This is a genomic window from Streptomyces sp. NPDC002853, from assembly GCF_053591915.1.
Window position 1 is genome coordinate 395,205 of record NZ_JBSFUS010000008.1, and the last position, 57,671, is coordinate 452,875.

Below are 57,671 nucleotides of genomic sequence, written 5' to 3' on the forward strand. Positions count from 1 at the left end.
AAGCGGGTGCTCGCCAAGCGCGCGGCTGCCGCGGCCAAGGGCGAGTCGCTGGACACCGAGCCGCCGCTGGGCGACGACGACGAGCCGCAGGACGAGCCCCCGGCAGCTGCCGGAGTGGTCGGAGGCCAGCGTCGTACGCAGCAGCAGCCCCGTAGCCGCGGTCGTGGCCGTCCGTCGGGGAAGCGCCGCTGACTCAGGCAGGACTTGCTGGACAGGGCAAAGGCAGACGGGTCGGGCCCCGCTCCTCTTCCGAGGAGCGGGGCCCGACCGTCTGTTTCAGCTCAAGGGCTGCCGAGGCTTACTGCCACTTGAGCAGCGAGAAGCCCTTGATCTTGATCTCGGGATGCGCCGCGACGTTCCCCCAGGGCACGTTCTTGATGAACCCGCTCTTGCCGCAGCCCGCGTTGTACCACTTGGCCTTGTACTTCTTCGTCGTCTTGTTGTACTTGAAGCCCTTGACCTTGATGCAGGGCGTACCGCGCTCCGCCGCCCAGCGGTAGCGCACCTTCAGGCCCTTGTGTCCCCACAGCGAGCACGGGTCCTTGGACTTGGTCCAGCGGCCCGCGACCCCGCCGGCGTTCTGCCAGCCGTTGCAGCTGGCCATGGTCGTGACCGATGCGCTCTGGATGGTCTTTGCGGTGGTGGTCTTTGCTGTGGTGGCGCCCGCGGGCGACGTCGCCCCGGCGAGCGCGGTCATCGCCACGAGGGGTACGACCCCGGTGGCAATCTTGCGAGAGATATGCACTGTTCCTCCGTTTTAGCCCCGAGAAGGGCGGTCGCGGATGATCTTGCCATGCGGTCACCTTTCGACTCCAGTCACTTGAGCAAATTCTGAGTTTTGCTGCTGATGAACTCCGTTCAAAGTTGCACCAGTTGACGGGTGGAGGGCACCGGCATGGCCGGCGGATGGGCGCCGGCGGGGCGGGGGCGTCGCTTTTGCTAAAGTGACTCGCCGCGACGAACAAGACGTTCGAATCCACAACAAAGAGGCGGGCAGATGACCCAGGTACAGGAGCTGCTGCTCAGCCGCATCCGGGACGTTCCCGACTACCCCGAGCCCGGGGTGATGTTCAAGGACATCACGCCGCTGCTCGCGGACCCGGAGGCCTTCGCCGCACTCACCGAGGCACTCGCGGACCTCGCGGTGCGCCACGGCGCCACGAAGATCGTCGGCCTGGAGGCCCGCGGCTTCATCCTGGGCGCCCCTGCCGCCCTGCGCGCCGGGCTCGGCTTCATCCCCGTACGGAAGGCGGGCAAGCTCCCCGGAGCGACGCTCAGCCAGTCGTACGACCTGGAGTACGGCAGCGCCGAGATCGAGGTGCACGCCGAGGACCTCGCCGCCGACGACCGCGTCATGGTCATCGACGACGTCCTGGCGACCGGCGGCACCGCCGAGGCGTCCCTGCGGCTCATCCGCCGTGCGGGCGCGCAGGTCGCCGGTGTGGCGGTCCTGATGGAGCTCGGCTTCCTCGGGGGCCGCGCCAAGCTGGAGACGGCCCTGGAGGGCGCCCCGCTGGAGGCCCTCCTCACCGTCTGAGCAGCCACCACGCACACCCTGAGGCGGGCCCGGAGGAATCCGGCGCCCGCCTCAGGCGTTTCTCCCGTAGTGAGCCGTCTCACGGGCTGAAGGCGAGCCGAAGGTCCAGGATCGATACCATGGGTTCTTCGGGGCCTGACCGGGGGACCCGGATCGCGCACAGGGAGCGCCTCTTGCCAGACGAGTCCAAGGCACTCACCGCCGCCAAGGCCGCAGAGCAGGCCAAGAGCGCGGCGGCACCCGCTGCCGCGCCCGCGAAGAGCGCGCCGCCCGCCAAGGGCGCGACGCCGGCGAAGCGGGAGAGCACGCCCCCCAGCACCAAGTCCGCACCGAGCACGCCGGGCGACAGCGGCCCCCGCGACAGGTCGGCCGTCGATCCGTCGCGCCCCAAGCCCCCCACCGAGGCCCGCGCGGGCAGCACGACGCCCACGCCCCGCCCCACCGCGGCCAAGAACGAGCGCTCCGGCTCCTCCAACCGCGTGCGTGCCCGCCTGGCCCGCCTCGGCGTCCAGCGTTCGAACCCGTACAACCCGGTCCTCGAGCCCCTGCTGCGGATAGTGCGCAGCAACGACCCGAAGATCGAGACGGCGACGCTGCGCCAGATCGAGCGCGCCTACCAGGTCGCCGAGCGCTGGCACCGCGGCCAGAAGCGCAAGAGCGGCGACCCGTACATCACGCACCCCCTCGCCGTGACGACGATCCTCGCCGAGCTCGGCATGGACCCGGCCACCCTGATGGCCGGGCTCCTGCACGACACCGTCGAGGACACCGAGTACGGCCTCGACACCCTCAAGCGCGACTTCGGCGACCAGGTCGCCCTGCTCGTCGACGGCGTCACCAAGCTGGACAAGGTCAAGTTCGGCGAGGCGGCGCAGGCCGAGACCGTGCGCAAGATGGTCGTCGCCATGGCCAAGGACCCCCGCGTCCTGGTCATCAAGCTCGCCGACCGCCTGCACAACATGCGCACGATGCGGTATCTCAAGCGCGAGAAGCAGGAGAAGAAGGCCCGCGAGACACTCGAGATCTACGCGCCCCTGGCTCACCGCCTGGGCATGAACACCATCAAGTGGGAGCTGGAGGACCTCGCCTTCGCGATCCTCTACCCCAAGATGTACGACGAGATCGTGCGCCTGGTCGCCGAGCGTGCCCCCAAGCGCGACGAGTACCTCGCCATAGTGACCGACGAGGTCCAGGCCGACCTGCGCGCCGCCCGGATCAAGGCCACCGTCACCGGGCGCCCGAAGCACTACTACAGCGTCTACCAGAAGATGATCGTCCGCGGCCGTGACTTCGCGGAGATCTACGACCTGGTGGGCATCCGCGTCCTCGTCGACACGGTCCGCGACTGCTATGCCGCCCTCGGCACGGTCCACGCGCGATGGAACCCGGTCCCCGGCCGGTTCAAGGACTACATCGCGATGCCGAAGTTCAACATGTACCAGTCGCTGCACACGACGGTCATCGGCCCCAGCGGCAAGCCCGTCGAGCTCCAGATCCGTACGTTCGACATGCACCGCCGCGCCGAGTACGGCATCGCCGCGCACTGGAAGTACAAGCAGGAGCCGTCCGCAGGCGCCGCCTCCAAGGTGCGCACCGACGTGCCGCGCAAGGCCGGCGGCAAGGACGACCACCTGAACGACATGGCGTGGCTGCGCCAGCTCCTGGACTGGCAGAAGGAGACCGAGGACCCCAGCGAGTTCCTCGAATCGCTGCGCTTCGACCTCTCCCGCAACGAAGTCTTCGTCTTCACGCCCAAGGGCGACGTCATAGCGCTCCCGGCGGGCGCGACCCCGGTCGACTTCTCGTACGCGGTGCACACCGAGGTCGGCCACCGCACCATAGGAGCCCGGGTCAACGGCCGGCTCGTGCCGCTCGAATCGACCCTGGACAACGGCGACCTGGTGGAGGTCTTCACCTCCAAGGCGGCCGGCGCGGGCCCGTCCCGCGACTGGCTGGGCTTCGTCAAGTCACCGCGGGCGCGCAACAAGATCCGTGCGTGGTTCTCCAAGGAGCGCCGCGACGAGGCCATCGAGCAGGGCAAGGACGCCATCGCGCGCGCCATGCGCAAGCAGAACCTGCCGATCCAGCGCATCCTGACGGGCGACTCCCTGGTCACCCTCGCGCACGAGATGCGCTACCCCGACATCTCGTCCCTGTACGCGGCGATCGGCGAGGGCCACGTCACCGCGCAGTCCGTCGTGCAGAAGCTCGTCCAGGCGCTCGGCGGTGAGGAGGCCGCCAACGAGGACATCGCCGAGAGCACACCGCCCTCGCGCAGCCGCAGCAAGCGCCGCGCCAACGCCGACCCCGGTGTCGTCGTCAAGGGCGTCGAGGACGTGTGGGTCAAGCTGGCCCGCTGCTGTACGCCGGTGCCGGGGGACCCGATCATCGGCTTCGTCACGCGCGGCAGCGGCGTATCGGTCCACCGCAGCGACTGCGTGAACGTCGACTCGCTCTCCCGCGAGCCCGAGCGCATCCTCGAGGTCGAATGGGCACCCACCCAGTCCTCGGTCTTCCTGGTCGCGATCCAGGTAGAGGCCCTGGACCGTTCACGCCTGCTCTCGGACGTCACGCGCATCCTCTCGGACCAGCACGTGAACATCCTGTCCGCGGCCGTCCAGACCTCCCGCGACCGGGTCGCCACCTCGCGCTTCACCTTCGAGATGGGCGATCCCAAGCACCTGGGCCATGTGCTCAAGGCGGTCAGGGGAGTCGAGGGCGTCTACGACGTCTACCGGGTGACGTCGGCGCGCAGGCCGTAAACCGGGCCACTACGTAGAGGGGCTCCCGTACGTGATGTACGGGAGCCCCTCTACGTAGTGTGCGGAAAACTCAGCCGCCGAACTCGTGCAGACCCTTCAGCGCCTGGTCGAGCAGCGCCTGGCGGCCGTCGAGCTCCTTCTGGAGCTTGTCGGCCTTGGCGTTGTTGCCCGCCGCACGCGCCTTCTCGATCTGCTCGACGAGCTTGTCGACGGCGGCCTGCAGCTGACCGGTCAGGCCCTCGGCACGCGCGCGTGCCTCGGGGTTCGTCCGGCGCCACTCGGCCTCCTCGGACTCCTGGAGGGCACGCTCCACCGCGTGCATCCGGCCCTCGACCTTCGGCCGCGCGTCACGCGGGACGTGGCCGATGGCCTCCCAGCGCTCGTTGAGCGTACGGAAGGCAGCGCGCGCCGACTTGAGGTCCTTCACCGGGACGAGCTTCTCGGCCTCCTCGGCCAGCTCCTCCTTCAGCTTCAGGTTCTCCGTCTGCTCGGCGTCCCGCTCCGCGAAGACCGAGCTGCGCGCCGCGAAGAACACGTCCTGGGCGCCGCGGAAGCGGTTCCACAGGTCGTCCTCGTGCTCGCGCTGGGCGCGGCCCGCGGCCTTCCACTCGGTCATCAGGTCGCGGTAGCGCGCGGCCGTCGGACCCCAGTCGGTCGAGTTCGAGAGGGCCTCGGCCTCGCCGACCAGCTTCTCCTTGGTCTTGCGGGCCTCCTCGCGCTGGGCGTCCAGCGAGGCGAAGTGGGCCTTGCGCCGCTTGGAGAACGCCGAGCGGGCGTGCGAGAAGCGGTGCCACAGCTCGTCGTCCGACTTGCGGTCCAGGCGCGGCAGACCCTTCCAGGTGTCCACCAGGGCACGCAGCCGCTCGCCCGCCGCCCGCCACTGCTCGCTCTGGGCCAGCTCCTCGGCCTCGACGACCAGCGCCTCCTTGGCGTGCCTCGCCTCGTCCGACTGCTTGGCCTTCTGGACCTTGCGCTCTTCGCGGCGCGCGTCGACGGTCTCGACGAGCTTGTCCAGGCGCGTGCTCAGGGCGTCCAGATCGCCGACCGCGTGGGCCTCGTCCACCTGCTGGCGCAGGTGGTCGATGGCGGTCATGGCGTCCTTGGCCGACAGGTCGGTCGTCTTCACCCGGCGCTCGAGAAGTCCGATCTCGACGACCAGACCGTCGTACTTGCGCTCGAAGTAAGCCAGGGCCTCGTCAGGAGACCCCGCTTTCCACGAACCGACCTCGCGCTCGCTGCCGTCGGCCTTGCGCACGTACACGGTCCCCGTCTCGTCGACGCGGCCCCACGGGTCGCTGCTCACAGCGCCTCCTCCACATGATGCCTGCGCAGGGCCTCGGGGCCCCCGGCATCGTCCACAGTTTCGTCACCGCCAACATAGGCGACCGGCGGGGCGGCTGTCCGCATCCCGCGCGTCCGAAGTTTGCCTCCCGGCGGTCAGGATTTCGACACGGTCGCCTTGTTGATGACGACCGTCGCGTTCGGGGCGCCGTCGCCCTGGCCGGTGCTCTCGCCGGCGTCGGCAATCTTCTTGAGCACCTTCATCCCGGAATCGGAAATGGTCCCGAACGGTGTGTAGTCGGGCGGGAGCTGACTGTCCTGGTAGACCAGGAAGAACTGGCTTCCACCGGTGTCCCGGCCCGTCTTCTTCTCGGCGTTGTACTGGTTGGCCATCGCGACCGTGCCCGCCGGATACACGTTCCCCTTCAGGCGCTTGTCCTTGAGGTTCTCGTCCGGGATCGAGTAGCCGGGGTCGCCCTCGCCGGTGCCCTTCGGGTCGCCGCACTGCAGGACGTAGATGCCGCCCGCGGTCAGCCGGTGGCACTTGGTGTGATCGAGGTAGCCCTTCTTCGCCAGGAAGTCGAAGGAGTTGACCGTGTGCGGGGCCTTGGCCGCCGACAGGTCCAGGTCGATGTCGCCGCAGGTGGTGGCGAGCTTCATCGTGTAGTCGGCCGACTTGTCGACCGTCAGCTTCGGTTCCTTCTTGAAGCTGAGCGGCTTCACCTTGCCGCTCGCCGGCTTCTCGCAGGGGTCCGCCTTGGTGGTGGGGCTCGCGTTCGCCTCGTCGTTCGTCTTGCCGTCACCGTCGCCGTCGAAGGCTCCGGCCGCGTACGACACCGCGCCGCCCGCCAGGATCACCGCGAGCGCCGAGGCGATCACCGCGTTGCGCATCCGCGCCCTGCGCCGCGCGGCCTCCCGGCGCTGCTGCTGCCGCAAGAACTTCTCCCGGGCGAGCTGACGCCGCCGCTGATCGTTGCTGACCACCGGGTTCTCTCTCCTCTGCGTGGATGACCGCTTCTGTGTGCCCCGTACCGTATATGGGTTAGCTGTGGAATCGGGAGCGCCGGTAGGCTCTGATCTGCCGCGATCCCGCGCGGTCACCTCCGCCGGACTACGAACGAAGGACGATCGTGCTCATTGCCGGGTTTCCCGCCGGGGCCTGGGGCACCAACTGCTACTTGGTCGCCCCCGCCGCAGGCGAGGAGTGCGTGATCATCGACCCGGGCCACCAGGCCGCCGAGGGAGTCGAGGACGCGCTCAAGAAGCATCGGCTCAAGCCCGTCGCGGTCGTCCTCACCCACGGCCACATCGACCACGTCGCCTCGGTCGTCCCGGTCTGCGGCGCGCATGACGTGCCCGCGTGGATCCACCCCGAGGACCGGTACATGATGAGCGACCCGGAGAAGGCCATAGGCCGTTCCTTCGGCGCGCAGCTGCTCGGCGAACTGACCGTGGGGGAGCCCTCCGACGTCAAGGAACTGGCCGACGGCGCTCGGTTGAAGCTCGCCGGTCTGGACTTCTCCGTCGCGCACGCCCCGGGGCATACGAAGGGGTCGGTGACGTTCCAGTTGCCGGAGTCCGCCGAGGTCCCCTCGGTGTTCTTCTCGGGTGACCTGCTCTTCGCCGGCTCCATCGGCCGCACCGACCTGCCCGGCGGATCGCAGGACGAGATGCTCGAATCGCTGGCGCGTGTGTGCCTGCCGCTCGACGACTCGACCGTGGTCCTGCCCGGTCACAACGAGCACACGACCATCGGCCGTGAGCGCGCCACCAACCCGTATCTGCGCCAGGTGGCCGCCGGCCTGGGAGCCGACGCTCCCCGACGAGGAATGTGACGAGAAAACCCGTGAGCACCTTCAAGGCCCCCAAGGGCACCTACGACCTGCTCCCGCCCGACTCCGCGAAGTACCTGGCGGTGCGCGAGGCCATCTCCGCGCCCCTGAAGAACTCCGGCTATGGCTACGTCGAGACGCCCGGCTTCGAGAACGTCGAGCTGTTCTCGCGCGGCGTCGGCGAGTCCACCGACATCGTCTCCAAGGAGATGTACGCCTTCGAGACCAAGGGCGGCGACCAGCTCGCCCTGCGCCCCGAGGGCACCGCTTCCGTGTTGCGCGCGGCCCTGGAGGCCAACCTGCACAAGGCGGGCAACCTCCCGGTCAAGCTCTGGTACTCCGGCTCGTACTACCGCTACGAGCGCCCGCAGAAGGGCCGCTACCGCCACTTCTCGCAGGTCGGCGCGGAGGCGATCGGTGCCGAGGACCCGGCGCTCGACGCCGAGTTGATCATCCTCGCGGACCAGGCGTACCGCGCCCTGGGCCTGACGCAGTTCCGTATCCTCCTCAACTCGCTCGGCGACAAGGAGTGCCGCCCCGTCTACCGCGCCGCGCTGCAGGACTTCCTGCGCGGGCTCGACCTGGACGAGGAGACACGTCGACGTATCGACATCAACCCGCTGCGGGTCCTGGACGACAAGCGCGACGACGTCCAGAAGCAGCTCGTCGGCGCCCCGATGCTGCGCGACTACCTGTGCGACGCGTGCAAGGCGTACCACGAGCAGGTCCGCGAGCTGATCACGGCGGCGGGCGTCGCCTTCGAGGACGACGAGAAGCTGGTCCGCGGCCTGGACTACTACACGCGCACGACCTTCGAGTTCGTCCACGACGGCCTCGGCTCGCAGTCCGCGGTCGGCGGCGGCGGCCGCTACGACGGACTGTCCGAGATGATCGGCGGCCCCTCGCTGCCGTCCGTCGGCTGGGCGCTCGGCGTGGACCGCACGGTCCTGGCCCTGGAGGCGGAGGGCGTGGAGCTCGAACTGCCCTCGGCGACCAGCGTGTTCGCGGTGCCGCTGGGCGAGGAGGCCCGGCGGGTGCTGTTCTCCAAGGTGACGGAGCTGCGCAGGGCCGGGGTCGCGGCGGACTTCTCGTACGGCGGGAAGGGCCTCAAGGGAGCGATGAAGAACGCCAATCGCTCGGGCGCGCGGTACACCGTGGTCGCCGGTGAGCGGGATCTCGCCGAGGGCGTCGTGCAGCTGAAGGACATGGAGTCCGGGGAGCAGACCGCTGTCGCGGTGGACGAGATCGTGGGCGAGCTGAGGGCACGGCTGGGCTAGGCGGCTGGGGCGGGTACGGGTGCGGGGGCGGGTGCGGGACGTTTCTTCGCCCCCTCCGCCCCTACCTTCCCCGTCACTGGGAGCTTCGCCCCCAGACCCCCGCATCGGCCTGAACGGCCTCGTCCTCAAACGCCGGACGGGCTGGCAATCCAGCCCCTCCGGCGTTCGAGGAGCGGGGTCTGGGGCGGAGCCTCACTCGTCATGCCGTCGAGCGTCGTGGCGAACCGAACGCTCCGGGACCTCCGTGCGTACCTCCTTATGTCCATCGAACGGTGGACACCCGCGCGCGTGCGGCACAATGTCCCTGCCCCCAGGCCCCCCAAGCGACGGAACGGCGTGATGAGCAAGACGACCCCGGCAAGCGGAAGCCGCCCCTCCCAGCAGGATCACGACCACGGGGGAAGGGACGCGGACGCACCACGCGGTGTCGGCGGGAGCCGTGCGTTCGCGCTGCTCCTGGTGATCACGGGTGCCGCCGGGCTGCTCGCGGCGTGGGTCATCACGCTGGACAAGTTCAAGCTGCTCGAAGACCCGGACTTCACCCCGGGGTGCAGCCTGAACCCGGTGGTCTCCTGCGGCAACATCATGAAGAGCGAGCAGGCGTCGGTCTTCGGCTTCCCCAACCCGATGCTGGGCATCGCCGCCTACGCCGTCGTGATCTGTGTCGGCATGAGCCTGCTGGGCCGCGCGCGCTTCCCGCGGTGGTACTGGCTGACGCTGAACGCGGGCATGCTCTTCGGGGTCGGTTTCTGCACCTGGCTGATGTACCAGTCGCTGTACGAGATCAACTCGCTGTGCCTGTGGTGCTGCCTCGCCTGGGTCGCCACGATCGTCATGTTCTGGTACGTGACGTCGTTCAACATCCGAAACGGTTTGCTGCCCGCGCCCTCCTGGCTGCGCACGTTCTTCAGTGAGTTCACCTGGGTGCTTCCGGTGCTGCACATCGGCATCATCGGCATGCTGATCCTCACGCGCTGGTGGGAGTTCTGGACCAGCTGACGGACAGCGCCGACCAGACAGCGCCGACGGCGTTGTCAGTGGGCTGACGTAGGGTTCGATCCGTGGAGCCCGACCTGTTCACCGCAGCTGCCGAGGACCGCCAGGAGAAGGACCCTTCGACAAGTCCCCTGGCCGTCCGGATGCGCCCGCGCACCCTGGAAGAAGTCGTCGGCCAGCAGCATCTGCTGAAGCAGGGCTCGCCCCTGCGCAGGCTGGTCGGCGAGGGCGGCGGAGGACCGGCGGGACCGTCGTCGGTGTTCCTGTGGGGCCCGCCAGGCATCGGCAAGACGACCCTCGCGTACGTGGTCTCGAAGGCCACGAACAAGCGCTTCGTGGAACTCTCCGCGATCACCGCGGGCGTGAAGGAAGTCCGTGCGGTCATCGAGGGCGCCCGCAGGGCGATGGGCGGCTACGGCAAGGAGACCGTCCTCTTCCTGGACGAGATCCACCGCTTCAGCAAGGCCCAGCAGGACTCCCTGCTGCCCGCCGTCGAGAACCGCTGGGTGACGCTGATCGCGGCGACGACGGAGAACCCGTACTTCTCGATCATCTCCCCGCTCCTGTCCCGCTCCCTGCTCCTCACGCTCGAACCCCTCACGGACGACGACCTGCGCGGCCTGCTGCGCCGGGCGCTCACCGAGGAGCGGGGCCTGGGCGGCGCGGTCGAGCTGCCCGAGGACACCGAGGAGCACCTCCTGCGGATCTCCGGCGGCGACGCCCGGCGCGCGCTCACCGCCCTGGAGGCGGGCGCCGGCTCGGCTCTCGCCAAGGGGGAGCAGGTGATCACCCTCCAGACCCTGGAGGAGTCCGTCGACCGCGCGGCCGTGAAGTACGACCGTGACGGCGACCAGCACTACGACGTCGCGAGCGCCCTGATCAAGTCCATCCGCGGTTCGGACGTGGACGCGGCCCTGCACTATCTCGCCCGGATGATCGAGGCGGGCGAGGACCCGCGCTTCATCGCCCGCCGCCTGATGATCTCCGCGAGCGAGGACGTCGGCCTCGCCGACCCCACGGCACTGCCCACGGCGGTCGCCGCTGCCCAGGCCGTCGCCATGATCGGCTTCCCGGAGGCCGCGCTCACCCTCAGCCACGCGACGATCGCCCTCGCCCTGGCCCCGAAGTCGAACGCCGCGACGATCGCCATCCAGTCCGCCCAGGCCGACGTCCGCGCGGGCCTCGCGGGCCCCGTCCCGCCCCACCTGCGCGACGGGCACTACAAGGGAGCGGCCAAGCTCGGCCACGCCCAGGGCTATGTGTATCCGCACGACGTGCCGGGCGCGATCGCCGCCCAGCAGTACGCACCGGACACCGTCGCCGCCAAGCGTTACTACCAACCCACGCGCTATGGGGCCGAGGCGCGGTACGCGGACGTGGTCGAGCGCGTCCGCGAGCGCCTGAAGGGCGAGTAACCCGGCGCTCCGGGCCCCCCTCGCGGCCCGCGGCTGAGGCACCCCCCGCCACCCGGTACACTTGCCCGAAGTGCTGCGTCCCGTGTCCGGTCTCGTACCGGCACCACCAGAACGGGACATCCAGCCGGAGCCCCGGACCTCACCGTCCAGGGATCTCCAGGAGCGTCGCGCACCGTCGAAGGTGTCGCGGGCAGCCCACCACCATCTCGTACTCCGGGAAGCGGTCGGTGGGCCACTCGCGTGCTGCACATAGTGCCCAGACCAGGGAGCGGCTGCCCGCCGGATCCAGAACCACCGGATCCGATGGGTTTCCCAGGCTGCGGATGCGACCTCCCCTAACCCTGGTGAAGCCGATTTCACATTGAACAGAGAGGTTGGTTCATGCCGAACCAGTCCCGCCCCAAGGTCAAGAAGTCGCGTGCCCTCGGCATCGCGCTGACCCCGAAGGCCGTCAAGTACTTCGAGGCCCGCCCCTACCCGCCGGGCGAGCACGGCCGTGGGCGCAAGCAGAACTCGGACTACAAGGTCCGTCTGCTCGAGAAGCAGCGTCTGCGCGCGCAGTACGACATCAGCGAGAAGCAGATGGCCCGTGCCTACGACCGCGCCAAGAAGGCCGAAGGCAAGACCGGCGAGGCCCTGGTCATCGAGCTCGAGCGCCGTCTCGACGCCCTGATCCTGCGTTCGGGCATCGCCCGCACGATCTACCAGGCCCGTCAGATGGTCAGCCACGGCCACATCGAGGTCAACGGCGGCAAGGTCGACAAGCCGTCGTTCCGCGTCCGTCCCGACGACGTCGTGATGGTCCGCGAGCGCAGCCGCGAGAAGCCGCTGTTCCAGGTCTCCCGTGAGGGCGGCTTCGCCCCCGACGGCGAGATCCCGCGTTACCTCCAGGTCAACCTGAAGGCCCTGGCCTTCCGTCTGGACCGTGACCCGAACCGCAAGGAGATCCCCGTGATCTGCGACGAGCAGCTCGTCGTCGAGTACTACGCCCGCTGACCCGGACGTAGCTCTCCCTGCTTCAGCCCGTCGCCCGCCCGCCCTTCGTGGTGGGGCAGGCGGCGGGTTTTTGCGTGCCCCTTGGGGCCGGTGCCCAGGGCCCGGGACACCGCCACGTCCGGGGCGAGCCGGGCGCCGACGGCCACGCACTCCTCGTACCGCGCGTCGCCCAGCTGTTCGCGGGCCTGCGCCTCGCACAGCGCGTGCGGCCCGCCGAAGTTCCCGGAGCCGAACAGCGGGAGGCCCACCGAAGGCCAGATGCGGGACGCGGCTCCCTGCAGGACCGCGGCCTCGGCCGGATCGCCCTCCACCGCGGTGAACAGGGCGAGCAGCTCGATCGCGAGCACCGTGCCGAGCAGATCGTGGAAGGCGTGGTCAAGGGCCAGGCAGCGCAGGACCAGCTCACGCGCCGTCACCGTGTCCCCGCGCGTCCAGGCGGCGAAGCCCAGGACGTAGAGGGCGTACGCGAGAGTCCAGCGTTCGCCGTGGTCCTCGCAGACCTGGCGTACGTCCTCACAGAGCTCCACCGCGTCGGCAAGCTCCCCGCGGAAGGCGAGAGCCATCGCCAGCTCGACCTGCCCCATCAGGACGTTGCTGTTGAGCTCGCCGATCTCGCGGTACTGCTCGAGGGCCGAGCGCAGCAGGGTCTCGGCACGCGGCATGTCGTCGTTGAGGAGCGCGAGGCACCCGATGCGGTGCACCGCGTACGCCGCCGCGATGGCGCTGCCGGTACGTTCCGCCTCGTCCTTGCACTCCTGCAGCGCGGCGAGCGCCGCGACCGTGTCGCCCTGCAGGACCGCCACATAGCCGAGCACCCACAGCGCCTTGAGCCGGGAGTCGTCGTGGCCGCCGTCCAGCTCGAGTGCGCGGTCGAGCCAGTGCCGTCCCTCCGCGAGCCGCCCGCAGCCCACCCAGTAGAACCACAGGCTGCCCGCCAGATACTGGCCCAGATGCGTCTCGTCCGGTTCGGTCAGGCAGTACTCCAGGGCGCCCCGCAGATTGGGCAGTTCGCAGTCGATGAGCGCGGCGACCTGAGCCTGGCGCGGCGAGAACCAGTCAAGCTCGCACCAAGTGGCGAGCCCCATGTACCAGTCGCGGTGCCGGCGCCGCATGCGCGCGGCGTCGCCGGTCGCCTCCAGCCAGTCGGCGCCATACGCCCGGACGGTGTCGAGCATGCGGTAGCGGACGCCCGTCGGGCCTTCCTCGCGGGTCACGACGGACTGCGCGAGCAGCTCGCCGAGCACGTCGAGGACCTCGTCCGCGTGCAGGCCGTCGCCGCTGCAGATGTACTCGGCCGCCTCCAGGTCGAAGGGACCGCAGAACACCGAGAGCCGTGACCACAGCAGACGCTCGCCCGCCGTGCACAGCTCGTGGCTCCAGCCGATGGCCGTACGCAGGGTCTGGTGCCGTGGCGGCACATCGCGCCGCGTCCCGGTCAGCAGCGCGAAGCGGTTGTCGAGCCGGGAGAGCAACTGCGCGGGCGAGAGCGCGCGCAGCCGCCCCGCCGCCAGCTCCACCGCCAGCGGAATCCCGTCGAGGCGGCGGCAGAGCTCCACCACGTCGGCCTCGTTCTCCTCGTCCAGGGTGAAGCCGGGGAGCCCCGCCGCGGCCCGGTCGGCGAACAGCGCGGCGGCGTCCTGGGTGGGCAGCGGAGCGAGCGGGAAGATCCGCTCGCCCCCGGTGTCCAGCGGTCGGCGCCCCACCGCGAGGACACGGAGCCCGGGGGAGTGGTGCAGCAGATCCCCCACCAGCGAGGCGCACGCCTCCACCAGGTGTTCGAACCCGTCGACGACGAGGAGGACTTCCCGCTCCGCGAGGTGGTCGAGCAGCGACTTGCGCGGGGTGCGGCGGGTGTGATCGGTCAGGCTCAGCGCGTCGGCGACCGCGTGTTCCACCAGATCCGGGTCCCGGACCCCGGCCAGCTCCACCAGCCAGGCGCCGTCCCGCGGCTCGGCGCCGGAGGCGGCCCGGACGGCCAGGCGCGACTTGCCGACACCGCCGACACCGGTCACCGTGACAAGGCGCGAGGACTCCAATGCGGCGGCGAGCGCGGTGAGTTCGGGGGCGCGTCCGACGAAGGCGTTGAGCTCCAGGGGGAGGTTGCCCGGTCTCGGCGGCTGTGTGGGGGAGCTGTGCCGGTGGTCGCCCGTGCGCTGATCGCGTCGCATGAGATACGGAGCGTACCGATGCGTAAGCAGTCCGTACAATCACTTCAGGTAACTCCCTTGCCCTTGCACGGTAATGCGGTGCGGAGCCTCGGCCCCGGCGCGATAGGGTCGGGGGACGACTTTTCGATGTTCAGGGCCGATGATCAGGGAGCGGTGCACAGTGTCCGGTGGAGAGGTGGCCGGGATCCTGGTGGCCGTCTTCTGGGCGATCCTGGTCTCCTTCCTGGCCGTGGCGCTGGTGAGGCTGGCGCAGACGCTCAGGGCGACCACCAAGCTGGTCGCGGAAGTGACCGAGCAGGCCGTCCCGCTCCTCGCGGACGCCTCCGAGGCGGTGCGTTCCGCGCAGACGCAGATCGACCGGGTCGACGCCATCGCGTCGGACGTCCAGGAAGTCACGTCGAACGCGTCGGCGCTCTCCACGACGGTGGCCTCCACCTTCGGCGGGCCCCTCGTCAAGGTCGCGGCGTTCGGTTACGGGGTGCGAAGGGCCCTGGGCCGCAAGGCAGGACCTGAATCAACCAATGTGCCCCCGGCGCCCGCCCGACGTACCGTGATCGTGGGGCGCACGGTGCCCTCCGCGCGGCGGCGGGGCAAGCGGAAGAAGGACTGACGCAGCGATGTTCCGCCGTACGTTCTGGTTCACCGCGGGCGCCGCTGCCGGTGTGTGGGCCACCACCAAGGTCAACCGCAAGATCAAGCAACTGACCCCCGAAAGCCTCGCGGCCCAGGCCGCGAACAAGGCGGTCGAGGCGGGTCACAAGCTCAAGGACTTCGCTCTCGACGTCCGCGACGGCATGGCCCAGCGCGAGGCCGAACTGGGCGAGGCCCTGGGCCTCGATGCCCCGGTCGACCCCGAACTGCCGGGGCAGCGCCGGGTGGTCGTGGCCATCGAGAACGGCAAGACCAGCAAGACCGACAAGAACACGCAGGGCAAGTACCTCTCGAAGTCGAAGTACTCGTACAACCGGAATGAGGACCACTGATGGAGTCGGCCGAGATTCGCCGCCGCTGGCTGAGCTTCTTCGAGGAGCGCGGGCACACCGTCGTCCCTTCGGCGTCGCTCATCGCGGACGACCCGACTCTGCTCCTCGTCCCCGCGGGCATGGTGCCCTTCAAGCCCTACTTCCTGGGTGAGGTCAAGCCGCAGTTCTCGCGCGCCACGAGCGTGCAGAAGTGCGTGCGTACGCCCGACATCGAAGAGGTCGGCAAGACCACGCGGCACGGCACGTTCTTCCAGATGTGCGGCAACTTCTCCTTCGGCGACTACTTCAAGGAAGGCGCCATCAAGTACGCCTGGGAGCTGCTCACCAGCTCCGTGGCGGACGGTGGCTACGGCCTCGACCCCGAGCGCCTCTGGGTGACGGTCTACCTCGACGACGACGAGGCCGAGACCATCTGGCGCGAGAAGGTGGGCGTGCCCGCCGAGCGCATCCAGCGTCTTGGCAAGAAGGACAACTACTGGTCCATGGGCGTCCCCGGACCCTGCGGCCCCTGCTCCGAGATCAACTACGACCGCGGCCCCGAGTTCGGCGTCGAGGGCGGCCCGGCCGTCAACGACGAGCGCTACGTGGAGATCTGGAACCTCGTCTTCATGCAGTACGAGCGCGGCGAGGGCACCTCGAAGGAGGACTTCGAGATCCTCGGCGAGCTGCCCAGCAAGAACATCGACACCGGCCTCGGTCTCGAGCGCCTCGCGATGATCCTGCAAGGCGTGCAGAACATGTACGAGACGGACACCCTGCGCGTCGTCATGGACAAGGCCACCGAGCTGACCGGCGTGCGGTACGGCGCCGAGCAGGGCTCGGACGTCTCCCTGCGCGTGGTCGCCGACCACATGCGTACGTCCGTGATGCTCATCGGCGACGGCGTCACGCCCGGCAACGAGGGCCGTGGCTACGTCCTGCGCCGCATCATGCGCCGCGCCATCCGCAACATGCGTCTGATGGGCGCCACCGGCCCGGTCGTCCACGAGCTCGTCGACACGGTCATCAAGTCGATGGGCGAGCAGTACCCCGAGCTGCAGACCGACCGCAAGCGCATCGAGACCGTCGCCCTCGCCGAGGAGGCCGCCTTCCTCAAGGCCCTCAAGGGCGGCACGAACATCCTCGACACCGCCGTCACCGACACCAAGGCCGCCGGCGGCAAGGTCCTCTCCGGCGACAAGGCGTTCCTGCTGCACGACACGTGGGGCTTCCCGATCGACCTCACCCTGGAGATGGCCGCCGAGCAGGGCCTGACCGTGGACGAGGACGGCTTCCGGCGCCTGATGAAGGAGCAGCGGGAGCGCGCCAAGGCAGACGCCCAGGCCAAGAAGACCGGCCACGCCGATCTGCACGCCTACCGCGAGATCGCCGACGCCTCGGGCGCCACGGACTTCACCGGTTACAGCCTGACCGAGAACGAGGCCGTGATCGTCGGCCTCCTGGTCAACGGCGTCTCGTCCCCCGCCGCCCGCGAGGGCGACGAGGTCGAGGTCGTCCTCGACCGCACCCCCTTCTACGCCGAGGGCGGCGGCCAGATCGGTGACACCGGCCGCATCCGCCTCGACAACGGCGCGGTGGTCGAGATCCGTGACGTGCAGAAGCCGGTTCCCGGCGTGCACGTCCACAAGGGTGTCGTCCAGGTCGGCGAGATCACCGTCGGCGCACCGGTCTGGGCCTCGATCGACGCGCGCCGCCGCACGGCCATCGCCCGCGCCCACTCCGCCACGCACCTCACGCACCAGGCGCTGCGCGACGCGCTCGGCCCGACGGCAGCCCAGGCCGGTTCCGAGAACCAGCCCGGCCGCTTCCGCTTCGACTTCGGCTCCCCGTCGGCCGTGCCCACCGCCGTCATGACGGACGTCGAGCAGAAGATCAACGAAGTCCTCGCGCACGAGCTCGACGTACAGGCCGAGGTCATGTCGATCGACGAGGCCAAGAAGCAGGGCGCCATCGCCGAGTTCGGCGAGAAGTACGGCGAGCGGGTCCGTGTGGTCACCATCGGCGACTTCTCAAAGGAGCTGTGCGGCGGCACGCACGTCCACAACACCGCCCAGCTCGGTCTGGTGAAGCTGCTGGGCGAGTCGTCCATCGGTTCGGGCGTGCGCCGCATCGAGGCCCTGGTCGGCGTCGACGCGTACAACTTCCTCGCCAAGGAGCACACGGTCGTCGCCCAGCTCCAGGAGCTGATCAAGGGCCGTTCCGAGGAGCTGCCCGAGAAGGTCGCCGCCATGCTCGGCAAGCTCAAGGACGCGGAGAAGGAGATCGACAAGTTCCGCGCGGAGAAGGTCCTCGCGGCCGCCGCCGGACTCGTCGAGAGCGCCAAGGACGTACGAGGCGTCGCCCTTGTCACCGGCCAGGTGCCGGACGGCACGGGCGCCGACGACCTGCGCAGGCTGGTCCTCGACGTACGCGGCCGCATCCAGGGCGACCGCCCGGCCGTGGTGGCCCTCTTCACGACGGCCAACGGCCGCCCGCTGACGGTCATCGCCACGAACGAATCCGCGCGCGAGCGCGGCCTCAAGGCCGGCGACCTCGTGCGTACGGCCGCCAAGACCCTCGGTGGCGGTGGCGGCGGCAAGCCGGACGTCGCCCAGGGCGGCGGCCAGAACGCCGCGGCCATCGGCGACGCCATGGCCGCCGTCGAGCGCCTCGTGGCAGAGACGGCCTGATGGACGACTCCGCGGGAGGCATGCGCAGGGGCCGGCGTCTGGCCATCGACGTCGGTGACGCCAGGATCGGGGTCGCCTCGTGCGACCCCGACGGGATCCTCGCCACACCGGTGGAGACGGTGCCGGGACGTGATGTCCCGGCCGCCCAGCGCCGGTTGAAGCAGCTCGTCGAGGAGTACGAACCGATCGAGATCGTCGTCGGTCTCCCTCGCTCCCTCAACGGGGGCGAGGGCCCGGCGGCCGCCAAGGTCCGGGCGTTCGTTCAGGACCTCGCCCGCATGGTCGCCCCCATTTCGGTGAGGCTCGTGGACGAGAGGATGACCACAGTGACGGCCAGTCAGGGCCTGCGCGCCTCGGGCGTGAAGTCCAAAAAGGGCAGGTCTGTCATCGATCAGGCGGCGGCCGTCATCATCCTCCAGCAGGCACTGGAGTCCGAACGGGCGTCAGGTAAAGCTCCGGGCGAGGGCGTCGAAGTGGTCATCTGATCGCGATACGGTAACGTTCCGCGCGATGCGGCGGTGTTCGAACAGCTGCCGCACAGCATCAAGAGGCGGAACGGTTGCCCGAATACTCGGACGGCGGCCCCGCCTCGCGGCTTGTAGGGGATCGATGACTGAGTATGGCCGGGGTCCAGGCTCCGAACCGTGGCATCCCGAGGACCCGTTGTACGGGGACGGCGGATGGGGAGGACAGCAGCCTTCGGGCGGCCAGTCCACCTACGGCGGCCAGGGGCAGTACCACCCTCAGCAGCATGCCCAGCAGCCGCAGCAGCATGCGCAGCAGCCCCACCAGGCGCAGTACGACGACTGGAGCACGGGCCAGCAGCAGGCCTACGGACAGCAGCAGTACGGCGGGCCCGCCGGCCAGCAGCAGTACAACGGCGGCCCCGAGCAGCAGCAGTACAGCGGCGGCTACGACACCGGCCAGCACGGTCAGGTCCCCTACGCCGCCGACCCCGCGGACCCCTACGGCCATCAGCCCGGCGGCTACGGCGCGGAGAGCGCGGACTACTACAGCACTCCGGACGCGTACCCTCCGCCGGAGCCGCCGTCCCGCCGCCGCCCCGAACCCGAGCCGGAGCAGGACTGGGACCCGGGCCCGGACCAGGGCGAGCACGCCTTCTTCTCGGGCGGCGATGACGACGAGGACGAGTACGACGACGAGCCGCCGGGGCGCCGCGGCGGCCGTGGGGACCGCAAGGGCGGCCGGGGCGGCAAGAAACCGAAGAAGCGCCGCAACGGCTGCGCCTGCCTGGTTGTGACGCTGGTCTTCGCCGGTGGCCTCGGCGGGGTCGGCTACTTCGGCTACCAGTTCTACCAGGACCGATTCGGTACGTCGCCGGATTACGCGGGCGAGGGCACCGGCGTCGCGACCGTCGACATTCCGAAGGGTGCCGGCGGCTATGTGATCGGCCAGAAACTGAAAGAGGCCGGGGTCGTCAAGAGCGTGGACGCCTTCGTCTCCGCGCAGGCGCAGAATTCCAAGGGCGATACCATTCAGGACGGTGTCTATGTCCTGAAGAAGGAAATGTCGGCCAAGAGTGCGGTCGAACTGATGCTCAGCCCGAAGAGCCGCAATAACCTCATCATTCCCGAGGGCAAGCGGAACTCGTGGGTCTACAAGCAGATCGACACGCGCCTCGAACTCGACAAGGGCACCACCGAGGGCGTCGCCAAGAAGGAATGGAAGTCCCTCGGACTTCCGGACTGGGCGAACACCAACAAGGACATCAAGGACCCGCTGGAAGGGTTCCTCTACCCGTCCAGCTACGCGGTCGCCAAGGGGCAGAAGCCCGCGGACGTCCTCAAGAAGATGGTGGCCCAAGCCAGCCAGAAGTACGACGAGTTGGGCCTCAAGGGGAAGGCCGCCGAGCTGAACCTGAAGGACCCGCTCCAGGTCCTCACGGTGGCGAGCCTGGTCCAGGCGGAAGGCAAGTACAAGCACGACTTCGACAAGGTCGCGACGGTCGTCTACAACCGCCTCAAGCCGGGCAACACGGAGACGTACGGACTTCTCGACTTCGACTCCACGGTGAATTACGCCAAGGCCGAAAGCACCCTGGAAACCGGAACGGTCGACGATCTGCGCAAGTTCAACGACCCGTACAACACGTACAAGATCAAGGGCTTGCCCCCCGGGCCGATCGGCAACCCCGGCGACGAGGCGCTCAAATCGGCCCTCGACCCGGCCAAGGGGAATTGGTACTACTTCGTCTCCATCAACGCGGACACGACGCTGTTCGCCGAGACGAACAAGCAGCATGAGATCAACCGTCAGAAGTACCTCGAGGAACAGAAGAAGAACTCCGGCTGATGAGCACCAAGCGCCGAGCCGCGGTTCTCGGCTCCCCCATCGCCCATTCCCTCTCCCCGGTGCTGCACCGCGCCGCATACGGGGAGCTGGGCCTGGCCGACTGGACGTATGACCTGTTCGACGTCGACGAGGCCGCGCTGCCCGGCTTCCTCGACGGGCTCGGCCCCGAGTGGGCCGGGCTTTCGCTGACGATGCCGCTCAAGCGCGCGGTGATCCCGCTGCTCGACGAGATCAGCGAGACCGCCGCCTCCGTCGAGGCGGTCAACACCGTCGTCTTCACGGACGACGGCCGTCGCGTCGGCGACAACACCGACGTCCCCGGCATGGTCGCCGCCCTGCGGGAACACGGCATCGAGCAGGTGGAGTCGGCCGCGATCCTCGGCGCGGGCGCCACCGCGTCGTCCGCGCTCGCCGCGCTCGCGCGGGTCTGCACGGGCGAGGTCGTCGCGTACGTACGCAGCGAGGCGCGAGCCGCCGAGATGCGGCAGTGGGGCGAGCGCCTAGAGGTGGAGGTGCGCACGGCCGACTGGGCGGACGCCGAGCGTGCACTGAGCGCGCCGCTGGTGATCGCCACGACGCCCGCGGGCACGACCGACGTGCTCTCGGCCGCGGTGCCCGAGCGGCCCACCACCCTCTTCGACGTCCTGTACGACCCGTGGCCCACCGTGCTGGCGGCCCGCTGGTCGATGTACGGCGGGGCCGTGGTCAGCGGGCTCGACCTGCTCGTGCACCAGGCGGTGCTGCAGGTCGAGCAGATGACCGGACGCTCGCCGGCGCCGCTCGCCCCGATGCGCAAGGCAGGGGAACACGCGCTCGAAGGGCGTTAAGATCCACTCCGTTCCGCACGGATCGGGGGAGTGCGTCGTCCATGGAAGCTGTCGCGTCCGCGGCCGTGAGCGGGGTGACCCTGGCCTCGGGCAAAGGGGACCTGCTCGAGCTGCTGGTCCGGTGTCTGCTGCTCCGGTTCCTGCCGGGGTGGCTGCAGTTGACGATCCTCGGGCTCGTCCTGACCACGGTCATCACCGTCTGGGCGGTCAGGCGCACGAGGGCGAGCACCGCGCGCAGGGCAGCCGTCGCCGATGCCGACGGCTGAGCTCAGCCGTCCGGCTGGTGGACCAGGGGCCGGGCCCGCCGTCCCGACGTGGGAGGATCGGGGTTGGCGGGCCAGGGCCGCGCACCCGGTCGCGCCACGCAGTTCCAGGCGCGAGCATGAGGAGCACCGTTGAGCAGGTTGCGTTGGCTGACCGCGGGAGAGTCCCACGGACCCGCACTTGTCGCGACGCTGGAGGGTCTTCCCGCCGGCGTGCCGATCACCACGGAGATGGTGGCGGACCACCTGGCCCGGCGGCGCCTCGGCTATGGGCGCGGTGCGCGCATGAAATTCGAGCGCGACGAGGTCACCTTCCTGGGCGGCGTCCGGCACGGCCTGACCATGGGCTCGCCGGTCGCGATCATGGTGGGCAACACCGAGTGGCCCAAGTGGGAGCAGGTCATGGCGGCCGACCCGGTCGACCCCGAGATCCTCGCCGACCTGGCCCGCAACGCCCCGCTGACCCGCCCCCGGCCCGGCCACGCCGACCTCGCCGGCATGCAGAAGTACGGATTCGACGAGGCCCGGCCGATCCTGGAGCGCGCCTCCGCACGCGAGACCGCGGCCCGCGTCGCGCTCGGCGCGGTCGCCCGCTCGTACCTCAAGGAGACGGCCGGGATCGAGATCGTCAGCCATGTGACCGAGCTGGCGAGCGCCAAGGCTCCGTACGGCGTCTACCCGACCCCCGCCGATGTCGAGAAGCTCGACGCCGACCCGGTGCGCTGCCTCGACGCGGACGCGAGCAAGGCGATGGTCGCGGAGATCGACCAGGCCCACAAGGACGGCGACACCCTCGGTGGTGTGGTGGAGGTCCTCGCCTACGACGTCCCCGTCGGGCTCGGCTCGCACGTGCACTGGGACCGGCGGCTCGACGCGCGGCTCGCCGCCGCGCTCATGGGCATCCAGGCCATCAAGGGCGTCGAGGTCGGCGACGGCTTCGACCTGGCGCGGGTGCCGGGCTCCAAGGCGCACGACGAGATCGTCTCCACCGACGACGGCATCCGGCGCACCTCCGGCCGCTCCGGCGGCACCGAGGGCGGCCTGACCACCGGTGAACTGCTGCGCGTACGTGCCGCGATGAAGCCCATCGCGACCGTGCCGCGCGCGCTCGCCACCGTCGACGTCGCCACCGGCGAGGCCACCAAGGCGCACCACCAGCGCTCGGATGTGTGCGCGGTCCCGGCCGCGGGCATCGTCGCCGAGGCGATGGTCGCGCTGACCCTGGCCGATGCCGTTGCCGAGAAGTTCGGCGGCGACAGCGTGCCCGAGACCCGCCGCAACGTGCGGTCGTACCTCGACAACCTCCAGATCCGGTGACCGGCCCGCAGATCGTTCTGGTCGGGCCGATGGGCGTGGGCAAGTCGACGGTGGGTGCACTGCTCGCCGAGCGCCTCGGCACCGTCTACCGCGACACCGACGCCGACATCGTGGCCGCCCAGGGCAGGGAGATCGCGGAGATCTTCGTGGACGAGGGCGAACCGCACTTCCGCGACCTGGAGCGACAGGCCGTGCGTGCGGCGCTCGCCGAGCACGAGGGTGTCCTCGCGCTCGGCGGGGGCTCGATCCTCGACGAGTCGACCCGCGCGCTCCTCGCACCGCTCCCCGTCGTCTATCTGTCGATGGACGTCGAGGAGGCGGTCAAGCGCACCGGCCTGAACGTCGCGCGCCCGCTGCTCGCGGTCAACCCGCGCAAGCAGTGGCGCGAACTGATGGACGCCCGCCGCCACTTGTACGCCGAAGTCGCCCGCGCCGTCGTCGCCACCGACGACCGCACCCCCGAAGAGGTAGCCCAAGCGGTCCTCGACGCACTGGAGTTGAAGGAAGCATGACGGAGATGGCTGAGACGTCGGGGCAGACGCCCACCCGTATCCAGGTCGGCGGCACCGCGGGCACCGAGCCGTACGAGGTGCTCGTCGGGCGTCAGCTCCTCGGTGAGCTGCCCGGCCTGATCGGCGAGCGGACCAAGCGCGTCGCGATCATCCACCCGGAGGCGCTCGCCGAGACCGGCGACGCGCTGCGCGAGGACCTGGCGGGGCAGGGCTTCGAGGTCGTCGCCATCCAGGTGCCGAACGCCGAGGAGGCCAAGACCGCCGAGGTCGCCGCGTACTGCTGGAAGGCTCTCGGACAGTCCGGCTTCACCCGCAGCGACATCATCATCGGTGTCGGCGGCGGAGCCACCACGGACCTCGCCGGATTCGTGGCCGCCACCTGGCTGCGCGGGGTCCGCTGGATCGCCGTACCGACCACCGTGCTCGGCATGGTCGACGCCGCGGTCGGCGGCAAGACCGGCATCAACACCGCCGAGGGCAAGAACCTGGTCGGCTCCTTCCACCCGCCGACGGGCGTGCTGTGCGACCTGGCCGCGCTCGACTCGCTGCCGGTCAACGACTTCGTCTCGGGCCTCGCGGAGATCATCAAGGCCGGATTCATCGCCGACCCGGTGATCCTCGAACTGATCGAGGAGGACCCCGAGGCCGCGCGCAGCCCGCAGGGGCGGCACACCGCCGAGCTCATCGAGCGCTCCATCAAGGTCAAGGCCGAGGTCGTCTCCGGTGACCTCAAGGAGTCGGGCCTGCGCGAGATCCTCAACTACGGCCACACCCTCGCCCACGCCATCGAGAAGAACGAGCGCTACAAGTGGCGGCACGGCGCGGCCGTCTCCGTGGGCATGGCCTTCGCGGCCGAACTCGGCCGCCTCGCGGGACGCCTCGACGACGCGACCGCCGACCGGCACCGCGCCGTCCTGGAGTCGGTCGGCCTGCCCCTGAGCTACCGCTACGACCAGTGGCCCAAGCTCCTGGAGACCATGAAGGTAGACAAGAAGTCCCGCGGTGACCTGCTGCGGTTCATCGTCCTCGACGGCCTCGGCAAGCCGACCGTCCTGGAGGGCCCCGACCCCGCGGTGCTGCTCGCCGCATACGGCGAAGTGGCCAACTAGCGCCCGAGAAGCGCGGAATCGGCACGCCAGAACAAGCCACGGGCACCCTGCGGCCTCCCCGGCCGTTCACACAACGTCGGCCGGGGACGGTACCGTTCGGTAACGGGTGGCCCCGGCCGCCGCCCGACCAGCGTCAGTCGCACGAGACGGAGTGGCACCGGATGCAGCACGCAGTGGGGTCTCCGCTGCCGCCGCCCCATCAGCCGGGGCACGGACCGGCCACCGGCTGGTCCCCGGCCGCACATCACCCGAGCGGTCCGCCGCCGGGTGGAGCGCCGGGCTGCCCACCGCCTCCCGCGCCGGGATTCGCCGGCGCACCGCACCCGCAGGGCACGGCCCCTCATCCGCAGGGACCGGCCCCGCACCCGCACGCCCCGACGCCGCAGCACGTGGCGCCCGGTGCCCCGCAGCACCACCACATCCCGGGCGCCCCCGTGCCCCCGGCCCCGGACACCACGGGCCACATCCAGCTCCCGCCGGGTGGCCCCGTAGCCATGCCGAGCCCGCCGCCCGGCACGGCCCAGGCGGACACCGGCGGCACCACACTGGCCGTCCTCCTGATCGGCCCCGCGGGTGCGGGCAAGACGAGCGTCGCCAAGTACTGGGCGGAGCACCGCAGGGTGCCGACCGCCCACATCAGCCTGGACGACGTACGCGAATGGGTGCGCTCGGGTTTCGCGGACCCCCAGTCGGGCTGGAACGACCACTCCGAGGCGCAGTACCGCCTGGCCCGCCGCACCTGCGGTTTCGCCGCCCGGAACTTCCTGGCCAACGGCATCTCCTGCATCCTCGACGACGCGGTCTTCCCCGACCGCCCGGTCGTCGGCCTCGGCGGCTGGAAGCGTCACGTGGGCCCCGGTCTGCTCCCGGTGGTCCTGCTGCCCGGCCTGGAGATCGTCCTGGAGCGCAATGCCGAGCGCAGCGGCAACCGTCGCCTGACGGACGAGGAAGTGGCCCGCATCCACGGTCGCATGGCCGGCTGGTACGGCTCGGGCCTGCCCATCATCGACAACTCCCAGCTGGACGTGCCCGCCACGGCCCGGGTCCTTGACGACGTTCTCGCCCGCTCCATCGCGAGCCCGCCGCAGTGGTAGCCGCTCGGTCGGACGCGCTCGACCGGCCGTCCCGCGTCACCGCTCATAGGCTCGTCCCATGTCTGAGGTGTACGCGGCCCGCCGTGAGCGGCTGAGGGAGCGTTGTGCCGCGGGCGGCAGCGCGTCGGCGCTGGTGTCCCGCCCCGCCAACGTGCGGTATCTCGCGGGGGCGGCGCCACAGGGTGCCGTGCTCCTGCTGGGCAGCAGCGAGGATCTGCTGCTGTGTTCAGGGCCGCCCGCCGACGAGCGGGGCGAGGGGCGACCCGACGAGGCGCTGCGCGTCCAGCTGCTCGACGCGACCGGTGGCGACCCCGCCGTCGCGGCGGCCGATGTCGCGGCCGGCCAGGGCGCGGACTCCCTCGCCGTCGAGGAGCACGACCTCACGGTCGCCCGGCATCGCGCGCTGGTGTCCGTGGCACCGCGGCTGCGTCTCACGGACCTCGGGGGAGCGGTCGAGCAGCTGCGGCTGGTCAAGGACGAGGAGGAGATCTCCTGCCTGCGGATCGGGTCCGAGATCGCCGACCAGGCGCTCGGTGAGCTGCTCGAATCGATTCTCGTGGGGCGCACGGAACGCCATCTCGCCCTGGAGCTGGAGCGCCGCCTCGTCGATCACGGCGCCGACGGGCCCGCCTTCCCGACCTCCGTCGCCACCGGTCCGAACGCGGGCCGGGGCGGTCACCGTCCGTCGGACCGGCGGGTGGAGGAGGGGGATTTCCTCTCGGTGTGCCTGGGGGCCAGCTATCGCGGCTATCGTTGTGAGATCGGGCGTACGTTCGTCATCGGTACGTCTCCCGCGGACTGGCAGATCGAGTTGTACGACCTCGTATTCGCCGCTCAGCGGGCGGGCAGGGAGGCTCTCACACCGGGCGCCGCCTACCGCGACATCGACCGCGCCGCACGCCATGTACTGGACTCCGCCGGGTATGCGGATGGTCTCGCTCCGTTGATGGGACATGGGCTGGGGCTCGAAATCGACGAGGACCCGCAGTTGGCGCCCGCGGCCATGGGTAAACTGGACGCCTGCGTGCCGGTCACCGTCGAACCGGGGGTTCACCTCCCGGGACGGGGTGGTGTCCGGATCGATGACACGCTCGTCGTGCGCCCCGAGGCGGACGGCGGACCCGAGCTACTCACCATCACGACCAAGGAGCTGCTCGCGCTCTAGCTTTTCGAGCTGTGCGCGTGCGCCGGGGTCGTCCACGTCAGTCCAGGAGATTCCGCAACCGTGGCTTCCACGAACGACCTCAAGAACGGCCTGGTGCTCAAGCTCGACGGGGGCCAGCTCTGGTCCGTCGTCGAGTTCCAGCACGTCAAGCCCGGCAAGGGCCCTGCCTTTGTGCGCACCAAGCTCAAGAACGTGATGTCGGGCAAGGTGGTCGACAAGACCTTCAACGCCGGCGTCAAGGTCGACACGGCGACGATCGACAAGCGCGACATGCAGTTCTCCTACATGGACGGCGACTACTTCGTCTTCATGGACATGGAGACGTACGACCAGCTGCACGTCGACCGCAAGTCCGTCGGTGACGCCGCCAACTTCCTGATCGAGGGCTTCACGGCTTCCGTCGCGCAGCACGAGGGCGAAGTCCTCTTCGTCGAGCTGCCGGCCGCCGTCGAGCTGGTCATCCAGGAGACCGAGCCCGGTGTCCAGGGCGACCGCTCCACCGGTGGCACCAAGCCCGCGACGCTGGAGACCGGCCACCAGATCCAGGTGCCGCTCTTCATCACCACCGGCGAGAAGATCAAGGTCGACACCCGTGACAGTGGCTACCTCGGCCGGGTGAACAGCTAACCGTGGCTGCTCGTAATACGGCCCGCAAGCGCGCCTTCCAGATCCTCTTCGAGGCCGACCAACGTAACGCGGATGTTGTGACGGTCCTCGCGGACTGGGTGCGCCACTCGCGGGCCGACACCCGACAGCCGCCGGTCAGCGAGTTCACGATGGAACTGGTCGAGGGGTACGCGGACCACGCGCGCCACATCGACGAGCTGATCTCGCAGTACGCCGTCGGGTGGACCCTGGACAGGATGCCGGTCGTGGACCGCAACATCCTGCGGCTCGGCGCCTACGAGCTGATCTGGGTCGACGCGACGCCCGACGCCGTGGTGCTCGACGAGTCCGTGCAGCTCGCCAAGGAGTTCTCCACGGACGATTCGCCGTCCTTCGTGAACGGCCTGCTCGGCCGTTTCAAGGACCTGAAGCCGAGTCTGCGCCGCGACGAGGCGTAGCCAAAGGTCAGACGCCGCTCAGAGGGCCCGCAGCACACCGCTGCGGGCCCTCTGGCGTGTCGTGGGGCTCTCCTGGGGCACCTGGGGCTCCTGGGGCCGCCGTGGCGTTCGGAGGGCCCAGAGGCCCACGTAAAATGCCGGGGTGGCCGGAACCCGATCGGTTCCGGCCACCCCGGCGGTACGTTTCTGCTCAAGTGTCCCTTGAGGGATCAGACGTCGTCGTGAGCGACGGCGCGGCGCGCGTCCGCGTCCAGGACGCCCCAGCTGATCAGCTGCTCGGTGAGAACCGAGGGCGACTGGTCATAGATCACGGCGAGGGTGCGCAGGTCGTCCTGGCGGATCGAGAGCACCTTGCCGTTGTAGTCACCGCGCTGCGACTGGATCGTGGCGGCGTACCGCTGAAGGGGGCCCGCCTTCTCCTGCGGGACGTGCGCGAGGCGCTCAAGGTCGAGAACGAGCTTGGGCGGCGGCTCGGCCGCGCCGCCGGGAGCGGTGCCGGGCAGCAGCTCCTGGACCGGGACGCCGTAGAAGTCCGCCAGCTCGGCAAGGCGCTGTACGGTCACGGCGCGGTCGCCGCGTTCGTACGAACCGACCACGACCGCCTTCCAGCGTCCCTGGGACTTTTCCTCGACACCGTGGAGGGAAAGGCCCTGCTGGGTACGGATGGCGCGGAGCTTGGCCCCGAGCTGTTTGGCGTATTCGCTGGACATATAGCTCCCCGGACGAAGAACGGTAACTCACTGTGAGGTTACGCAGCGTTACTTGGGTGCGTCAAGCCGAATGGTCCGTACCGGCACTTCCGAGGGGGGTCGTGACCGGGGACGTTACCGGTGCTGGTACCGTGGATGGCGCAATTTCGACGTCCTTTAAGGTCCGTCCCGTGAGGCGGAGAAGGAGGTCCGTTTCATATGGACTCGAACAACACGAACGACCCCGATGTCGCGCGGCCCGTGCTCGAAGGCCCGGACATCGCACGGGTGTTGACCCGTATCGCGCACGAGATCGTCGAGCGCGCCAAAGGCGCCGAAGACGTGGTGCTGCTCGGCATTCCCACCCGCGGCGTCTTCCTCGCCCGGCGCCTCGCCGAGAAGCTCGAAGAAATCACCGGACGCACGATCCCGGTTGGCTCACTCGACATCACGATGTACCGCGACGATCTGCGCATGCATCCGCCGCGCGCACTGGCCCGCACCGAGATTCCCGGTGACGGCATCGACGGCCGCCTCGTCGTCCTCGTGGACGACGTGCTCTTCTCCGGTCGCACCATCCGCGCCGCCCTCGACGGTCTGAACGACATCGGGCGCCCGCGCGCGGTGCAGCTCGCCGTCCTCGTCGACCGCGGCCACCGCGAACTCCCGATCCGTGCCGATTACGTCGGCAAGAACCTCCCCACGTCGCTGCGGGAGACGGTCAAGGTCCAGCTCGCCGAGGAGGACGGCCGCGACGCCGTGCTGCTCGGTGCCAAGCCCGCTTCCGCGTAGGACCGGTCCTCCTGCGGACCCCGGGGCACAGCCCTGCGCGCCCGCATGCCCGCACACCTCCACATGACGGAGTAAACCCAGATGATGCGACACCTCATCTCGGCCGCCGACCTCACCCGCGACGACGCCGTTCTCATCCTCGACACCGCCGAGGAGATGGCCCGGGTCGCCGACCGGCCGATCAAGAAGCTTCCCGCCCTGCGCGGCCGCACGATCTGCAATCTGTTCTTCGAGGACTCGACGCGGACCCGGATCTCCTTCGAGGCCGCCGAGAAGCGCCTCTCCGCCGACGTCATCAACTTCGCCGCCAAGGGCTCCAGCGTCTCCAAGGGCGAGTCCCTCAAGGACACCGCGCAGACCCTGGAGGCGATGGGCGTCGACGCCGTCGTCATCCGGCACGGCGCGTCCGGCGCCCCCTACCGGCTCGCCACCTCCGGCTGGATCGACGCCCCGGTGATCAACGCGGGCGACGGCACCCACCAGCACCCCACGCAGGCGCTGCTCGACGCCTTCACCATGCGGCGCCGCCTCGTCGGCAAGGACGCGGGCCTCGGCAAGGACCTGAACGGCAAGCGCATCACGCTCGTCGGCGACGTCCTGCACAGCCGGGTCGCGCGCTCGAACGTCGACCTGCTGCACACCCTGGGCGCCGAGGTGACCCTGGTCGCCCCGCCCACGCTCGTCCCGGTCGGCGTGGACAACTGGCCCTGCGACGTGTCGTACGACCTGGACCGGGTCCTGCCGAAGTCCGACGCCGTGATGATGCTGCGCGTGCAGCGCGAGCGCATGAACGCGGCGTTCTTCCCGACCGAGCGCGAGTACTCGCGTCGCTACGGCCTCGACGGCCAGCGCATGGCGAAGATGCCCGAGCACGCCATCGTGATGCACCCCGGCCCGATGGTCCGCGGCATGGAGATCACCGCCGAGGTCGCCGACTCCGACCGCTGCACGGTCATCGAGCAGGTCGCCAACGGTGTGCACACCCGGATGGCCGTCCTTTACCTGCTCCTGGGCGGGAACGAACCCGCCGTCACCCACACGCGCCCCACCGCCTCAGAGGAGAAGTAAGACATGAGCAAGACCCTGATCCGTGGTGCGAAGGTGCTCGGCGGCGACGCCCAGGACGTCCTGATCGACGGCGAGACGATCCTCGAAGTGGGGACCGGCATCGAGGCGAGCGACGACATGACCGTCGTCGAGGCCGAGGGCCAGATCCTGCTGCCCGGCCTCGTCGACCTGCACACCCACCTGCGCGAGCCCGGCCGCGAGGACTCCGAGACCGTCCTGACCGGCACGCAGGCCGCCGCCTCCGGTGGCTACACCGCCGTGTTCGCCATGGCCAACACCTTCCCCGTCGCGGACACCGCCGGCGTCGTCGAGCAGGTCTACCGCCTCGGCCAGGAGGGCGGGTACGCCGACGTGCAGCCGATCGGCGCCGTCACCGTCGGCCTCGAGGGCAAGAAGCTCGCCGAGCTCGGCGCCATGCACGAGTCCGCGGCCGGTGTCACCGTCTTCTCCGACGACGGCAAGTGCGTCGACGACGCCGTGATCATGCGCCGCGCCCTGGAGTACGTGAAGGCGTTCGGCGGCGTCGTCGCCCAGCACGCGCAGGAGCCGCGGCTCACCGAGGGCGCCCAGATGAACGAGGGCGTCGTCTCCGCCGAGCTGGGCCTCGGCGGCTGGCCCGCCGTCGCCGAGGAGTCGATCATCGCGCGTGACGTGCTGCTCGCCGAGCACGTGGGCTCGCGGGTGCACATCTGCCACCTCTCGACCGCCGGTTCGGTCGAGATCGTCCGCTGGGCGAAGTCGCGCGGCATCGACGTCACCGCCGAGGTCACCCCGCACCACCTGCTCCTGACCGACGAGATGGTCCGCTCGTACAACCCGGTGTACAAGGTCAACCCCCCGCTGCGCACCGAGCGCGACGTCATGGCGCTGCGCGAGGCCCTGGCCGACGGCACGATCGACATCGTCGCCACCGACCACGCCCCGCACCCGCACGAGGACAAGGACTGCGAGTGGGCCGCGGCCGCCATGGGCATGGTGGGCCTGGAGACCGCGCTCTCCGTCGTACAGCAGACGATGGTCGAGACGGGCCTGCTCACCTGGGCCGCGGTCGCCGACCGGATGTCCGTCAAGCCCGCCGAGATCGGCCGTGCGAAGGGCCACGGACGCCCCGTCTCGGCAGGTGAGCCCGCGAACCTCACGCTTCTCGATCCGGCTTACCGTGGTGTCGTGGACCCGGCGGGCTTCAGCTCGCGCAGCGGCAACACCCCCTACGAGGGCCGTGAGCTGCCCGGTCGCGTGACGCACACGTGGCTGCGGGGCCGCGCCACGGTCGTCGACGGGAAGCTCGCGTGACAACTCTTCTGCAACTGGCCGCCGAGAAGAAATCGGCGGACGTGACCGACTGGGCCGCCCGTGCGGGCTGGGTCGTCGGCCTTCTGCTCTTCATCGCGCTCGTCTACTGGCTGATGCGCGAGGGCTGGAAGTGGCGCGGCACGCTCCAGGGCGACCTGCCGGAGCTCCCTGCCGCGCCGTCCGAGCCGGGTCCGGCCAGACTTGAGCTGAGCGGCCGCTACCACGGCTCGACCACGGCAGGGCAGTGGCTCGACCGCATCGTGGCGCATGGCCTGGGCACCCGCAGCCGCGTCGAGCTCACGCTCACCGACGCGGGCCTGGACGTCGTACGCCCCGGCGCGGCCGACTTCTTCGTCCCGGCCGCACAGCTGCGCGAGGCCCGCCTCGACAAGGGCATCGCCGGAAAGGTCCTCGCGGAGGGCGGTCTGCTGATCGTCACCTGGGAGCACGGCGAGAAGCTGATCGATTCGGGCTTCCGCTCGGACCACGCGGCCGAGCAGGCCGAGTGGGTCGAGGCAATCAACAACATGATCAAGACCAGCACTACGGAAGGCACCGCACGATGACGACCTCCACCAGGGGAGCCCACAAGACTCCCGCCGTACTCGTCCTGGAGGACGGCCGCATCTTCCGCGGCCGTGCCTACGGGGCCGTGGGGGAGACCTTCGGCGAAGCGGTGTTCTCCACCGGCATGACCGGCTACCAGGAGACCCTCACCGACCCCTCGTACCACCGCCAGGTCGTCGTCATGACGGCCCCGCACGTCGGCAACACGGGCGTGAACGACGAGGACGACGAGTCCGGCCGCATCTGGGTCTCCGGCTACGTCGTGCGCGACCCCGCGCGCGTGCCGTCCAACTGGCGCTCCAAGCGCTCGCTGGACGAGCAGCTCGCCAACCAGGGCGTCGTCGGCATCTCCGGCATCGACACCCGCGCCCTCACCCGCCACCTGCGCGAGAGCGGCGCCATGCGCGTCGGCATCTTCTCCGGCGAGGCGGTCGCGGACGACGCGGCACTGCTCGCCCGCGTCAAGGAGGCCCCCCAGATGGTGGGCGCCAGCCTCTCCGCCGAGGTCGCCACCACCGAGTCGTACGTCGTCCCCGCAATCGGTGAGAAGAAGTTCACCGTGGCCGCGCTGGACCTCGGCATCAAGGGCATGACCCCGCACCGCATGGCCGAGCGCGGCATCGAGGTGCACGTGCTGCCCGCCACCGCGACGCTGGAGGACGTGTACGCGGTCAACCCCGACGGCTTCTTCCTGTCGAACGGCCCCGGTGACCCCTCCACCGTCGACCTGACCGTGGTCAAGGGCGTCCTGGAGCGCAAGACCCCGCTCTTCGGCATCTGCTTCGGCAACCAGATCCTCGGCCGGGCGCTCGGCTTCGGCACGTACAAGCTGAAGTACGGCCACCGGGGCATCAACCAGCCCGTGCAGGACCGTACGACCGGCAAGGTCGAGGTCACCGCGCACAACCACGGCTTCGCCGTCGACGCGCCGCTGGACAAGGTCTCCGACACGCCCTACGGCCGCGCCGAGGTCTCCCACGTGTGCCTCAACGACCAGGTGGTGGAGGGGCTCCAGCTCCTCGACCAGCCCGCGTTCAGCGTCCAGTACCACCCCGAAGCCGCCGCCGGCCCGCACGACGCCGCGTACCTCTTCGACCGCTTCGTATCCTTGATGACCGCAGAAGGAGCCCAGCGTGCCTAAGCGCACCGATATCCAGTCCGTCCTGGTCATCGGCTCCGGTCCGATCGTCATCGGCCAGGCAGCGGAGTTCGACTACTCCGGCACCCAGGCGTGCCGCGTGCTCAAGGCCGAGGGCCTGCGCGTCATCCTGGTGAACTCGAACCCGGCGACGATCATGACCGACCCGGAGATCGCCGACGCGACCTACGTCGAGCCGATCACCCCCGAGTTCGTCGAGAAGATCATCGCCAAGGAGCGCCCCGACGCGCTCCTGCCCACCCTCGGCGGCCAGACCGCGCTCAACACCGCGATCTCCATGCACGAGCAGGGCGTCCTGGAGAAGTACGGCGTCGAGCTCATCGGTGCCAACGTCGAGGCGATCAACAAGGGCGAGGACCGCGACCTCTTCAAGGGCGTCGTCGCCGAGGTCAACAAGAAGATCGGGCACGGCGAGTCCGCCCGCTCGTACATCTGCCACTCCATGGACGACGTCCTCAAGGGCGTCGACGAGCTCGGCGGCTACCCCGTCGTCGTGCGCCCCTCCTTCACCATGGGCGGCGCCGGTTCCGGCTTCGCGCACGACGAGGAGGAGCTGCGCCGCATCGCCGGTCAGGGCCTCACCCTCTCGCCGACCACCGAGGTGCTCCTGGAGGAGTCGATCCTCGGCTGGAAGGAGTACGAGCTGGAGCTGATGCGCGACAAGAACGACAACGTCGTGGTCGTCTGCTCCATCGAGAACTTCGACCCGATGGGCGTGCACACCGGCGACTCGATCACCGTCGCCCCGGCGATGACGCTGACCGACCGCGAGTACCAGACCCTGCGTGACGTCGGCATCGCGATCATCCGCGAGGTCGGTGTCGACACCGGCGGCTGCAACATCCAGTTCGCCATCGACCCGACGGACGGCCGGGTCATCGTCATCGAGATGAACCCGCGTGTCTCGCGGTCGTCGGCGCTCGCGTCGAAGGCCACCGGATTCCCGATCGCGAAGATCGCGGCGAAGCTGGCCGTCGGCTACACGCTGGACGAGATCCCGAACGACATCACCGAGAAGACCCCGGCCTCCTTCGAGCCGACCCTCGACTACGTGGTGGTCAAGGCGCCGCGTTTCGCCTTCGAGAAGTTCCCCTCGGCGGACTCGACCCTGACGACCACCATGAAGTCGGTCGGCGAGGCCATGGCCATCGGCCGCAACTTCACCGAGGCCCTGCAGAAGGCGCTGCGCTCGCTGGAGAAGAAGGGCTCGCAGTTCACCTTCGTGGGCGAGCCCGGCGACAAGGCCCAGCTCCTCCAAGAGGCGGTCCGGCCGACCGACGGGCGCATCAACTCCGTCATGCAGGCCATCCGCGCCGGTGCAACGCCCGAAGAGGTCTTCGAGTCCACGAAGATCGACCCGTGGTTCGTCGACCAGATGTTCCTGATCAAGGAGATCGCGGACGAGCTCGCCGCCGCCGAGCGCCTGGACGCCGACCTGCTCGCCGAGGCCAAGCGGCACGGCTTCTCCGACCACCAGATCGCGGAGATCCGCGGCCTGCGCGAGGACGTCGTCCGCGAGGTGCGCCACGCGCTCGGTGTCCGCCCGGTCTACAAGACGGTCGACACCTGCGCCGCCGAGTTCGCCGCGAAGACCCCGTACTTCTACTCCTCGTACGACGAGGAGAACGAGGTCGCCAAGCGCGAGAAGCCCGCGGTCATCATCCTGGGCTCGGGCCCCAACCGCATCGGCCAGGGCATCGAGTTCGACTACTCCTGCGTCCACGCCTCCTTCGCGCTGAGCGACGCGGGCTACGAGACCGTGATGGTCAACTGCAACCCCGAGACCGTCTCCACGGACTACGACACCTCCGACCGGCTGTACTTCGAGCCGCTCACGCTCGAAGACGTCCTGGAGATCGTCAACGTCGAAGCGCAGGCAGGGCCGATCGCGGGCGTCATCGTCCAGCTCGGCGGCCAGACCCCGCTCGGCCTCGCGCAGGCCCTCAAGGACAACGGCGTGCCGGTCGTGGGCACCTCGCCCGAGGCCATCCACGCCGCCGAGGACCGCGGCGCCTTCGGCCGTGTGCTCGCCGAGGCCGGTCTCCCGGCGCCCAAGCACGGCACCGCGACCACCTTCTCCGAGGCCAAGGCCATCGCCGACGAGATCGGCTACCCCGTCCTCGTGCGCCCGTCGTACGTGCTCGGCGGCCGCGGCATGGAGATCGTGTACGACGAGACCCGCCTGTCCGCGTACATCGAGGAGTCGACCGAGATCAGCCCCTCGCGGCCGGTGCTCGTCGACCGCTTCCTCGACGACGCGATCGAGATCGACGTGGACGCGCTCTACGACGGCACCGAGCTCTACCTCGGCGGCGTCATGGAGCACATCGAGGAAGCCGGCATCCACTCCGGCGACTCCGCGTGCGCGCTGCCCCCGATCACCCTCGGCGGCCACGACATCAAGCGCCTGCGCGCCTCCACGGAGGGCATCGCCAAGGGCGTCGGCGTGCGCGGCCTCATCAACATCCAGTTCGCGATGGCGGGGGACATCCTCTACGTCCTCGAGGCCAACCCGCGCGCCTCGCGCACCGTTCCCTTCACCTCGAAGGCGACCGCGGTGCCGCTGGCCAAGGCCGCCGCGCGCATCTCGCTCGGCGCGACCGTCGCCGAGCTGCGCGCCGAGGGCATGCTCCCGGCGACCGGCGACGGCGGCACGCTGCCGATGGACGCGCCGATCTCGGTGAAGGAAGCCGTCATGCCGTGGAGCCGCTTCCGCGACATCCACGGGCGCGGCGTCGACACCGTCCTCGGCCCGGAGATGCGCTCCACGGGCGAAGTCATGGGCATCGACACGGTGTTCGGCACGGCGTACGCCAAGTCGCAGGCCGGCGCGTACGGTCCGCTGCCGACCAAGGGCCGCGCCTTCATCTCGGTGGCCAACCGGGACAAGCGCTCGATGATCTTCCCGGCGCGCGAACTGGTCGCGCACGGCTTCGAGTTGCTCGCCACCTCCGGCACCGCCGAGGTGCTCAAGCGCAACGGCATCAACGCCACGATCGTGCGCAAGCAGAGCGAGGGCGAGGGCCCGAACGGCGAGAAGACGATCGTCCAGCTGATCCACGACGGCGCGGTCGACCTCATCGTCAACACCCCGTACGGCACCGGTGGCCGCCTCGACGGCTACGACATCCGTACGGCGGCCGTCTCCCGCTCCGTGCCGTGCCTGACGACGGTCCAGGCGCTCGCCGCGGCCGTCCAGGGCATCGACGCGCTCAACGGCGGGGACGTGGGCGTCCGTTCACTCCAGGAACACGCGGAGCATCTGACCGCGGCCCGCGACTAGCAGCCCACCAGGGGGACACCGATCCGGTGTCCCCCTTCTGGTGAGCACACCTGAGGACCCCTGAGGACACCCACATGTACAAATTCTTCTTCGACCTCGTCTTCAAGCGCATGGACCCGGAGCAGGCCCACTACACGGCCTTCCGCTGGATCCGGCTCGCGGCCCGCGTCCCCGTGCTGCGCACGTTCATCGCCGCCGTGCTCGCGCCGCGCCACAAGGAGCTGCGCACCGAGGCCCTGGGCCTGCGGATGCACGGCCCCTTCGGCCTCGCCGCGGGCTTCGACAAGAACGCCGTCGCGATCGACGGCATGTCGATGCTGGGCTTCGACCACATCGAGATCGGCACCGTCACGGGGGAGCCGCAGCCCGGCAACCCCAAGAAGCGTCTTTTCCGCCTCGTGCAGGACCGCGCGCTGATCAACCGCATGGGCTTCAACAACGAGGGCTCGGCGGCCGTGGCCGAGCGTCTGGGCGCCCGCAAGGCCGTCTTCAAGACGGTCGTGGGCGTCAACATCGGCAAGACCAAGGTCGTCCCCGAGGAGGAGGCCGCCGCCGACTACGTGAAGTCGACCGAGCGGCTCGCCGCCCACGCCGACTACCTCGTGGTCAACGTGTCGTCCCCGAACACCCCCGGCCTGCGCAACCTCCAGGCCACGGAGTCGCTGCGGCCGCTGCTCACCGCCGTACGCGAGGCGGCCGACCGGAGTGTCTCCGGGCGGCGCGTGCCGCTCCTCGTGAAGATCGCCCCCGACCTGGCGGACGAGGACGTCGACGCGGTCGCCGACCTGGCCGTCGAGCTCGGCCTGGACGGCATCATCGCCACGAACACGACCATCGCGCGCGAGGGCCTCGGTTTGCAGTCCGAACCTTCGCTCTACGGAGAGACCGGCGGTCTGTCGGGCGCGCCCCTCAAGGAGCGCTCCCTGGAGGTCCTGCGCCGCCTCTACGCGCGCGTGGGCGACCGCATCACGCTCGTGGGCGTCGGCGGCATCGAGAACGCCGAGGACGCCTGGCAGCGGATCCTCGCGGGCGCCACCCTGGTGCAGGGCTACAGCGCGTTCATCTACGAGGGGCCCTTCTGGGGCCGCGCGATCCACAAGGGGCTCGCCGCCCGCCTTCGGGCGAGCTCGTACGCCACCCTCGCCGAGGCCGTCGGCGCCGACACAAGGAAGTCCGCATGAGTGCTCTTGAACCCTTCGGTACGCGCCTTCGCCACGCCATGGACGAGCGTGGCCCCCTGTGTGTCGGCATCGACCCGCACGCGTCCCTGCTGTCGGCCTGGGGCCTGAACGACGACATCGCGGGCCTGGAGCGGTTCACCGGGACCGTCGTCGAGGCGCTGGCCGGCACGGTGGCGGTCTTCAAGCCGCAGAGCGCGTTCTTCGAGCGCTTCGGCTCGCGCGGCATCGCCGTACTGGAGAAGGCGGTCCGGGAGCTGCGCGCGGCCGGCGCCCTGGTGGTCATGGACGCCAAGCGCGGCGACATCGGCTCGACGATGGCCGCGTACGCCGAGACCTTCCTGCACAAGGACTCGCCGCTCTTCAGCGACGCCCTCACGGTCTCGCCCTACCTCGGCTACGGCTCCCTGAAGCCGGCCGTCGACCTCGCCCGCGAGAACGGCGCCGGGCTCTTCGTCCTCGCCCTCACCTCCAACCCCGAGGGCGCCGAGGTGCAGCACGCGGTGCGCGAGGACGGCCGGACGATCGGCGCGACGATGCTCGGGCACCTGGCGGCCGACAACGCCGGTGCGGAGCCCCTGGGGTCCTTCGGCGCCGTCGTCGGGGCCACGCTCGGGGACCTGTCCTCGTACGACCTCGCGATCAACGGCCCGCTGCTCGCCCCCGGCATCGGGGCGCAGGGCGCCACTCCGGCGGATCTGCAGGGGGTCTTCGGGGACGCCGTGCGCAACGTCGTGCCGAGCGTGAGCCGGGGTGTCCTGCGTCACGGTCCCGACGTGGCGGGCCTGCGCGTCGCCGCGAGCCGCTTCGCGGACGAGATCCGTGAGGCCGTCGTCTCGGCCTGAGGGTCCGCCGAGGGTGTTTTTCCGTCTTCGAAGGTCGTGTCCGGCCACGTCCCCACGTTCCGCTGATGACTCACCGGGCCAAATCCGGGGTGAAATGCCCGAAATGCACACCTCGGCAGAGGCTGACCAGGACTTTTCGTCTGTTCTCGCTGACTCCGGCGGCCATGCCCGCTAGTCTCCGACGAGAGCGAACGGGCAAGCGCGTTGCACGTTGCTCACCAGGTGTGGGGCGACTAGGTTCCTCACCGGTCCGTATCCGACAGTTCGACATCCGAGGTGACGTAGGCGTGGCTCTTCCGCCCCTTACCCCTGAACAGCGCGCAGCCGCGCTCGAAAAGGCCGCCGCGGCTCGCCGGGAGCGGGCCGAGGTCAAGAATCGACTCAAGCACTCCGGTGCCTCGCTCCACGAGGTCATCAAGCAGGGCCAGGAGAACGATGTCATCGGCAAGATGAAGGTCTCCGCTCTCCTGGAGTCCCTGCCCGGCGTGGGCAAGGTCCGCGCCAAGCAGATCATGGAGCGTCTTGGCATCTCCGAGAGCCGCCGTGTGCGCGGTCTCGGCTCCAACCAGATCGCCTCCTTGGAGCGTGAGTTCGGCGGTGGCGCTGCCTGACGTTCTCAGGCACTCCTGAGAACCTGGATAATCGCTGCATGGCTGCAACATCCCGGGGGACGACCCCCGTGCCCCCGGACGTACGTCCGCGGCTGACCGTGCTCTCCGGCCCCTCAGGGGTCGGCAAGAGCACGGTCGTCGCTCATATGCGCAAAGAACACCCCGAGGTCTGGCTCTCGGTCTCGGCCACCACCAGGAAGCCGCGCCCCGGCGAGAAGGACGGTGTCCACTACTTCTTCGTCTCCGACGAGGAGATGGACAAGCTGATCGCCAACGGCGAGCTCCTGGAGTGGGCCGAGTTCGCGGGCAACCGCTACGGCACCCCCCGGGGTGCCGTCCTGCGGCGCCTGGAGGCGGGCGAGCCCGTCCTCCTGGAGATCGATCTGCAGGGCGCACGCCTGGTCCGCGAGTCGATGTCCGAGGCGCAACTGGTCTTCCTCGCCCCGCCGAGCTGGGAGGAACTGGTCCGCAGGCTCACCGGCCGGGGGACCGAGGCGCCCGAGGTGATCGAGCGCAGGCTCGGCGCGGCGAAGATCGAACTGGCCGCGGAGGCCGAGTTCGACACGACCCTGGTCAATACCTCCGTCGAGGACGTGGCGCGTGAGCTGCTAGCCTTGATGAAAGTTGTTTGATCTTCTTCATCCTCAGTAACCCGGTTTGATCTTCTCTTTCCATTCGAAGGTCGATCCCCATCGGAAGGCAGAGAGTGTCCTCTTCCATCACTGCGCCCGAGGGCATCATCAACCCGCCGATTGATGAGCTCCTCGAAGCGACCGACTCGAAGTACAGCCTCGTGATCTACGCCGCCAAGCGCGCGCGCCAGATCAACGCGTACTACTCGCAGCTCGGTGAGGGCCTGCTGGAGTACGTCGGCCCGCTGGTGGACACCCACGTCCACGAGAAGCCGCTCTCCATCGCGCTCCGCGAAATCAACGCGGGTCTGCTGACGTCGGAGGCCATCGAGGGCCCGGCTCAGTAGTCGCAGTTCTTTTCTTGCGGTTCTTTTCGCGAAGAACTTCACCACAGGCCCGGCAGCGCGACTGCCGGGCCTGTGGTGTGTCATGGAGTCGTACGGTCCCCGGTGCGGGGATCGAAAGTGCGGGGAGGCACGGTGGGCAAGCCCAAGGTCGTTCTGGGGGTCAGCGGCGGAATCGCCGCGTACAAGGCCTGTGAGCTGCTGCGGCGGCTGACCGAGTCGGGCCACGACGTACGCGTCGTGCCGACCGACGCGGCGCTGCACTTCGTCGGCGCCGCCACCTGGTCGGCGCTGTCCGGCAACCCCGTCTCGACCGAGGTGTGGGACTCCGTCCACGACGTGCCGCACGTCCGGATCGGCCAGTCCGCCGACGTCGTGATCGTCGCCCCGGCCACGGCCGACATGATGGCCAAGGCGGCCCACGGTCTCGCCGACGACCTCCTGACGAACACGCTCCTCACCGCCCGCTGTCCGGTGATCTTCGCGCCCGCCATGCACACCGAGATGTGGGAGCACCCGGCCACGCAGGAGAACGTCGCCACGCTGCGCCGCCGCGGCGCCCTCGTCGTCGAGCCCGCCGTCGGACGTCTCACGGGCGTGGACACGGGCAAGGGCCGCTTCCCCGACCCGGTGGAGCTCTTCGAGGTCGTACGCCGTGTCCTGGCGCGCGGCGACCTCGGGCAGGACCTCGCGGGACGGCACGTCGTCGTCAGCGCGGGCGGGACGCGCGAGCCGCTCGACCCGGTCCGCTTCCTGGGCAACCGCTCCTCCGGCAAGCAGGGGTACGCGCTGGCCCGCAGCGCGGCGGCGCGCGGCGCCCGCGTCACGCTCGTGTCGGCGAACCCGGCGCTGCCGGAGCCCGCGGGCGTCGACCTCGTTGCCGTGGGCACCGCGATCCAGCTCCGAGAGGCGATGCTGAAGGCCTCGGCGGATGCCGACGCCGTGGTGATGGCGGCGGCCGTGGCCGATTTCCGCCCCGAGACGTACGCGGCAGGAAAGATCAAGAAGAAGGACGGCCAGGAACCGGCTCCCATCGCCCTGGTCCGCAACCCCGACATCCTCGCCGAGATCGCGGGCGAGCGGCCGCGTCCCGGCCAGATCGTCGTCGGATTCGCCGCCGAGACGGACGACGTGCTCGCCAACGGCCGCGCCAAACTGGAGCGCAAGGGCTGTGACCTGCTCGTCGTGAACGAGGTGGGCGAACGCAAGACCTTCGGTTCCGAGGAGAACGAGGCGGTCGTGCTCGGCGCGGACGGCAGCGAGACCCCGGTTCCGTACGGCCCCAAGGAAGCGCTCGCGGACACGGTCTGGGATCTCGTGGCGGAACGCCTGACGACGCCCGCCGGGGAATTCCCGAAAAAATAGGGGTGCCCCCAGAACAAACCCCTGCCGAAACCACGGCGGAACAGGGGCGGAATCCGCGCTTCAAATGTCACAATCGCCCCACTGGGCGCCTCAAACCCGGGAAATTCGGGCGTGAGGCCCTCTGGTGGAGAAGGATCGTCGTACCGCACAATGCAGTGCCGCAGGTCACAGCGCTCCCAAGTGGCGAGACACGTGGTCCGGCGGCCGAGTGCGACCGATAAACTGGTCTCGGACGACGCCGGGCGCAGCTCCCGGCCGTCCACCAATGATCAGCCAGCAGCCGCTGCAACCACAGGGAGCGATGTGTCCCGCCGTCTCTTCACCTCGGAGTCTGTGACCGAGGGTCACCCCGACAAGATCGCTGACCAGATCAGCGACACCATTCTCGACGCGCTCCTGCGGGAGGACCCGAAGTCCCGGGTCGCCGTGGAGACGTTGATCACCACCGGCCTGGTGCACGTGGCCGGCGAGGTGACGACCAAGGCGTACGCGCCGATCGCGCAGCTGGTCCGCGACAAGATCCTCGAGATCGGTTACGACTCCTCGAAGAAGGGCTTCGACGGCGCCTCCTGTGGCGTCTCGGTGTCCATCGGCTCGCAGTCCCCCGACATCGCGCAGGGCGTCGACACGGCGTACGAGCAGCGGGTCGAGGGCGATGAGGACGAGCTCGACAAGCAGGGCGCGGGCGACCAGGGCCTGATGTTCGGCTACGCCTGCGACGAGACGCCGGAGCTGATGCCGCTCCCGATCCACCTCGCGCACCGTCTCTCGCGCCGCCTGTCCGAGGTCCGCAAGAACGGGACCATCCCGTACCTGCGCCCCGACGGCAAGACCCAGGTCACCATCGAGTACGACGGCGACAAGGCCGTCCGCCTCGACACCGTCGTGGTCTCCTCGCAGCATGCGTCGGACATCGACCTGGACTCGCTCCTGGCCCCCGACATCCGTGAGTTCGTCGTCGAGGCCGAGCTGAAGGCCCTCCTGGACGACGGCATCAAGCTGGACACCGAGGGCTACCGCCTCCTGGTCAACCCGACAGGACGCTTCGAGATCGGCGGCCCGATGGGCGACGCCGGTCTGACCGGCCGCAAGATCATCATCGACACGTACGGCGGCATGGCCCGCCACGGCGGCGGCGCCTTCTCCGGCAAGGACCCGTCCAAGGTCGACCGCAGCGCCGCCTACGCGATGCGCTGGGTCGCCAAGAACGTCGTCGCGGCGGGTCTCGCCGCCCGCTGCGAGGTCCAGGTCGCGTACGCGATCGGCAAGGCCGAGCCGGTGGGCCTGTTCGTGGAGACCTTCGGCACCGCCACGGTCGACACCGACAAGATCGAGTCCGCCATCTCCGAGGTCTTCGACCTGCGCCCGGCCGCGATCATCCGCGACCTGGACCTGCTGCGCCCGATCTACGCGCAGACCGCCGCGTACGGCCACTTCGGCCGCGCGATCCCCGACTTCACGTGGGAGCGCACGGACCGCGTGGACGCGCTGCGGAAGGCTGCGGGGCTCTAAGGCTCCCTCGCCCGACAAGTTCCGCCGAAGCCCGGCGCCCCTTGTGGGGTGCCGGGCTTCGTCGTGCCGGGGCCGGCATCGGCCTCGTCGTCGTGTCAGTGGGGTCTGGTAGGAATGCTGCTGTGAGCAGCGAGAATCGGAAGTCCGAGGGGGGCGGGGGCGAGCCTCCGGAGCAGCTTGCGCTCATTCGGGAAGCGGTGCGCAAGGCTGAGGTGCCGCGGGCCAAGCCGCGGACGTGGCGGGGGGCCGCGCTGGCGAAGAGTCTGCCGGTGGCCCGGGTGTTGGTCGACAAGGGCGTGCTGCATCTTGACCGGTACTTCGACTACGCGGTGCCCGAGGAGTTGGACGAGCAGGCTCAGCCCGGGGTGCGGGTCCGGGTGCGGTTCGGGGCCGGGGCGCGGAACGTGCGCGGTGGCCGGCGTGAGGGTGGGGGCTTGATCGACGGGTTTCTCGTCGAGCGGGTCGCCGAGACCGACTACTCCGGGCCGCTGGCCGCGCTGGCGCAGGTCGTCTCGCCCGAGCCTGTGCTGGATGGTGAGCTGCTCGGGCTGGCGCGCGCCGTGGCCGACCGGTACGCGGGCAGCCTTGCCGACGTGTTGCAGCTGGCGGTTCCGCCTCGGCACGCGAAGGCCGAGGCGCGGGAGATGGGGGAGGCTCCGCCGGTTCCTTCCGCTCCGGAGGCGGGAACCTGGCGGCGGTACGCGCACGGGGCGGAGTTCTTGGGGGCGCTGGCCTCAGGGGGTGCGCCTCGGGCCGTGTGGACCGCCCTTCCGGGACCTGAATGGGCCGAGGAGATCGCCAGGGCCGTGCAGGCGACGCTGGCTTCGGGGCGGGGGGCCCTGGTCGTCGTGCCCGCCGGGCGGCCCGCGGCACGGGTCGACGCGGCGCTGACCCAATTGATGGGGGCGGGGCAGCATGCTCTGCTCACCGCTGACGTGGGGCAGGAGAAGCGGTATCGGGAGTGGCTCTCCGTGCGGCGTGGTGCCGTGCGGGCCGTGGTGGGCACGCGGGCGGCCATGTTCGCGCCGGTGCGGAACCTCGGGCTCGTCGTGATCTGGGACGACGGCGATGCCAGTCACAGCGACGACAACGCCCCCTTTCCGCATGTGCGGGAAGTACTCGAACTGCGCGCCTCGCGGGACAAGTGCGGCTTCCTGCTGGGGAGTTGGAGCTGCACGGTGGAGGCCGCGCAGCTCGTGGAGAGCGGGTGGGCGGCGCCGCTGGTCGCCGACCGGGAGCAGGTGCGGGGGGCCGCGCCGCTCGTGCGGACCGTCGGGGACGGCGACCTCGCCCGGGACGAGGCGGCCCGTGCCGCGCGGCTTCCGACGCTGGCCTGGAACGTCGTACGGGAAGGTCTGAAGCACGGGCCTGTGCTGGTCCAGGTGCCCCGCCGGGGGTACGTGCCACGGCTCGCGTGCGAGAGGTGCAGGGAGCCCGCGCGGTGCCGGCACTGTGCGGGACCGCTGGAGGCGCGGGACGGCGGTGGGCTGTGGTGCGGCTGGTGCGGGGTGGAGGAAGGCGCCTGGCACTGCGGGGAGTGCGGGGGCTTCCGGCTGCGGGCGCAGGTGGTCGGTGCGCGGCGTACGGCAGAGGAGCTGGGGCGGGCCTTTCCCGCCGTGCCGGTGCGGACGTCGGGGCGGGAGCAGGTTCTCGACACCGTGGCGGGTACGCCCGCGCTGGTGGTGAGTACGCCGGGGGCGGAGCCGGTCGCCGAGGGCGGTTACGCCGCTGCCCTGCTGCTCGACGGCTGGGCCATGCTGGGGCGGCCCGATCTGCGGGCCGGGGAGGACGCCCTGCGGCGGTGGATCTCGGCCTCCGCGCTGGTGCGGTCCCAGGGTGTCGGCGGGACCGTGGTGGTCGTCGCCGAGCCGACGCTGCGGCCGGTGCAGGCCCTGGTGCGGTGGGATCCCGTGGGGCACGCGGTGCGGGAGCTTTCCGAGCGGGCCGAGCTGGGATTTCCGCCCGTGTCGCGGATGGCCTCGGTCGCGGGGACTTCGGAGGCGCTCTCCGGGTTCCTCGCCGCGGCCGAACTTCCGGGGGACGCGGCGGTGTTGGGGCCTGTGCCCGTGCCGGACGCGGGGCCCGGCCCCGCGCGACGGGCCGGGGCGGCGCCTGCCGGGGAGCAGTGGGAGCGGGTGCTGATCCGGGTGCCGCCGGGGAGCGGGGCCGCGCTTGCCGCTTCGCTTAAGGCGGCTCAGGCCGCGCGGATGGCGCGGGGCGCCGGGGGCGGGGAGCCGGTGCGGATCCGGGTGGACCCGCTGGACATCGGCTAGGCCTCTCGTCCGGCTGCCCGCCGGGGGCTTCTTTGCCTGGACGGCGGGCCTCCGCTGCGGGGGGCTGCGCCTGTGCGGGCTGTGCCTGTGCGGGGCTGCTCTCTGCCCCGGTCTGCTTCTGTGCTGGGCCGCTCGGGCGGGGCTCGCCGTCTCGTTTCTCGGCGCGCGGCGGCTTCGGCGTGGTGTCCAACTGCTCCGCGCCGCGGAATGATCGCCCCCGCCCACACCAGGAAACAACGGCGGCGGCTGTCCTCGCCGGGGGGGGGGAACCGGTGGAGACAGCCGCCGCTTTGCCGTGGTCAGCCGTTGCGTGGGCCCGGGAAGATGTTGGGGCGGGGGTCCTCGCGGAGGGCGGGGCTGCCTGCCGTGGGCTGGGTCGGCATCGCGCGGGCCGCGGGCACGGAGGGGAGCGGGGCGCCGACCGGTACCGGCGGACGGGCGGCCGTCGCGGCGGGCACCGTCTCCGTGGCGCGCTCCGCCTCCGCCGCCGCCTGCGTCGTGGCCCTGCGGGCTCCGTAACGGCGGTGCACCGCCTGCTTGGTGACCCCGAGGGCCGAGCCCACCGCGTCCCACGAGAAGCCCAGCGAACGGTCGAAGTCCACCGCGGCGGTCACCAGCGTCTCGACGCTGTCCCGCAGCTCCTGGGCGAGGCGGACGGTCGGGGCGGGGGCGCGCCCGTACACGACGAAGCCCGCGGAGGGGCTCGAGCGGCGCGGGCGGTAGACGTTGCCGAGCTGGGCGGTGAGCGTACGCAGCGCGTCCACCTGCCGGCGGACCCGCTCGATGTCCCGAACCAGGAGGTGCAGGCTCGCCCGTGCCTGGGCGTCGTGGGTTGCGTGGTCGGCCATGAACAAGCCTCTCGAACCGGCGTTGAAAAGGATCGGGCCGCTGTCGCGGCCCGTTGTGGTCAACTCTTTCTTGACCAACGCGCTAGTTCGTGTGGGGTCACGGTGCGGGGGCGTGTGCGCATATGCACAGGGCGCACGGCCGCGCGTACGCCCCCGGGCGGGCCGTCGTCAGGCGCGGGTGACGGGAGACGGGCGGTGTGATGAGACCGGCGCCCGGGACAAGCGGCCCGGCACCCACCGCCCCGCAGAGAGCACCGCCCCGGACAAGCGGCCCCGCACCCACCGCCCCGCGGAGAGCGGCTCGGTGGTGCGGCTCTTAGACTGGTGTGCTTCCCGTATCTTCCCGCCCCGAGAGGCCGACAGCCACCGATGAAGCTCGTCTTCGCAGGCACCCCCGAGGTCGCCGTCCCCGCCCTGGACGCCCTGATCGCCTCCGACCGGCACGAGGTGGCCGCCGTCGTCACCCGGCCCGACGCCCCCGCGGGCCGCGGCCGCAGACTCGTCGCGAGCCCCGTCGCCCAGCGTGCGGAGGAGGCCGGCATCGAGGTGCTCAAGCCCGTGAAGCCGCGCGACGAGGACTTCCTGGCGCGGCTGCGCGAGATCGCGCCCGACTGCTGCCCGGTCGTCGCCTATGGCGCTCTGCTGCCCAAGGTCGCCCTGGACGTCCCGGCCCACGGGTGGGTCAACCTGCACTTCTCGTTGCTGCCCGCCTGGCGCGGAGCCGCGCCCGTGCAGCACGCCGTGATGGCGGGGGACGAGATCACCGGTGCCTCCACGTTCCTGATCGAGCAGGGGCTCGACTCCGGGCCGGTGTACGGGACCGTCACCGAGGTCGTCAGGCCCACCGACACCAGCGGTGACCTGCTCACCCGCCTCGCCTTCGCGGGCTCCGGGCTGCTCGCCGCCACCATGGACGGCATCGAGGACGGCTCCCTGAAGGCCGTACCGCAGCCCGCCGACGGCATCACCCTCGCCCCGAAGATCACCGTCGAGGACGCCCAGGTGGACTGGGCCGCTCCGGCCCTACGCGTCGACCGGGTCGTGCGGGGCTGCACCCCGGCGCCCGGCGCCTGGTCCGTGTTCCGCGGGGAGCGGCTGAAGATCATCCAGTCCGCGCTGGTCGCCGACCGCACCGACCTCGCGCCCGGCGAGCTCGGCGCCGCCAAGAACAACGTGTACGTCGGCACCGGTTCGCACGCCGTGGAGCTGCTCTGGGTCCAGCCGCAGGGCAAGAAGCCGATGCGCGGTGCCGACTGGGCGCGCGGGGTGCGGATCGCCCCGGGCGAGCGGCTCGGCGACACCGACGTACGCTGAATAGGTTCAGCCCCCATCCAATAGCGGAGCACCTTTGAGCGACCAGCCGAGCCGGCGTCCCCAGAAGCAGGGCAAGCCCGGCAAGCCACACCGCCGTCCCAAGAAGGACCCCGTCCGTTTCCTCGCCTTCGAGGCGCTGCGGGCCGTGGACGAACGGGACGCCTACGCGAACCTCGTCCTGCCGCCGCTCCTGCGCAAGGCCCGCGAGAAGGAGGGGCCCGACAAGTTCGACGCGCGTGACGCGGCGCTCGCCACCGAGCTTGTCTACGGGACGCTGCGCCGGCAGGGGACGTACGACGCGATCGTGGCCGCCTGCATCGACCGGCCGCTGCGCGAGGTCGACCCACCGGTCCTCGACGTCCTGAACATGGGCGTGCACCAGTTGCTCGGCACCCGCATCCCCACGCACGCCGCCGTCTCCGCCTCCGTGGAGCTGGCGCGTGTGGTGCTCGGTGACGGGCGGGCCAAGTTCGTGAACGCGGTCCTTCGCAAGGTCGCCGCCGACGATCTCGACGGCTGGGTGGAGAAGGTCGCGCCGCCCTACGACGAGGACGCCGAGGACCATCTCGCCGTCGTCCACTCGCATCCCCGCTGGGTCGTCTCCGCGCTCTGGGACGCGCTCGGCGGCGGCCGTGCGGGCATCGAGGACCTCCTGGAGGCCGACAACGAGCGGCCCGAGGTGACGCTCGTGGCGCGGCCCGGACGCACCACCGCCGATGAACTCCTCGATGTCGTGGGTGAGGAGTCCGCGCTGCCGGGGCGCTGGTCCCCGTACGCGGTGCGGCTCAGTGAAGGCGGTGAGCCCGGGTCCATCGAGGCGGTGCGCGAGGGGCGTGCCGGGGTCCAGGACGAGGGCAGCCAGCTCGTCGCGATCGCACTCGCGAACGCCCCGGTCGAGGGGCGCGACGAGAAGTGGCTCGACGGCTGCGCGGGCCCCGGCGGCAAGGCCGCCATGCTCGCGGGTCTCGCGGCCGGGCGGGGCGCCGCCCTCCTCGCCGCCGAGAAGCAGCCGCACCGGGCCCGTCTTGTCGCGCAGGCCCTGCGGGGCAACCCGGGGCCCTACGAGGTCATCGCCGCCGACGGCACCCGGCCGCCGTGGCAGCCCGGCACCTTCGACCGGGTCCTGATGGACGTGCCCTGTACGGGGCTCGGCGCCCTGCGCCGCCGCCCCGAGGCCCGCTGGCGCCGCCGCCCGGAGGACCTGGACGGCTTCGCGCCGCTGCAACGGGGGCTGTTGCGTACGGCGTTGGAGTCGGTGCGCGTCGGGGGCGTCGTCGGATACGCCACCTGTTCACCGCACCTCGCGGAGACGCGTGCCGTCGTCGACGACGTGCTCAAGCAGCACGAGGGGGCCGAGCTCATCGACGCGCGGCCGCTGATGCCTGGCGTTCCCGCGCTCGGGGACGGACCCGACGTCCAGCTGTGGCCGCATCTGCACGGCACGGACGCCATGTACCTAGCGCTGATCCGGCGGACCGCCTGAGGAGACCGTCGCCGGAGCCGGGGTGCGGGGGGCCGCCGGGTCCTTGCTGAGGGCGTGCGGCCACCACACCTTCGGCCCCACGTCGAGGAACAGCGCGGTGACCAGGACGGACCGTACGACGAAGGTGTCGAGCAGGACGCCGAGCGCCACCGCGAAGCCGATCTCGGCGAACGCCACCATCGGGAGCGTGCCGAGCGCGGCGAAGGTGCCCGCCAGGACCAGGCCCGCCGACGTGATGACCGCGCCGGTCGCGGCGAGGCCCGTGACCACGCCCGCACGGGTGCCCTGTCGGCCCGCCTCCTCACGGATGCGGGTCGACAGGAAGATGTTGTAGTCGATGCCGAGCGCCACCAGGAACACGAAGACGAAGAGCGGGAAGTCCGTGGACTCGCCCGCGTAGTCGAAGAGGTGGCGGAAGGCGAGCGCGCTGATGCCGAGCGCGGCGGAGAAGGAGAGCACCACCGTCGCGATCAGGAGCAGCGGCGCGACCAGGGCGCGCAGCAGCACGGCCAGGATCAGCAGGACGACCACGAGGACGAGCGGGATCACCAGCTTGTTGTCGTGGGTCGTCGCGCGGTCCATGTCCAGGAGGGCTGCCGTGCCGCCGCCCACCCGCGCGTCCGCGTCGGGCACCGCGTGCACCGCGTCGCGCACCCGCTCCACCGTCTGCTTGGCCGCCTCACTGTCGGAGGGGTCGGTGGGCGTCGCCTCGAACAGGACCTGGCCCCCGGCCTCCGCCTTCGTCCCCGGCGGTACGCCGATGCTCGCCGGGTCGACGCCACGCGTCCCCGCGACCGCGTCGCGGACCTCGTCGGCCTGGTCCGCGTTCGCCACGATCACCAGCGGGTCGCCGCTGCCCGCGGGGAAGTACCTCCCCTGCACCTCCTGGCCCACGATCGAGTCCGGCTTGTCCGTGAACGAGTCCGCGTTGCTGAGCCCTTCGGCGCGCAGCTGCGTCAGGCCGAGGGCCAGGGCCGCAAGGGCCACCGCGGTGACACTCCAGGTCAGGCGCGGGCGGTGGGCGATGCGGCGGCCCATGCGCGCCCAGACGCCACGCTCGGTGGGCTCCTCGGAACCGTTGTGCGGGATCAGCGGCCAGAAGAGCCACCGGCCGCAGACCACCAGGAGCGCGGGGAACAGCGACAGCATCGCGAGCAGGGCGACGGCGACACCGATGGCCGCCACGGGACCGAGGCCCCGCGTGGAGTTCATGTCGGCGGTGAGCAGCACGAGCATGCTGACCACGACCGTGGCGCCCGACGCGATGACCGCGGGCCCTGCCCGGTGCAGGGCGAGCTGCATCGCCTCGTGCCGGTCCTCGTGGCGGCGCAGTTCCTCGCGGTAGCGGGCGACCAGGAGCAGGGCATAGTCCGTCCCCGCCCCGAAGACGAGGACCGTCAGGATGCCCGCGCTCTGGCCGTTGACCGTCAGGCCCGCGTGCTCCGCCAGGAGGTAGATCAGCGCCTGCGCCGTGAAGAGGGAGATGACGGCCGCGAGCAGCGGGACGATCAGGAGGACCGGGCTGCGGTAGGTGATCAGGAGGATCACCACGACGACGGCGGCCGCCGACAGGAGCAGTGTCGAGTCGATGCCCTCGAACGCCTCCGAGAAGTCCGCCGACGTACCGCCGGGCCCCGTGACGTGCACCGATAGACCGCCCGAGCTCTCGCCGACGACCTCGCGCATGGAGTCCACGGCCGGCGAGATCCGCTCCCAGCCCTTCTCGTCCATGGTGATGGGCACGAAGATCTGGGCCGCCTCGGCGCCCGAGGCGGCCTTCTTGTCGAAGACGGGGCCACGGGTCTCGGCGCCGCGCACACCGTGGGCGCTCAGCTCCTTGAGCTCGTCGACGTCCTCGGAGATCCGCGCCCGGTCCTCGGCGGTCAGCCCGCCGTCACGGGCGTACACGATGATCGCGGGAATCTGCTCGGGCCTGAACTCCTCGGAGATCTCCAGGACTTGGGTGGACTCCGCGGAGCCGGGCAGCCAGGACGACGCCTGGTTGTCCTGGGCGTCGGTGAGTTTTTGGGCGAGCGGTGCCGCGGCGACGGTCACCACGAGCCAGAACAGCACCACGAACCACTTGGTGCGCCGCCCGCACACCAGCCAGGCCACTCCTCGGCCCGCCTGGCGCTGTCCGTCCGACCGTTCGTCTGGCATGGCTACCCCCGCTGCCCCACGTGGTGCCGGTGGACCGCCCAGCATGGCATGGGGTCCATGGTCATAGGAGCCGGTTGGCTCACGCTACGGACCGCGCAAGGCAACGAGCGCGGGGCATGGCAGTCTTGGGGCATGGCCGTGCAGATCAACCCCAGCATCCTGTCCGCGGATTTCTCCCGTCTTGCCGATGAGGCAAAGGCGGTCGAAGGTGCCGACTGGCTCCATGTCGACGTCATGGACAACCACTTCGTCCCCAACCTCACCCTCGGGGTGCCGGTCGTAGAGTCTCTCGCCCGAGCGACGGACACGCCGCTGGACTGCCATCTGATGATCGAGGACGTCGATCGCTGGGCGCCGCAGTACGTCGAAGCGGGCGCCGGATCGGTCACCTTCCACGCGGAGGCGGCCGCGGCTCCCGTCCGCCTGGCCCGCGAGATCCGCGCCAAGGGCGCCCGCGCCTCCATGGCGCTGAAGCCCGCGACACCCATCGAGCCGTACGAGGACCTGCTTCCCGAGCTCGACATGCTGCTGATCATGACCGTCGAGCCCGGCTTCGGCGGCCAGGCGTTCCTCGACATCATGCTGCCGAAGATCCGCCGCACCCGCGAGTTGATCAGCAAGCACGGTCTCGAACTCTGGCTGCAGGTCGACGGCGGCGTCTCGGCGGCGACCATCGAGCACTGCGCCGAGGCCGGCGCCGACGTCTTCGTCGCGGGCTCCGCGGTCTACGGGGCCGACGACCCTGCGGAGGCGGTACGTGCCCTGCGCACCCAGGCGGCCGGGGCGACGTCCTCGGCGGGGTGGGCATGCGGCCACTGAGCCACGGATACGTGAACGCAGCCCGACAGGGCTGATCAAGTACGCCGGATCTGCAAGGATGAACGGCGAACCCTGGTTGCGCTGCGGCAATGCGCGAGAAGCCGTGGCAATGTGCGCGAAGCCGCACCAAAGCGTGTGAATGCGCACGCGTGTGAACGCGTGAACGGCAGTTGCTTGAAATGACAGTCTTGAAATGACAGTGAGGAGACCGTCGTGTCGACGGGCGGCCGGTCAGCCATGCGGATGGGACCCGCGGAGCTGGTGCAGGCGGCGGCCATGGCCCGCCGCTTCTATCTCGAGGGCAAGTCCAAGATCCAGATCGCCGAGGAGTTCGGCGTGAGCCGCTTCAAGGTGGCCCGGGTCCTGGAGACGGCCCTGGAGCGTGACCTCGTACGGATCGAGATCCGTGTGCCCGCCGAGCTGGACGCGGAGCGCTCGGACGCGCTGCGCGCCCGCTACGGCCTGCGGCACGCGGTGGTCGTCGAGTCGCCGGCCCCGGCCGACGAGATCGACGAGTCGCCCGACCCCGAGAACCTCGGCGAGGTCGCGGCCGATCTGCTGGGCGAGCTGGTCACCGAGGGCGATGTCCTCGGTCTCGCGTGGGGGCGCTCGACCATTCACATGGCGGCCGCCCTCGACCAGCTGCCGCCGTGCACGGTGGTGCAGCTGACGGGTGTGTACGACGCCGGGACCGCCGAGCGCGGCTCCGTCGAGGCCGTGCGGCGTGCCGCTCAGGTCTCCGGCGGCGAGGCCCACCCCATCTACGCGCCGATGCTCCTGCCGGACCCGGCCACGGCCGCCGCGCTGCGGAACCAGACCGGGATCGCGCGGGCGTTTGAGTACTTCGACAAGGTCACCGTCGCCGCCGTCTCCATCGGCTCCTGGGAGCCCGGCATCTCCACCGTGCACGACATGCTCAGCGACGAGGAGCGGGCGCATTACGCCTCGCTGGGAGTCGCCGCCGAGATGTCCGCGCACCTCTTCGACGCCGAGGGGCGCCGGGTCGGGCGTGATCTGGGGGAGCGGTGCATCACCGTCGAAGCCGACCGGCTTCGACGTATCCCTGAGGTCGTCGCCATCGCGGGCGGGCAGCGGAAGGCTGCCGCGATCGACGCGGTGCTTCGGTCCGGCCTTGTCACCAGCCTGGTGACCGATACCGCTGCAGCTGATCAGTTGCTGGTACGGGGGGCTACTCCGCATCCTGCGTTGGACCGGGCGGACCCGGACGGCAGCTGAATCCCTGCGGGTGCGTGCGGCTTGGCTGGTCGCGGAGTTCCCCGCGCCCCTTACGGGGCGTCGTGGCAGCATCTGTCGCATGTCGAACCGGTTCGTCCCCCGTGCCCTGGTGGCGGTGCTCGGCTGCCTCGCTGTCCTCGTCACGGGGTGCTCCTCCGCGCCGGAGTGGGCGCACGGCATGGCCACCGTCCGGGCCGAGCGGCTGCCCGCCGAGGCGCGGCGGACGTTGCGGCTCATCGATGACGGCGGGCCCTTCCCGTACGCCAAGGACGGATCGGTCTTCGGCAACTTCGAGGGCGAGCTGCCCAGGCAGCGGCGCGGCCACTATCGCGAGTACACCGTGCCCACCCCCGGCGAACGCGACCGGGGCGCACGGCGGATCGTCACCGGGAGCGGCGACGAGACCTACTACACGGACGATCACTACGCGTCCTTCAAGGCGGTACTGAGATGACGCCCGAACCGTCGGCGGCCGAGCCGCTGGCACCCGTCCTCGACGCCGTCCGCGCCGCGGGCCTCAACGCCCTGCCGCTCGACCTGACCGGGGTGAGCGACAAGGCCGCCTTCATGGAGCGCTGCGCCCGCGCGCTCGCCCTGCCCGACTGGTTCGGGCGCAACTGGGACGCGCTCGCCGACTGCCTCACCGACCTGGGGTGGGCGCCCGCCGCGCCCGGACGGCTGATCGTCGTCATCGGCTGGCAGGGGTACGCCGAAGCCGCGCCCCAGGAGTGGATCGTCGCCCAGGAGGTCTTCACCGACGCGGTGGAGTACGCGAGGGAACGCGGCTCGGGCCTGGAGATCGTTCTCGCGCTCGGCACCCGTGCCTGAGCGGACAGTGACCGCCCCGGGCCGATCTTGGAGGATCCGACCAGGGCTATCGCCGTCCGGCTGGGTGATCGTCCCAGGCGGCGCATCACCCGGGACATGGGACACTGAAGTACGTGCTTTTCCCTCGGCCTAACTGTCCGGGGGCCACCTCTGATCGACTGGGATGAGCAGCACGTGCGTTTCCTCAATGACATCCAGCCTGCGTACGACCTGACGTACGACGACGTCTTCATGGTGCCGCGGCGCTCCGCCGTCGGATCGCGTCAGGGCGTGGACCTCTCCTCGCCGGACGGCACCGGCACCACGATCCCGCTGGTCGTCGCGAACATGACCGCGATCGCCGGACGCCGGATGGCCGAGACCGTCGCCCGCCGCGGCGGCCTCGTCGTGATCCCGCAGGACATCCCGATCGAGGTCGTCACCGAGGTCATCTCCTGGGTCAAGACGCGTCACCACGTCCTTGACACCCCGATCGTCCTGGCCCCCACGCAGACCGTCGCCGACGCGCTCGCGCTCCTTTCCAAGCGCGCGCACAACGCGGGCGTCGTCGTGGACGCCGACCAGAAGCCGATCGGCGTCGTCACCGACACGGACCTGAACGGCGTCGACCGCTTCACCCAGATCTCCGAGGTCATGTCCAAGGACCTCGTGCTCCTCGACGCGGACATCGACCCGCGCGACGCCTTCAACAAGCTGGACCACGCCAACCGCCGCTACGCCCCCGCCGTGGGCAAGGACGGCCGCCTCGCCGGCATCCTGACCCGCACGGGCGCCCTGCGCGCGACGCTCTACTCGCCCGCCCTCGACGCCAACGGCAAGCTGCGCATCGCCGCCGCCGTCGGCATCAACGGCGACGTCGCGGCCAAGGCCAAGCAGCTCCTCGACGCGGGCGCGGACACCCTCGTCGTGGACACCGCGCACGGCCACCAGGAGTCGATGATCGCCGCGGTCAAGGCCGTGCGCGCGCTCGACCCGCAGGTGCCGATCGTCGCGGGCAACATCGTCGCCGCCGAGGGCGTACGGGACCTGATCGAGGCCGGTGCCGACATCATCAAGGTCGGCGTGGGCCCCGGCGCCATGTGCACCACGCGCATGATGACCGGCGTCGGCCGGCCGCAGTTCTCCGCAGTACTGGAATGCGCCGCCGAGGCCGCGAAGTTCGGCAAGCACGTGTGGGCCGACGGTGGCGTCCGGCACCCGCGTGACGTCGCGATGGCGCTGGCCGCCGGGGCGTCGAACGTCATGATCGGTTCGTGGTTCGCCGGGACGTACGAGTCCCCGGGCGACCTGCAGCAGGACGCCAACGGCCGCCTCTACAAGGAGTCGTTCGGCATGGCGTCGGCCCGCGCGGTCAAGAACCGCACCAGCGAGGAGTCGGCCTACGACCGTGCCCGCAAGGCGCTGTTCGAGGAGGGCATCTCGACCTCGCGGATGTTCCTGGACCCGGAGCGTCCCGGCGTCGAGGACCTGATCGACTCGATCATCGCGGGTGTCCGTTCCTCCTGCACGTACGCCGGTGCGGGCTCGCTGGAGGAGTTCGCGGAGCGGGCCACCGTGGGTGTGCAGAGCGCCGCGGGCTATGCGGAGGGTAAGCCTCTGCACGCCAGCTGGAGCTAGGCGCTTCGCGGGGGCTGCCGGCTTGGTGCTTGGTGCTTGGTGCTTGGTGCTTGAATTTGCCGCTTGACGCTGCGGGTGCGTCGTGGCTTGTCGCGCAGTTCCCCGCGCCCCTGCGGGGGCGCCCGGCGGCCCCCGGGTCAGCCCCGTACCGCTGCCCTGTACGCCTCGATGGCCGGGCGGGGCTCCCTGCCCAGCAAGGCTCGGAGCGTCCCCCGGCCCTCGATCCCCGTGCCGTCCAGGAAGCCGCCCGCCATCGCCGCGTACGTGCTCAGGAGCATCGGCACCTGGAAGGGCAGGGCCTGGCCTGCCGCGGTGATCGCCTCGCGGGTCGCGGCGAGCGTGCCGGGTTCGTACGAGCCACCGGTCGCGGCGGCCAGGTCGGCGCCGCTCAGGGCGTGTTCGCCGACCAGTTCGTAGGTGCGGCCCGCGTGGGCGGCCGGATCCGTCGCCACCCGTACCGCGACATCGGCCAGGTCCGCACGCGCCACGGCGGCGAGGCGGCCCGCCCCCAGCGGCGCGGCGATGGTTCCGTCGGGCCCCGGTGCGGTGATGGCCGCGAGGAACTCCGCGTACAGGCCGTTGCGCAGGACCGTCCAGTTCAGCGAGGAGCCGCGCAGCCTGCGTTCGGTCCAGCGGTGGGCGAGGGCGTACGTCAGGTGGTCTCCGTCGCCGCTGAGGCTGGTGTAGACGAGGTGGCCGACGCCTGCCTTCTCGGCCGCGGAGATCGCCGCCTCGTGGCGGGCGATGACCACGTCGTCCTCGGCGGCGCCCGCGGAGATGACCAGCAGGGTGTCGATGCCGGTGAAGTCCAGGGACGCCGGATCGTCGAAGTCGACGAGGCGGCCGCCGGGGGTGGGGCTGCGACTGCCGATGACGATGTCGTCGCGGTCCGCGAGGCGGGCGGTGACGAGTGTGCCGAGGGCGCCCGTGGCGCCGGTGATCATGAGCATGGGAAAGTTCCCCTGTGGTGAGTGGTGGTGCCCGCCGTCCGGGCGGGCCCCGGTGATCGGGCCTGTGACCATGGTGGTTCGCGCGATGCGCGTGCATAAGGAGGCACTTTCATGTCAGCAGGGCACACGGCGGTAACCGCTCCGTCAGCCGTTCCGGCCCCCGGTGTCGCGGCCCCCGGTGTTGCGACCCCCGGCGCGCCGGTGATCAGGTGCGAGACCCCGCAGGACGAGTGCGGGGTGCGGGATGTCCTGGACCGGCTCGGCGACAAGTGGTCCGTGTACGTGGTGGTCGAACTCGCCTCGGGCGTCCTGCGGTTCAAGGAGTTGCAGCGCAGGATCCACGGCGACATCTCGCAGCGGATGCTCACGCTCACCGTGCGGCGCCTGGAGCGCGACGGTCTGGTCAGGCGGACGGTGTATCCGACGATTCCGCCGCAGGTCGAGTACGAGCTGACCGAGCTGGGTCACAGCCTCACCCACCTGGTCAAGGCCCTCGCGGACTGGTCCATCGACCACCGCCCGGCGATTGCCGCGGCCCGCGAGGCCTACGACGAGGCGGCTAAGTCCCAGGGATGACGCTTCCGCAGCTTCCGCAGCGCTGACGCCACCGCGTCCGCGAGGATCGCGTGGCCCGCGTCGCCCGGATGCACTCCGTCCACCAGGTGCCCGGCGTCCAGCAGACCGCCGCCCGGCAGCAGGCCGGCCCCCGCGTCCAGGGCCGCCCGCTCCATGGCGGTGCGCAGGTCCCGCAGCGTGGCGCCGAGGGCGTTCGGCACCGTCTCGGCGTCCGGGCGGACCACGGGGGAGACGACCAGGAGGGGAACGTCCGGGTGGCCCCGGCGCACCAATTCCAGGAACGCCCGCGTCGTCTCGTACAGCAGCCTCGCCGAATGCGGCACCCGCGACCAGCAGTTCGTGCCGAAGGCGAGGGTGATCAAGTCGGCGTCCAGTGAGGCGAGTTGCTCGGCGGAGGCCAGCTCTCCGCGTGCCGCTCCCGCGTACCCGAGGTTCACCGTCTCCACGCCGAGGGCGCGCCCTGCCCGAGCGGGCCACGCCAGATGGGGCCGGCTCGTCGACCAGCCCTCGACGATCGAGTCCCCGTACACCAGCCAACGCGGCTGCCGTCGCCGGGGCCGCAGAGAGCCACCGCCGACGGGACGCAGCCCGGTGAGTACGGGCCGCAACGTCTCAGGCAGATGGAGGACGAAGTCGCCGTCGGCGCAGG

Annotated in this window: 52 protein-coding genes and 1 pseudogene (2 of these 53 cut by a window edge); 44 read left to right on the forward strand and 9 right to left on the reverse strand. The window is 70.5% G+C overall.

Going from position 1 to position 57,671, the window contains the following annotated elements:
- On the forward strand, positions 1-192 hold the 3' end of the coding sequence (secF, locus tag ACWD02_RS23915) for a protein translocase subunit SecF (protein WP_451214292.1). Its footprint begins 936 nt before the window's first position; 192 of the gene's 1,128 nt are visible here — the last part of the coding sequence; the start codon falls outside the window, past its left edge; it ends in the stop codon at positions 190-192.
- A 106-nt stretch (positions 193-298) separates the two neighbouring features.
- On the opposite strand, the gene ACWD02_RS23920 is transcribed toward secF, so the two are convergent.
- The gene (locus ACWD02_RS23920) at positions 299-745 is read right to left on the reverse strand and encodes a hypothetical protein (protein WP_451214294.1); all 447 of its coding nucleotides are present in this window, start codon (positions 743-745) and stop codon (positions 299-301) included.
- Between the two features lie 252 nt (positions 746-997).
- Here ACWD02_RS23920 and ACWD02_RS23925 point away from each other — a divergent pair, with 252 nt between their 5' ends.
- Positions 998-1,537: an adenine phosphoribosyltransferase gene (locus ACWD02_RS23925; protein WP_451214297.1), complete on the forward strand. Its 540-nt coding sequence runs from the start codon at positions 998-1,000 to the stop codon at positions 1,535-1,537.
- Between the two features lie 173 nt (positions 1,538-1,710).
- On the forward strand, positions 1,711-4,299 hold the full coding sequence (locus ACWD02_RS23930; protein ID WP_451214300.1) for a RelA/SpoT family protein: 2,589 nt from the start codon (positions 1,711-1,713) through the stop codon (positions 4,297-4,299).
- Between the two features lie 70 nt (positions 4,300-4,369).
- On the opposite strand, the gene ACWD02_RS23935 is transcribed toward ACWD02_RS23930, so the two are convergent.
- On the reverse strand, positions 4,370-5,602 hold the full coding sequence (locus ACWD02_RS23935; protein ID WP_451214303.1) for a DUF349 domain-containing protein: 1,233 nt from the start codon (positions 5,600-5,602) through the stop codon (positions 4,370-4,372).
- 134 nt (positions 5,603-5,736) lie between these two features.
- A complete protein-coding gene (locus ACWD02_RS23940) occupies positions 5,737-6,564 on the reverse strand; it encodes a peptidylprolyl isomerase (protein ID WP_451214305.1) in 828 nt (275 codons plus the stop codon).
- 146 nt (positions 6,565-6,710) lie between these two features.
- Between ACWD02_RS23940 and ACWD02_RS23945 the strand changes: the two genes are divergently transcribed.
- The 5 genes from ACWD02_RS23945 (at position 6,711) to rpsD (ending at position 12,096) form a co-directional block, all read left to right on the forward strand.
- Positions 6,711-7,415 carry an MBL fold metallo-hydrolase gene (locus ACWD02_RS23945; RefSeq protein ID WP_451214308.1) on the forward strand — a complete coding sequence of 235 codons (705 nt, stop codon included), beginning with the start codon at positions 6,711-6,713 and terminating at the stop codon, positions 7,413-7,415.
- 11 nt (positions 7,416-7,426) lie between these two features.
- Entirely contained in the window at positions 7,427-8,689 is a 1,263-nt protein-coding gene (gene hisS, locus ACWD02_RS23950) for a histidine--tRNA ligase (RefSeq protein ID WP_451214311.1), read from the forward strand.
- Between the two features lie 339 nt (positions 8,690-9,028).
- The gene (locus ACWD02_RS23955; protein WP_451214314.1) at positions 9,029-9,688 is read left to right on the forward strand and encodes a vitamin K epoxide reductase family protein; all 660 of its coding nucleotides are present in this window, start codon (positions 9,029-9,031) and stop codon (positions 9,686-9,688) included.
- A 62-nt stretch (positions 9,689-9,750) separates the two neighbouring features.
- Entirely contained in the window at positions 9,751-11,100 is a 1,350-nt protein-coding gene (locus ACWD02_RS23960; RefSeq protein ID WP_451214316.1) for a replication-associated recombination protein A, read from the forward strand.
- Between the two features lie 381 nt (positions 11,101-11,481).
- Positions 11,482-12,096 (forward strand): 30S ribosomal protein S4, encoded by a 615-nt coding sequence (rpsD, locus tag ACWD02_RS23965; RefSeq protein WP_160503779.1) that lies wholly within the window; start codon positions 11,482-11,484, stop codon positions 12,094-12,096.
- A gap of 22 nt (positions 12,097-12,118) precedes the next feature.
- Here rpsD and ACWD02_RS23970 read toward each other — a convergent pair.
- Positions 12,119-14,264, reverse strand: a pseudogene (locus tag ACWD02_RS23970) (ATP-binding protein).
- Between the two features lie 160 nt (positions 14,265-14,424).
- Here ACWD02_RS23970 and ACWD02_RS23975 point away from each other — a divergent pair.
- The 14 genes from ACWD02_RS23975 (at position 14,425) to nusB (ending at position 27,580) form a co-directional block, all read left to right on the forward strand.
- A complete protein-coding gene (locus ACWD02_RS23975) occupies positions 14,425-14,874 on the forward strand; it encodes a DUF948 domain-containing protein (RefSeq protein WP_451214319.1) in 450 nt (149 codons plus the stop codon).
- Between the two features lie 7 nt (positions 14,875-14,881).
- Positions 14,882-15,247, forward strand: a complete 366-nt coding sequence (locus ACWD02_RS23980) for a DUF6167 family protein (RefSeq protein ID WP_451214322.1) — start codon at positions 14,882-14,884, stop codon at positions 15,245-15,247.
- Positions 15,247-17,916: an alanine--tRNA ligase gene (gene alaS / locus ACWD02_RS23985; RefSeq protein WP_451214324.1), complete on the forward strand. Its 2,670-nt coding sequence runs from the start codon at positions 15,247-15,249 to the stop codon at positions 17,914-17,916. The genes ACWD02_RS23980 and alaS overlap by 1 nt, the downstream gene beginning before the upstream one ends.
- Positions 17,917-17,936: 20 nt before the next feature.
- Positions 17,937-18,401, forward strand: coding sequence for a Holliday junction resolvase RuvX (gene ruvX / locus ACWD02_RS23990; protein ID WP_451214588.1), 465 nt, complete (start codon positions 17,937-17,939; stop codon positions 18,399-18,401).
- Positions 18,402-18,525: 124 nt separating this feature from the next.
- Positions 18,526-20,229, forward strand: coding sequence for an endolytic transglycosylase MltG (mltG, locus tag ACWD02_RS23995; protein ID WP_451214327.1), 1,704 nt, complete (start codon positions 18,526-18,528; stop codon positions 20,227-20,229).
- The gene (locus ACWD02_RS24000; protein WP_451214329.1) at positions 20,229-21,056 is read left to right on the forward strand and encodes a shikimate dehydrogenase; all 828 of its coding nucleotides are present in this window, start codon (positions 20,229-20,231) and stop codon (positions 21,054-21,056) included. The genes mltG and ACWD02_RS24000 overlap by 1 nt, the downstream gene beginning before the upstream one ends.
- A gap of 41 nt (positions 21,057-21,097) precedes the next feature.
- A complete protein-coding gene (locus tag ACWD02_RS24005; RefSeq protein WP_451214332.1) occupies positions 21,098-21,322 on the forward strand; it encodes a hypothetical protein in 225 nt (74 codons plus the stop codon).
- A gap of 129 nt (positions 21,323-21,451) precedes the next feature.
- Positions 21,452-22,636, forward strand: coding sequence for a chorismate synthase (gene aroC / locus ACWD02_RS24010; RefSeq protein ID WP_451214335.1), 1,185 nt, complete (start codon positions 21,452-21,454; stop codon positions 22,634-22,636).
- Positions 22,633-23,148, forward strand: a complete 516-nt coding sequence (locus ACWD02_RS24015) for a shikimate kinase (protein WP_451214338.1) — start codon at positions 22,633-22,635, stop codon at positions 23,146-23,148. Before aroC ends, ACWD02_RS24015 begins: the two co-directional genes overlap by 4 nt.
- Positions 23,145-24,257, forward strand: coding sequence for a 3-dehydroquinate synthase (gene aroB, locus ACWD02_RS24020; protein WP_451214341.1), 1,113 nt, complete (start codon positions 23,145-23,147; stop codon positions 24,255-24,257). The genes ACWD02_RS24015 and aroB overlap by 4 nt, the downstream gene beginning before the upstream one ends.
- 161 nt (positions 24,258-24,418) lie before the next feature.
- Positions 24,419-25,351, forward strand: a complete 933-nt coding sequence (locus ACWD02_RS24025) for a Pro-rich N-terminal domain-containing protein (protein WP_451214344.1) — start codon at positions 24,419-24,421, stop codon at positions 25,349-25,351.
- 58 nt (positions 25,352-25,409) lie between these two features.
- Positions 25,410-26,516, forward strand: a complete 1,107-nt coding sequence (locus ACWD02_RS24030) for a M24 family metallopeptidase (protein ID WP_451214347.1) — start codon at positions 25,410-25,412, stop codon at positions 26,514-26,516.
- 60 nt (positions 26,517-26,576) lie between these two features.
- Positions 26,577-27,143 (forward strand): elongation factor P, encoded by a 567-nt coding sequence (efp, locus tag ACWD02_RS24035; protein WP_344521662.1) that lies wholly within the window; start codon positions 26,577-26,579, stop codon positions 27,141-27,143.
- Between the two features lie 2 nt (positions 27,144-27,145).
- Entirely contained in the window at positions 27,146-27,580 is a 435-nt protein-coding gene (gene nusB / locus ACWD02_RS24040; protein ID WP_451214350.1) for a transcription antitermination factor NusB, read from the forward strand.
- A 209-nt stretch (positions 27,581-27,789) separates the two neighbouring features.
- Here nusB and bldD read toward each other — a convergent pair whose 3' ends face one another.
- Positions 27,790-28,290 (reverse strand): transcriptional regulator BldD, encoded by a 501-nt coding sequence (gene bldD / locus ACWD02_RS24045; RefSeq protein WP_249591133.1) that lies wholly within the window; start codon positions 28,288-28,290, stop codon positions 27,790-27,792.
- A gap of 198 nt (positions 28,291-28,488) precedes the next feature.
- Here bldD and pyrR point away from each other — a divergent pair, with 198 nt between their 5' ends.
- The 14 genes from pyrR to ACWD02_RS24115 all read left to right on the forward strand — a co-directional run bounded on the left by pyrR (position 28,489) and on the right by ACWD02_RS24115 (position 45,191).
- Entirely contained in the window at positions 28,489-29,061 is a 573-nt protein-coding gene (gene pyrR, locus ACWD02_RS24050; protein WP_451214353.1) for a bifunctional pyr operon transcriptional regulator/uracil phosphoribosyltransferase PyrR, read from the forward strand.
- 81 nt (positions 29,062-29,142) lie between these two features.
- Positions 29,143-30,129, forward strand: coding sequence for an aspartate carbamoyltransferase catalytic subunit (locus ACWD02_RS24055; RefSeq protein WP_451214356.1), 987 nt, complete (start codon positions 29,143-29,145; stop codon positions 30,127-30,129).
- A 3-nt stretch (positions 30,130-30,132) separates the two neighbouring features.
- Positions 30,133-31,422 (forward strand): dihydroorotase, encoded by a 1,290-nt coding sequence (locus tag ACWD02_RS24060; RefSeq protein WP_451214359.1) that lies wholly within the window; start codon positions 30,133-30,135, stop codon positions 31,420-31,422.
- On the forward strand, positions 31,419-31,988 hold the full coding sequence (locus ACWD02_RS24065; protein WP_451214361.1) for a PH-like domain-containing protein: 570 nt from the start codon (positions 31,419-31,421) through the stop codon (positions 31,986-31,988). Before ACWD02_RS24060 ends, ACWD02_RS24065 begins: the two co-directional genes overlap by 4 nt.
- Positions 31,985-33,130: a glutamine-hydrolyzing carbamoyl-phosphate synthase small subunit gene (gene carA, locus ACWD02_RS24070; protein WP_451214364.1), complete on the forward strand. Its 1,146-nt coding sequence runs from the start codon at positions 31,985-31,987 to the stop codon at positions 33,128-33,130. Before ACWD02_RS24065 ends, carA begins: the two co-directional genes overlap by 4 nt.
- Complete coding sequence (gene carB / locus ACWD02_RS24075) at positions 33,123-36,431, forward strand: carbamoyl-phosphate synthase large subunit (RefSeq protein WP_451214367.1); 3,309 nt, start codon at positions 33,123-33,125, stop codon at positions 36,429-36,431. Before carA ends, carB begins: the two co-directional genes overlap by 8 nt.
- A 74-nt stretch (positions 36,432-36,505) precedes the next feature.
- Complete coding sequence (locus tag ACWD02_RS24080; RefSeq protein WP_451214370.1) at positions 36,506-37,612, forward strand: quinone-dependent dihydroorotate dehydrogenase; 1,107 nt, start codon at positions 36,506-36,508, stop codon at positions 37,610-37,612.
- On the forward strand, positions 37,609-38,454 hold the full coding sequence (pyrF, locus tag ACWD02_RS24085; protein ID WP_451214372.1) for an orotidine-5'-phosphate decarboxylase: 846 nt from the start codon (positions 37,609-37,611) through the stop codon (positions 38,452-38,454). Before ACWD02_RS24080 ends, pyrF begins: the two co-directional genes overlap by 4 nt.
- 287 nt (positions 38,455-38,741) lie before the next feature.
- Entirely contained in the window at positions 38,742-39,065 is a 324-nt protein-coding gene (locus ACWD02_RS24090) for an integration host factor (RefSeq protein WP_005319887.1), read from the forward strand.
- A 38-nt stretch (positions 39,066-39,103) separates the two neighbouring features.
- Positions 39,104-39,697, forward strand: coding sequence for a guanylate kinase (gene gmk / locus ACWD02_RS24095; protein WP_451214374.1), 594 nt, complete (start codon positions 39,104-39,106; stop codon positions 39,695-39,697).
- A gap of 74 nt (positions 39,698-39,771) precedes the next feature.
- A complete protein-coding gene (gene rpoZ, locus ACWD02_RS24100) occupies positions 39,772-40,044 on the forward strand; it encodes a DNA-directed RNA polymerase subunit omega (protein ID WP_005319902.1) in 273 nt (90 codons plus the stop codon).
- A 132-nt stretch (positions 40,045-40,176) separates the two neighbouring features.
- Positions 40,177-41,406, forward strand: coding sequence for a bifunctional phosphopantothenoylcysteine decarboxylase/phosphopantothenate--cysteine ligase CoaBC (gene coaBC, locus ACWD02_RS24105; protein ID WP_451214375.1), 1,230 nt, complete (start codon positions 40,177-40,179; stop codon positions 41,404-41,406).
- A 303-nt stretch (positions 41,407-41,709) separates the two neighbouring features.
- A complete protein-coding gene (metK, locus tag ACWD02_RS24110; protein ID WP_451214377.1) occupies positions 41,710-42,918 on the forward strand; it encodes a methionine adenosyltransferase in 1,209 nt (402 codons plus the stop codon).
- 122 nt (positions 42,919-43,040) lie between these two features.
- On the forward strand, positions 43,041-45,191 hold the full coding sequence (locus ACWD02_RS24115) for a primosomal protein N' (RefSeq protein WP_451214378.1): 2,151 nt from the start codon (positions 43,041-43,043) through the stop codon (positions 45,189-45,191).
- A gap of 299 nt (positions 45,192-45,490) precedes the next feature.
- On the opposite strand, the gene ACWD02_RS24120 is transcribed toward ACWD02_RS24115, so the two are convergent.
- Positions 45,491-46,039, reverse strand: a complete 549-nt coding sequence (locus ACWD02_RS24120) for a hypothetical protein (RefSeq protein ID WP_363211029.1) — start codon at positions 46,037-46,039, stop codon at positions 45,491-45,493.
- Between the two features lie 369 nt (positions 46,040-46,408).
- Between ACWD02_RS24120 and fmt the strand changes: the two genes are divergently transcribed.
- Together fmt and ACWD02_RS24130 are read left to right on the forward strand one after the other, a co-directional pair.
- The gene (gene fmt / locus ACWD02_RS24125) at positions 46,409-47,353 is read left to right on the forward strand and encodes a methionyl-tRNA formyltransferase (RefSeq protein ID WP_365821046.1); all 945 of its coding nucleotides are present in this window, start codon (positions 46,409-46,411) and stop codon (positions 47,351-47,353) included.
- Positions 47,354-47,387: 34 nt separating this feature from the next.
- Complete coding sequence (locus tag ACWD02_RS24130; RefSeq protein ID WP_451214381.1) at positions 47,388-48,836, forward strand: RsmB/NOP family class I SAM-dependent RNA methyltransferase; 1,449 nt, start codon at positions 47,388-47,390, stop codon at positions 48,834-48,836.
- On the opposite strand, the gene ACWD02_RS24135 is transcribed toward ACWD02_RS24130, so the two are convergent.
- The gene (locus ACWD02_RS24135) at positions 48,810-50,996 is read right to left on the reverse strand and encodes an MMPL family transporter (RefSeq protein ID WP_451214382.1); all 2,187 of its coding nucleotides are present in this window, start codon (positions 50,994-50,996) and stop codon (positions 48,810-48,812) included. The two genes, ACWD02_RS24130 and ACWD02_RS24135, sit on opposite strands and share 27 nt — an antisense overlap.
- Before the next feature lie 132 nt (positions 50,997-51,128).
- Here ACWD02_RS24135 and rpe point away from each other — a divergent pair, with 132 nt between their 5' ends.
- The 5 genes from rpe (at position 51,129) to ACWD02_RS24160 (ending at position 55,496) form a co-directional block, all read left to right on the forward strand.
- Entirely contained in the window at positions 51,129-51,815 is a 687-nt protein-coding gene (rpe, locus tag ACWD02_RS24140; protein ID WP_451214384.1) for a ribulose-phosphate 3-epimerase, read from the forward strand.
- A 237-nt stretch (positions 51,816-52,052) separates the two neighbouring features.
- A complete protein-coding gene (locus ACWD02_RS24145) occupies positions 52,053-53,051 on the forward strand; it encodes a sugar-binding transcriptional regulator (protein ID WP_451214589.1) in 999 nt (332 codons plus the stop codon).
- Positions 53,052-53,130: 79 nt separating this feature from the next.
- Positions 53,131-53,505 carry a ribonuclease domain-containing protein gene (locus ACWD02_RS24150; protein WP_451214386.1) on the forward strand — a complete coding sequence of 125 codons (375 nt, stop codon included), beginning with the start codon at positions 53,131-53,133 and terminating at the stop codon, positions 53,503-53,505.
- A complete protein-coding gene (locus ACWD02_RS24155) occupies positions 53,502-53,879 on the forward strand; it encodes a barstar family protein (RefSeq protein WP_451214388.1) in 378 nt (125 codons plus the stop codon). The genes ACWD02_RS24150 and ACWD02_RS24155 overlap by 4 nt, the downstream gene beginning before the upstream one ends.
- Before the next feature lie 174 nt (positions 53,880-54,053).
- Positions 54,054-55,496 (forward strand): GuaB1 family IMP dehydrogenase-related protein, encoded by a 1,443-nt coding sequence (locus ACWD02_RS24160; RefSeq protein ID WP_451214390.1) that lies wholly within the window; start codon positions 54,054-54,056, stop codon positions 55,494-55,496.
- 137 nt (positions 55,497-55,633) lie between these two features.
- Here the strand turns inward: ACWD02_RS24160 and ACWD02_RS24165 are convergent, their stop codons facing one another.
- Complete coding sequence (locus ACWD02_RS24165) at positions 55,634-56,446, reverse strand: NAD(P)H-binding protein (protein ID WP_451214391.1); 813 nt, start codon at positions 56,444-56,446, stop codon at positions 55,634-55,636.
- Between the two features lie 111 nt (positions 56,447-56,557).
- Here ACWD02_RS24165 and ACWD02_RS24170 point away from each other — a divergent pair, with 111 nt between their 5' ends.
- Positions 56,558-57,022, forward strand: coding sequence for a winged helix-turn-helix transcriptional regulator (locus tag ACWD02_RS24170; RefSeq protein WP_451214393.1), 465 nt, complete (start codon positions 56,558-56,560; stop codon positions 57,020-57,022).
- On the opposite strand, the gene ACWD02_RS24175 is transcribed toward ACWD02_RS24170, so the two are convergent.
- Positions 56,992-57,671, reverse strand: partial view of a GDSL-type esterase/lipase family protein gene (locus ACWD02_RS24175; RefSeq protein ID WP_451214395.1) — the 3' portion only. 511 nt of this gene lie beyond the right edge of the window; only the last 680 of its 1,191 coding nucleotides appear in the window; the start codon falls outside the window, past its right edge; its stop codon occupies positions 56,992-56,994. The two genes, ACWD02_RS24170 and ACWD02_RS24175, sit on opposite strands and share 31 nt — an antisense overlap.

Excerpts from the sequence above, each read along its gene's own strand:
- carA (WP_451214364.1), top strand. The coding sequence starts at position 31,985 with ATGACGACCTCCACCAGGGGAGCCCACAAGACTCCCGCCGTACTCGTC.
- ACWD02_RS24155 (WP_451214388.1), top strand. The coding sequence starts at position 53,502 with ATGACGCCCGAACCGTCGGCGGCCGAGCCGCTGGCACCCGTCCTCGAC.
- mltG (WP_451214327.1), top strand. The coding sequence starts at position 18,526 with ATGACTGAGTATGGCCGGGGTCCAGGCTCCGAACCGTGGCATCCCGAG.
- ACWD02_RS24030 (WP_451214347.1), top strand. The coding sequence starts at position 25,410 with ATGTCTGAGGTGTACGCGGCCCGCCGTGAGCGGCTGAGGGAGCGTTGT.
- aroB (WP_451214341.1), top strand. The coding sequence starts at position 23,145 with ATGACGGAGATGGCTGAGACGTCGGGGCAGACGCCCACCCGTATCCAG.
- ACWD02_RS24165 (WP_451214391.1), bottom strand. The coding sequence starts at position 56,446 with ATGCTCATGATCACCGGCGCCACGGGCGCCCTCGGCACACTCGTCACC.
- rpe (WP_451214384.1), top strand. The coding sequence starts at position 51,129 with ATGGCCGTGCAGATCAACCCCAGCATCCTGTCCGCGGATTTCTCCCGT.
- gmk (WP_451214374.1), top strand. The coding sequence starts at position 39,104 with ATGGCTGCAACATCCCGGGGGACGACCCCCGTGCCCCCGGACGTACGT.
- bldD (WP_249591133.1), bottom strand. The coding sequence starts at position 28,290 with ATGTCCAGCGAATACGCCAAACAGCTCGGGGCCAAGCTCCGCGCCATC.
- ruvX (WP_451214588.1), top strand. The coding sequence starts at position 17,937 with ATGCGCAGGGGCCGGCGTCTGGCCATCGACGTCGGTGACGCCAGGATC.
- ACWD02_RS24025 (WP_451214344.1), top strand. The coding sequence starts at position 24,419 with ATGCAGCACGCAGTGGGGTCTCCGCTGCCGCCGCCCCATCAGCCGGGG.
- pyrF (WP_451214372.1), top strand. The coding sequence starts at position 37,609 with ATGAGTGCTCTTGAACCCTTCGGTACGCGCCTTCGCCACGCCATGGAC.
- ACWD02_RS24080 (WP_451214370.1), top strand. The coding sequence starts at position 36,506 with ATGTACAAATTCTTCTTCGACCTCGTCTTCAAGCGCATGGACCCGGAG.
- rpsD (WP_160503779.1), top strand. The coding sequence starts at position 11,482 with ATGCCGAACCAGTCCCGCCCCAAGGTCAAGAAGTCGCGTGCCCTCGGC.
- ACWD02_RS24120 (WP_363211029.1), bottom strand. The coding sequence starts at position 46,039 with ATGGCCGACCACGCAACCCACGACGCCCAGGCACGGGCGAGCCTGCAC.
- ACWD02_RS24170 (WP_451214393.1), top strand. The coding sequence starts at position 56,558 with ATGTCAGCAGGGCACACGGCGGTAACCGCTCCGTCAGCCGTTCCGGCC.
- ACWD02_RS24060 (WP_451214359.1), top strand. The coding sequence starts at position 30,133 with ATGAGCAAGACCCTGATCCGTGGTGCGAAGGTGCTCGGCGGCGACGCC.
- ACWD02_RS23980 (WP_451214322.1), top strand. The coding sequence starts at position 14,882 with ATGTTCCGCCGTACGTTCTGGTTCACCGCGGGCGCCGCTGCCGGTGTG.
- alaS (WP_451214324.1), top strand. The coding sequence starts at position 15,247 with ATGGAGTCGGCCGAGATTCGCCGCCGCTGGCTGAGCTTCTTCGAGGAG.
- ACWD02_RS24055 (WP_451214356.1), top strand. The coding sequence starts at position 29,143 with ATGATGCGACACCTCATCTCGGCCGCCGACCTCACCCGCGACGACGCC.
- ACWD02_RS24150 (WP_451214386.1), top strand. The coding sequence starts at position 53,131 with ATGTCGAACCGGTTCGTCCCCCGTGCCCTGGTGGCGGTGCTCGGCTGC.
- ACWD02_RS23955 (WP_451214314.1), top strand. The coding sequence starts at position 9,029 with ATGAGCAAGACGACCCCGGCAAGCGGAAGCCGCCCCTCCCAGCAGGAT.
- ACWD02_RS24145 (WP_451214589.1), top strand. The coding sequence starts at position 52,053 with ATGCGGATGGGACCCGCGGAGCTGGTGCAGGCGGCGGCCATGGCCCGC.
- fmt (WP_365821046.1), top strand. The coding sequence starts at position 46,409 with ATGAAGCTCGTCTTCGCAGGCACCCCCGAGGTCGCCGTCCCCGCCCTG.
- pyrR (WP_451214353.1), top strand. The coding sequence starts at position 28,489 with ATGGACTCGAACAACACGAACGACCCCGATGTCGCGCGGCCCGTGCTC.
- ACWD02_RS23925 (WP_451214297.1), top strand. The coding sequence starts at position 998 with ATGACCCAGGTACAGGAGCTGCTGCTCAGCCGCATCCGGGACGTTCCC.
- ACWD02_RS24135 (WP_451214382.1), bottom strand. The coding sequence starts at position 50,996 with ATGCCAGACGAACGGTCGGACGGACAGCGCCAGGCGGGCCGAGGAGTG.
- ACWD02_RS24000 (WP_451214329.1), top strand. The coding sequence starts at position 20,229 with ATGAGCACCAAGCGCCGAGCCGCGGTTCTCGGCTCCCCCATCGCCCAT.
- ACWD02_RS24005 (WP_451214332.1), top strand. The coding sequence starts at position 21,098 with ATGGAAGCTGTCGCGTCCGCGGCCGTGAGCGGGGTGACCCTGGCCTCG.